A 57,671-nucleotide genomic window follows, 5' to 3' on the forward strand; every position below is an offset into this window, starting at 1 on the left:
CGCCTATAACGCCACCGGGTAACTCCGCAAACCGCCAAATATTGAAGTTTATTATTGATTTTTGCGTAGTAAGGGTATTATGGAAGGCCGATTTTTGCTACGCGAAAATCATTTGCAGAATTTAGGTATAACGTAAAAATTAGTTTTTTGAAAAAGGGGTTTCGACTCATGTCCAGGACTGCAATTACTTTTACGATATCATTTTCTACTCTTACTTTCATCGATGACGGCTGCCTTTTAAATCCTCCAGAGAAATATATTCAACATCACCTTTTTCAATTTTCTTTTTTCTTTCTTTGAGAATATCTTTATGCCACTCCGGAGATTCAATTTCTTCTTTGCATAATGAGTCCCATAACTCTTCCATTACTTGTAAACGTTCAATGGTAGACATTTTCTCTATTTCAGTTAAAAACATAATCACCACCTTATTTATTGAGAGATAACGAGTTATTATACAGTTTCAGTATAACATTCAAAACTTATCAATTATATCGTGTGTACTTACCTAATAAAGTTTATGCACATTTCCTTCTTGTTTAAATACACACCGATACCCTTTATCTACGTAAAACTCCCAGAAATCAGATCCTTCGAGCCTGTGGATTTGCAATGAATTGTGTTTAGTTCCTTAACAAATGTATCTATCTCATATGTTTTAAAATTACCCTCCTTGAAGTTTTTATCGGTCTTTTTCACCTTCTTTTGTACATTGGAAGTCCAAAACCATGCCTGTGAACGTGGGATATTCACTGCCGGCTCTAATATAATCTTTCCCTTCTCCACCCGAAAAGCCAACTGGTCTCCTGCCTTTATATGCAATATTTCCCTGACCTCTTTCGGTATGGCAACCTGTCCTTTTTGAGATATTGTTAATGTCTTCATTTTATGAGATTCCCATAACTCATATTATAAAAACTTTGATTCATAGTAAAATTGTAAAATTATTTTAGAAAACTATCATCTCTATTCATGTATTTCAATATATTTGTATTGTATAATAACGGTGACCAAATTGTGACCAACTCATGCGTAAGTAAAAGGAATAAAATGGAATTACCAGAATTTTGACATGTTGTAAAATTTTTTGTTACAGACAATTTCACTCGGTAGTATCTTCCAGTTGCTCTATAAGTTTCTTTATTCCCATTGCCTGTTCCTGCTGTGGGTCTATCTTCAAGCTTTCTTTCAGGTGAAATAGGGCCGTGTCTCTGTCCTTCCTGTGTTTGAGGATAACTGCCCCCAGATTCATGTGTGCATTTGCATAGTCAGGTTTTATCTGTATAGCTGTCTCAAATTCGTGAATGGCATCGTCATATTGGTGTTTGTCGTTGTACAAAATGCCGAGGTCGTTGTGTGCTTCGGCGTGGTAAGGTTCTATACTAATGGTTAATTTGAACTCACGCTCGGCCTCGTTTATGAGTCCTTTTCTGTAATAAACTATGCCCAGATTGTTATGGGCATCAGGGTATAAAGGATTTATGGAAATGGCCTGACTGAACGCTTGAATTGCATCATCGAACCGCCTTTGTCTGGTAAATACCACTCCCAGATTATTGTGTGCTTTTGTGTGTCTGGGATCTATGGCCAGACATTTTTCGTAGTATTGAATCGCCTCATCAGAAAGATTCATCTTATCATAATAAATGCCAATGTTATTGTAAACATCTGCATCGTTTGGATCAATTGTTAATGCCTTATTGTATTTTTCCAGGGCAGAGGCATTAAATCCTCTTTTTTCATAAGCGTTCCCTAAGTTAATGTGGGCCCTGAAACTGTTTGGTGAGGTTAAGACCGTCTTCGACCATAACTGCAGGCCGTCCTTCCAGTCATTGTTTCTCTTACAAGTTAGGTAGGCATTTCCCGTTAAAATAAAAAATAATATGAAGACGAATAATGAACCTGTTACGTTAAAAAAAGGCGAAAATCCCCCCCACCTTATTCCTCCCCCACCTGCGGGGAGAGGTGAAGGATAAAGGGAACTTGACAATTTCCCTCCTTTTAACAAGAATGGCGAAGCATGAGTACCATTTTGGTTGAGGTTTGTAACACCCTGTTTACTGAGCTTTGATAGTAAATTGGCAATGATCATGCTAAAACCAGCACCTGGTATATACAAATAACGCTCTGCCATGATATTCCCCAATGGAATACTATTCATTACGGGGATGAGTGTGACAAAAAACCAGAGGATAAAAAAGAAAACATACCTATGCTGGGATCGTAGCCGGAATGTAACTATACCTATTACGATAAGAAGTAAACCAGACAACCAAAATGAGGTTTCGGCAGGCGATGCAGAAAAAGGGACTACGTAATCGGCATTCAATTGAAAAGGCAGGAAAAGAAGTTTTACGTAATAAGCCACCACACGGGTCATGGCCAGAAAGTTGACGAAAAGGCTATCATGTGGATAAGAGATTTGTGATTCAGAGGGATTATAGAAAAAGAAAAACCGGTTTAGTATATAAAAAATAGTGATCAAAATAAATCCCATGTAATAATGGGGAAATTTTGGTTTGAAATATGAGAACCTACTTTCTCCACCAGAAAAGGTTTTTTTGAGTAAAAGACCTTGAAAAACAACGTCAAACAAAACTATCAACAAAGGCAAAGTAATTGCCATTTCTTTGGAAAAGAGGCTCAAAAAATAGCAAAATAGGGATAGAGAGTAATAGAGAATGTATCTTCGCTTATTTGACTCCAGATAAAAGATAAAGGCCAGAATCAAAAACAGAAATGCCAGGAGGTCTTCCCGAAAGCCAACGGCATTGACCACTTCCGAAAAGATTGGATATGAAGAGAAAAAAAGCGCTGAGATGAAAGCCGTCGTCCTTTTTTTAAATATTTGAAAGGCAAAAACAAAGAGAAGTGTACTGTTCGCAGCGTGAAGGAGAATATTGGTAAGATGATACCCCAGCGGATTCAAATGCCAGAAGGTATGATCAATAAAATAAGACAAAGTTACTACAGGGCGATACGTCAATTCGGCTGAAAGGACGAAGTATTTGCGGGTAAAAAGATTTGAGAGGTTACTCCACTGCCGTATGAAATAATTATTAATAATAGTAGACTCGTCATCGTAAACAAAGGAGTGTTGCAAACAGTTTAGATAAACAAAAATCGATATAAAAAAGGGTAGCAATAAGCAAAAAATATGGAGACTCTTTTTCAAATTTTCTCAATCCTATTTTGAACGTACACAAACAATGCATAAATGCATATATGCATATATGAAAGAATTGAATCAAACAATATACCAAAGTATTTGTATTTTCAACGTAAAACTTATAAGGATAAGACATTAAAAAAATTACACTTGACAATAAAACTGTGTTATGTAAAATTTGAGCTATATTAATTCCTTATTTATATGATTCGGTTATGAATATCCTCAGTAATAATCCAAAACATTGCAGATTTTATTGGGTAATTTATTACTTTAGATACTATTATAAACGAGGGGGTTCTTAGGGTTCGATATTAAATTAGTAAGATGTTGATATATTGCCCTAAAACCGTTGGTTTTGGGGCTTTTTTTTGCCCACAAATTTTGGTGGAGGTGTAGCTCATGATTATTGTAATGAAGGCCGAATCGGCAAAAAAGGATATAAATCATGTCCTTGAAAGCATAGAAAAGGCCGGATTAAAGGGGGTTCTGTTACAGGGAACGAACCGAAACGTAATTGCGGTTATTGGAGATGAACGGGTATTACCCGCTGATTTTTGGGACGTGATGCCAGGTGTAGAAAAATCAGTCCCAATTCTTGCGCCATATAAACTGGCAAGTAAAGAAGGAAAAGATTTTAGAACGATCATTCATCTGAACAATGGGAAAAAAATTGGCGGTGAAGAAGTCGCCGTTATTGCAGGACCATGCGCTATTGAAAGTAAAGAGCAGATAATTGAAATCGCAAAAAGGGTCAGAGATGCGGGTGCAACTGCATTACGGGGTGGCGCATTCAAACCCCGTAGTAATCCCTATACCTTCCAGGGTCTTATGGAAGAGGGTCTCGTACATTTAGCTCACGCCCGGGAAGCATCTGGCCTGCCCATTGTGACAGAAGTACTTACACCTGAGCATGTAAAATTAGTGAGCAAATACTCCGATATATTACAAATTGGAACCCGCAACATGCAGAATTTTTTACTCCTGCGCGCCGTGGGTGAATCAGGCAAACCTGTGATTTTAAAACGGGGAATGTCTGCCACGATTGACGAATTTCTCCTGGCAGCAGAATATATCCTGGCACAAAATAATCCCAATGTCATTCTGTGCGAAAGGGGTATTCGAACCTTTGAGACCTATACACGCTTTACATTGTCGCTGAGTATTGTGCCACAACTCAAGGAAATGACACATCTGCCCGTCATTGTGGACCCCAGTCATGGAACAGGAAAGAGAAGCCTTGTTAATCCGATGTCCAAGGGCTCCGTGGCAGTGGGTGCAGACGGCTTGTTAATTGAGACTCACCCGGATCCGGAGAAGTCCTTTGTGGACGGGCCGCAAACGATTACCCTTGAAGCCTTTGAAGAACTCATGGAAGAGCTAAAACCTGTAGCAGAAGCTGTCGGAAGAAAAATATAAACAGTGAGAAGAAAAGACAAAGAAATAACGGATAAGAACGAAATCGAGGAGATTCTTTTATCGTCCATGGTGGGAAGATTGGGAACGTGCGCAAATAGGATCCCCTATATCACACCCATGAATTTTACGTATGACAAAGAAACCGCCAAAATATTCCTTCACTGTGCAAATGAAGGGAGAAAGCTTGAAAACATCCGAATTAATCCGAACGTATGCTTTGAGGTGGAAGAAGTCAAAAATGTGATTGTAAAGCAGCCTACTTGTGGATCTTCCGTCGCTTACAGATCTGTTATTATGTTTGGTAACATAAAAATACTTTCTGAAGTCAATGCGAAGAATTACGCCCTCCAGAAACTTGCCGAAAAGTATGCGCCACAAAATCCCAAAGTTCCCTTCACCGATACAATGCTGAATAAAACAAATGTGCTCGAAATAGAAATCAGGGAAATGACTGCCAAAAGAAGTCCTGTTAAACCATCTGTTACAGACCCATCAAAAAAATAACAAAAGTACGAAAGGAACTGGATATAATTTATGGAGATCACGGCATCAAAGAGATTACAGTCTATTGGCGCTTATGCCTTTGCAGAAGTAGACAAAGAAGTCGAAAAATTAAAAGTGCTGGGGATTACCCCGATTGACTTTGGTGTTGGTGATCCTACAGTGCCAACCCCTGATATTGTGCGCAAGGCAACACAAAAAGGAATAACGCTCAGGAGATCTTCAGGTTATCCGAGCTACATTGGCACTCCAGAATTCCGGCAGTCGATCGCCCAGTGGATTCAGAAAAGGTTTGGCATACAATTGGATCCGGCTACGGAGATTTCATCCACCATCGGCTCAAAAGAGGCGGTATTCAATTTTCCCGAGGGAATCGTTAATCCCGGTGATTATGTCATCATCCCTTCCCCGGGGTACCCACCTTACACGCGAGGTACATTATTCGCCGAAGGGATTCCTTATTATGTGCCCCTTTTAGCAGAAAATAAATTCCTGATGGACCCAATACCCATCCCGGAAGAGGTTCGCAAGAAGACAAAGATTATGTGGATTAACTATCCGAACAGTCCCACAGGAGCCGTAGCACCCTTATCATACCTGAAAGAAATTGTCGAATTTTGTAAAAAATATAATATAATCGTCGCTTCGGACGAGGCCTACAGTGAGATTTATTTCCAGGAACCCCCGCACAGTATCCTTGAGATTACAAAAGAGGGAGTTATCGTATTTAATTCTTTCTCCAAGAGGAGCGCCATGACGTGCTACCGGGTTGGATGGGTTGTAGGCGATAAGCAAATTATTGATATATTTAAAAAAGTAAAAACAAATATTGATTCTGGTACGGCCACGTTTATACAAGACGGGGCAATTGCCGCCCTCAGTGACGAGACCCATGTCGAAAAGATGAGAACGGAATACAGGATCAAAAGGGATTTACTGGTGGACGCATTTAAATATATCAACCTCACCGATTGCACTCCGGAAGCAACGATTTATCTCTGGCAAAAGGTACCCGCGGGCATGACATCTGTCGATTTTGCCCGGAAACTCCTTTCTCCCGATATTGCCATTGTAACAACTCCCGGGGCATGGATTAGCGACAAGACAGAAACCGGACTGAACCCAGGCGAAGGTTATGTACGATTCGCCCTTGTACCCAGTATCAAAGATACAAAAGAAGCTGCGCGACGGATCAAAAAGATATTGCCAAAGGTTCTCTAAAGGAAAGATTTCATGAAAAAGCGATTATTTAGCGGGATTCAACCCAGCGGGGACGTACACATCGGCAACTACCTGGGGGCTATCAAGAACTGGGTGCGGATGATTGATCAGTACGACTGCATCTTTTGCATCGTGGATTATCATGCAATTACCATTGAATATAAGCCTGAAGAGATGCAAAAGCGTATCCTGAACGCTGCGGCTGTTAATATTTCGGCAGGGCTTGATCCGGAACGGTGCATCATCTTTGTCCAGTCCTACGTACCCGAACACACGGAACTCGCCTGGATACTCAACACGGTAACCCCCATGGGTCATTTGGAACGCATGACCCAATTTAAAGACAAGTCAAAGCAGCACAGGGAAAATATCAATGCAGGATTATTTACATATCCTGTTTTGCAAGCTGCGGATATCCTCCTTTACAAAGGTGAAGCCGTACCCGTAGGCGAGGATCAGGTACAGCACATTGAACTGGCACGGGAGATTGCCCGAAAGTTTAATATGAGATACGGAGAAACATTTCCCGAACCGGCCGAAGTCCTTTCAGAAGCCCCGCGGATTATGGGGCTCGATGGCAAAACCAAGATGAGCAAGAGCCTGGGAAATTATATCTCACTTGTGGAAACCCCTGAATCGATCTGGAAGAAACTCTCCACGGCGGTAACCGATGAGAACAGAAAGAGACGCACCGACCCCGGCAATCCCGACATCTGCAACCTCTTCACCTTGCATAAGCATTTTTCCAAAAAAGACCAGATTGATCGTATCAACGTAGTGTGCCGCTCTGCAGAAATCGGCTGTATCGAATGCAAAAAGATCTTGTCTGATAATATCGTTGAAGCCCTGGCTCCCATCCGCATGAGGTACGAGCAATTGATACATGACCCAGATTATCTCTTAGAACTATTGCATGCCAGTGCAAAGAAATGTAAGGGTATGGCAGAAAACACCATGGTTGAAGTGAAAAAGAAGATGGGGTTGATGTAACAAAAAAGATTAACCCCAGAGGCCACAGGGAAAAGCTTAAAATGGATTATTTTATAAAGAATATCGTATCGGTATTGAAAGAGGGAACAAACCTTCCAGAACACGAAATAGAAAAACTTATTGAAATACCCCCTGACTTCAAAATGGGTGATTACGCCTTCCCCTGCTACACCCTCTCAAAAATATTGAAAAAGTCCCCGAACATCATCGCCACAGAACTGTCGGATACATTACATACCATTCCCCCAATCACAGAGATAAAGGCCGTTGGCCCTTATATAAACTTTTTCGTGGACAAAGTAACATTATCAGAGCTAGCGTTGAAAATTATTTCCAAAGAACGCGACGGATACGGTAATAAGACCCTTGGCAAAGGAAAGACGGTTGTTATCGACTTCTCTTCTCCAAACATTGCAAAACACCTTGCCGTTCACCACCTTCGATCCGCACTGATAGGAAATGCCATTTGCAATATTTATAAAACCCTTGGTTATACCTGCGTTGGGATCAATCACCTTGGCGATTGGGGAACCCAATTTGGGCAATTGATTGTTGCTTATAAAATGTGGGGAAGTGAAAATGCCCATAAGTCTTACACCGTTACCGATCTGAATAACCTTTACGTAAAATTTCATCAGGAGGCAGAAAAGAATCCGGGTTTAGAAGACGAGGCAAGGGCATGGTTCAAAAAGCTCGAGTCCGGAGATTTTGAGGCAAAAGACCTCTGGCAGCACTTCAAGGACATCAGCTTAAAAGAATTTCAGAAGATTTACGATATGCTTGGGATACACTTCGATGCCTTCGTCGGTGAGAGTTTTTACAATACGATGGTTGAAGATACCATAACGAGGATTAAAGAAAAGGGACTAACCAGGGTTAGCGAGCAGGCACTGATCGTCGATTTGGAGCCTTACAACATGCCCCCATGTCTTCTTCGCAAAAAAGACGATACCACGCTTTACGCCACCCGCGATATTGCAGCCGCAGAATACAGGAAGAAGACCTACGACTTTGACAGGATGATTTACGTGGTCGGTTCTGAGCAAAAGCTGCATTTTCATCAGTTTTTCAAGGTTTTGGAGTTAATGGGATACGACTGGGCAAGCCGTTGTGTACATGTGGATTTTGGACTCATGAAATTTAAAGACGGCAAGATGTCTACCCGCAAGGGAAAAGTCATTTTACTGGAGGACCTGTTAATTGAAGCCGTTGAACGGGTCAAAAAAATTATTGAGGAGAAGAATCCATCATTGGAAAATAAAGAGACCGTGGCAAAGGAAGTGGGCATTGGGGCCGTCATCTTCGCCGATCTCTGCACGAAACGCAGCAAGGACGTAGTCTTTGATTGGGATGAGGTACTAAATTTCGAGGGTGAAACAGGCCCTTATATCCAGTATACCCATGCCCGTCTCTGCAGTATCCTGAGAAAATATGGGAAGCCTGTAACGGCAGACATACAATTTGAATTATTGAAAGAAGATGAGGCTATCATCCTGATAAAATATTTAGGGCAATATCCCACGGTAATCATGAAGGCAGCCGAATTTTACGAACCCTCTTTGATCTGCAATTATCTCATTGATGTGTGTGGCAGTCTGAACAGATTTTATAATGCCCATCGCGTCTTGTCGGATGATGTGGAACTGACCAAGGCAAGAATATTGCTGGTAGATGCCACAGGTCAAGTTATAAAGAACGGCTTAAAAATCCTTGGGATGCAAACGCCAGATCGGATGTAAATGCATATTAATTCCATCCCTTTTGATTGTAGCTCAAAATTAGCATAAATTATGACACAAGAATTTGCTAGAACACCTATTATCGGCCAACAAGGAGAGATTCCCTCCCGTTCATTCTTCAGAAAAACCAAAAAAACTTGCATTCTTCATTATTTTCGTATTATTATACTTTTTAAAGGAAAAGCAATTTCCTATCATCTTGACTTCGCCAAGGAGTGAAGACCATGCAGGAAGCTTGCTCCGCAACAACAAGTTCGAACAGAACCATCAAATGTCCATCAGGCAAGTCGGAAACGGAGCGGAAGCCGAAACTCTTGGACCGTCTTCGTGAAGCCCTCCGCCCTCGTCATTACAGCCGACGCACGGAGCAGACCTATTGTCATTGGGTCAAGTTACAATGCGTGATAAGAAGCACGGCAACTTCTTATATATATTGAAACAGTCTGTGTTTGCCGTTTTATACAGACTGTATAATTATTGTTCGGCATTAAAACGATGAATCAATTCTACAACATCTCCCCTGGCTATGATCTTGCTCAAAGGCTTGTAAAATCCGTCTACGGCATGGCTGGATACTATGACTATGCGGGGCCGTGCTATTTAGGACCAGTAGACAGAGACTACTGGGCGACAGCAGCAACGCCGCATAAATGGACGCTGTTGCACTCAGCAATCTTTGACTTTGAGAAGGCAAGTATTGACCAAGAACTCGATGTGCTGCCTTTGAAGGAAAACGTCGAGTTTTTTTCGAACTACATAAAATTATCTGGCGTCTTGCCGCCAAATTGGCTCAACGAGGCTGAAATAGATTTACACTTTGATAATTTTCAACAGATGCTGGGAACGAGTATAAAGATAACAGCAGAGGCAGCTTTCCAACTGCTCTTTCGGGATGTCGAGTTTCTTTTCGAGTTCCAGAAACTGATCCGGGATACTCTCAAAGAATCAGAGCATGCGCTAGGCACTGAATGGCTCAACAACGAGGGGCAATTCCACAGACCAAATTACCTGCCCAGATGGCTTGAGAAAGCTATTTACCATCGGGATATAGGGCATTGCCGCTCCTGTGGCCAAGACGTTTCTGGTGAAGTATTTCATTACAATCAGTATCACCTTGACCATATGCTTCCGTTATCACAGGGGGGCTGTAACGATCCCACAAATTTTCAATTATTGTGCAAAGAGTGCAACCTTTCCAAAGGCGGACAGTTGATACAACCGACAAACAGGGAATTGCGTTTCTGGAAAGCAGAAAATACCGAACCATAGCTTGGGCGAGGACGCGCATTTCGCTGGTGCTTCATGCGCGCCTGTCAAGCTAGCCGTTAGCAAAAGGAGACAAAGAAATATGAATACCAACGATCTTGATAAAAACTTCCAATCTCTTCTCCATCCTTCGACATTCAATCTCCCGAAGATCACACCTATTTCTCACTGGCTCAGCGGTGATGCCGCATTCGTCCCTCTCAAACAGGCGGTGGATGAACTCGTAGCTTGTGCGCCGAAAGATTACGACGTGCACATCCAAGCATTCAACATCACTGTCAGGGAAATCAGATACATCCGCTTAAACTTGGCCTGAAAATAGGATATTGAATAAATCTCTAAAATAATTTAAAATTCTCTTATGATTATAGATACAATACCACAATTAAAAAAATTATCCAATTCCGAGAAGCTTTTGCTTATCAATGAGCTGTGGGAGTCTTTATCTTTACAAGAAGATGCTTTACCAGTTCCGGACTCTCACAAAAAAATATTGGACGAACGTCTTAGAGAGCATGAAGCAAATCCAGAACAAGGCTCTGCATGGAAAGAAGTAAAGACTAGGATATTGAAGAAAAAATGAACCTTGAAATTTTCATCAAGCCTCGAGCGGAATTCGCGGAACTCTGTGAAATAGTTGAAGAAACAATTGAGCTTTACAAAAAAGATGGAAAACCGCTGCCCCCGCCAACAGCGGGTAAGGACTATGCAAACAGGTTAATACAGATCGCTTGACGTCCAATCTGCATAAATTCAATATAATACCATGTCAGAAGAACGTGTAAAAAAGATACTATCACTCCTTGAAAAGGCATACCCGGATGCAAGGCTTGTACTCCATTACAAAAATCCTCTGGAATTACTTGTTGCTACCATCCTTGCCGCACAGTGTACCGATGAAAGGGTCAATAAAGTAACAGAAACACTGTTCAAAAAATACAAGACAGCGCGGGATTATGCCAATGAGAAGCAAGCGATCTTTGAGCAGGAAATCCGCACTACTGGTTTTTATAAAAATAAGGCAAAAAACATTATTGCCTGCGCGAAAGAACTCGTCGAAAGATTTAAAGGGAATGTACCCGATACCATGGAAGACCTCGTAACCTTGCCAGGGGTAGGAAGAAAAACTGCCAGTGTGCTCTTAGGAAATGTCTTTGGGAGACCGGCCATAGCCGTGGATACCCATGTCTTCCGCGTTTCTCATCGCCTAGAACTTGCCAGGTCTAACGATCCGGACAAGGTCGAACAGGAACTCTGCAAGATCATTCCCCAGGAAAAATGGACACGATCATGCCTTGTCCTGGGAACCCACGGACGACGCACCTGCATTGCACGAAAGCCACTCTGCAATGAATGCGCAGTGGAAAAGTTGTGCAACTCGCCGGAAAAAACGTACAACAGCAAATAGTACCAGGGGATAACTATAATACCTTGTGCATTCATACAGAAACACTCTACAGTCACAGGAAAGGAACGGAAAAATGTATAAACACCCGTCTTGCACACAGGGGCGTTGATCTGTATACTATATTGAAATTACCAGCAATAACTTACACCTTTAAACTTAACAAAACACAACTTAAATTTCCTAATCCGAACGAGTCGGAAAAGACAAAATCAGAAACACGAAATTCGTGAGTCAACCCTGTCAGGGTTTTAAACCCTGACAGGGTTAATACTTTTTGCTAAAAATGTCAAAAGTATCTTTGGAAGATACTAATCATCTTTAATAGGAAAACTTACAAAAAACATTTACCGTGTAATAATAACAACTATTGGAGGTAATGAAATAACTCTCATGTCACCCAACGGACTGGACGCCAAAACATTTTTTGAACGCCAGGGGGGAATCACCTATAATGATTTTATCCTGCTGCCAGGTCATATTGACTTTACTCTCGACCAGATCGGTCTTGAAACCAACTTGACCCGTAACATAAAGGTCAAAAGACCCGTGGTGAGCTCTCCCATGGATACCGTAACTGAATCAAGGATGGCTATCAGTATGGCCATGCTTGGGGGTATCGGTATCATTCATTACAACAACAGTATTGAGGAACAGGTGAAAGAAGTGCGTCGGGTCAAAAGATTCGAGAATGGATTTATTACAGAACCTGTAGTCCTCAGCCCAAACCACACCATCCGGGATGTAGACACCCTCAAAGAAACCTATGGCTTTTCAGGTATCCCAATTACTGAGGATGGCACATTAAACTCGAAACTTGTTGGTATCGTAACCAAGAGGGATATTGATTTTGAGGAAAACCGAACTAAAAAATTAAAAGAGGTGATGACCACCCAATTGGTTACTGCACCAGCCGGTATTTCCCTTGCCGAGGGGAACCGAATACTCAAAGAAAGCAAGAAGGGAAAACTTCCCCTTGTTGATAAGCAAGGCCGTCTTGTATCTCTCATGAGTCGTACCGATTTATTGAAGAATGAGGACTTCCCCTTTGCATCGAAAAACAGGGACAAACAACTCCTCGTTGGGGCAGCGCTTTCTACACGGGAAGATGATAAAGAACGACTAGCTGAACTGGTGAAAGCAGGTGTCGATGTTATCGTTATTGATTCATCACAGGGTGATTCTGTTTTTCAAATTAACACGATCAAATACATCAAGCAAAAATACCCGCAGCTCGATGTGGTGGGAGGAAATGTAGTCACCGCCAAACAGTGCAAATCATTGATTGATGCAGGCGTCGATGCCCTTCGTATCGGCATGGGCAGCGGGTCTATCTGTATTACACAGGACACCCTTGCGGTGGGAAGGGCTCAGGGCTCGGCTGTGTACCATACTGCAAAATTCTCTAAAGAATACGCCAACATCCCTGTTATTGCGGATGGTGGCATAGCTAATATTGGGCACATTGTAAAGGCATTGTCTCTGGGTGCCAGCACGGTTATGATGGGAGGCTTGCTTGCCGGTACCAGTGAATCCCCCGGTGAATATTTTTACGAAGGTGGGGTTCGTGTGAAAAAATATCGGGGTATGGCGTCCCATGAAGCCATGGAAAAAGGAGGAGGAAAAAGGTATCTTTCTGTAGAAGACCGGATAAAAGTTGCACAGGGTGTTACCGGTACGGTTGTAGATAAGGGGTCAGCCATCCATCTTGTTCAATACCTGATGCAAAGCCTGCTCCATTCATTGCAGGAGCTTGGGCTCAGAAACATTCAAGAACTTCATAACGGACTCTACGAAGGTACACTCCGTTTTGAAATGCGGTCACCATCAGCACAAACGGAAGGTGCCGTCCACAACCTTTACTCCTTTAAGGAACCGCACCTGGGTTTGTTACGAATGGGGAGATAAATTTTTTGTAAACGCTCAGCAATCAGCCTTCAGCGATCAGGATTATATTCGATTGGATATGAGAGACAAGGACATCAATTTTTTGAATATTTCAGCTAATTTCCTTACATTATTACTCAAATTTTTGAAATTCAGATTTGTTTGACTATATCCAGAGATTAATAACCCTGGATAAAATAAATACAGATCAAACAACAACGAGTCCCAAAGGGACGAAAGAATCTAGCCAGGGGTGAAAGCCCCTGGAGAAGAAAACATCACAATAATCAGCCCCAGCGGGGCGAAAGAAAAATCCTTACTGACATGAGATTGATTTTTTTCATCTCATTAGTAAATAATAACAATACTCTTTCACCCCTTCGGGGTTTGCATATGTTCTATTCTATTTTCAGGGGGCTTCACCCCCTGCTATATACTAACGGCCTTTCAGGCCTCAAAGATATATAGTCAAACAAAATAGATTTCGAACGCAATATTATGTCGCCATCCGGCAAACTGAAGTTCGCCTTACACAAAGGGCGGCGCTAAATTGTTTTTGCCGAAAATGCAAAAATATTTTTATTAAAAACTTATGGTTTCCTTCATCCATGACCGTTAAACAAAACGCTATAGAAATCGTAAAATCTCTGCACGAACACGGCTATAAAGCTTTTTTTGCAGGTGGTTGTGTGCGCGACATGATCATGGGGAAGGAATCGGCCGATTATGACATTGCCACCAATGCACTTCCCCAGGATGTCATGAAACTCTTTGAGAAGACCATCCCTGTTGGTGTACAGTTTGGCGTAGTAATCGTTGTTAAAAATAGTCACAACTTCGAGGTAGCCACCTTCCGCACGGAAGGTTCTTACAGCGATGGACGTCATCCTGATTACGTAGCCTTTTGTACCCCAGAAGACGATGTAAAGCGAAGAGACTTCACCATCAACGGTCTGCTGTACGATCCCATAAAGAATGAGATACTCGATTACGTTGGCGGACGCGAGGACATTTCTCAGGGGATTATCCGAACTATCGGAAATCCCATCGAACGATTCACCGAAGACAAGCTGCGTATGATACGGGCTGTCCGCTTTGCATGCCGTTTTCATTTCCCCATTCATACCGATACAAAACAGGCGATTATTCAACTTGCAAAGAATATTCATGTAGTCAGCGCTGAACGCATACGGGAAGAACTGGAAAAGATATTAACAGGTCCTAATCCGCATATCGGCATCAAACTCCTGGACGAACTCCATCTCTTGCAAGAGGTATTGCCAGAGGTATCCAACATGAAAGGAGTGCGACAGCCTGAAAATTTTCATCCTGAAGGAGACGTCTTCGTCCACACCCTCTTGTGCCTGTCCAAACTTGCCCCTGTTACTGAACAGGGGATGGAAAAACCATCATTCACATTAGCCATGGGGGTGTTATTACACGATATCGGTAAAACCGTTACGTTTGAGGAGTTGGATCGGATTCGGTTCAATCTGCACGAAAAAGTGGGTGCTGATATGGCTGCAAAGATTTGTGATCGACTGAAGACATCAAATGCTGAAAAAGAGCGGATTGTCTGGCTTGTCCTGAAACATTTATATTTTAAAGATGCCCAAAAGATGCGACTGAACAAACTCAAGAGACTCTTTGCAAATGAAGGCTATCCGGAACTGGCGGAGTTATGCAGGATTGATGCCCTTTCAAGCTGCGGTGACCTATCAGATTATCATTACTGTCAGGAGATGTTCAGCAAACTGACCCACGAAGAGGTCAAACCCAAACCACTGATTACCGGACACGACCTCATTGCCATGGGACTCAGACCCGGTCCTGTGTTTAAAGACATTTTAACAAAAATTGAAGACGAACAACTCGATGGCAACGTTACAACGAAGGATGCCGCCATTGAGGTGATCAGAGCATTGATTTCTCAAATGAAAACTGTACTCAAGTAAATAAACGATATTTTTTGATCATATCGGTATTAAAACAATGGTATCAATTTAGTTTTTTGAAAAATTGTAACTGTGATATATACAATGAAAATGTCAATTTTCATACCCGAAGGGCTTTCTGTATATAGCGGGGGGTGAAGCCTCCCGCAATGAATAATAAATTGGTTAGCCCTGAAAGGGTGATACACTATCTTAATTCAATAACATTGCTCATCAAGGGAGGATTGCAATTGTGCAGTTTCCTCTGTCCTTGTTGGGAGGACTAAGGCGAGAGGTATATAAACTTATTTTGTTGCCATAATAAAAATGGGTAAATGCCAGGACAAAAAATATCCCTGTGAGGACTGTTTTAGCTGCCAGTTTTGTAGCGACGAACGCTGTGCCATGTGTCTGTGCAGTAAGCATAAGGCCAGGCAGTTAAGCGTGGAAGAACAGATCGCCATGTATGAAGCGTTAAATAAGGATACGTTTCGTAAATGAGGGAAACAGTCACAATTCCTAATTCTAACAAGCCAGAACTAAAAAATTTTAGATTTACGATTTCTGATTTGAGATTGAAATCGTAAACCGTAAGTCTAAAATCGCAAATCACAATTTTTCCCACAATTGCTAAAATTTAACTTGTAGTATATTCATGTCTACCCTTTATTCCCAATGTAAAAAACCAGAACTACTCTCTCCAGCCGGTAATAGGGAGTGTTTTTTTGCTGCTGTTGAAAATGGGGCTGATGCCGTTTATTTTGGTTTAGAAAATTTCAGCGCCCGTGCAGGAGCACAAAACTTTACCCTTGAGGGTGCCAGCAAGGTCATCGCTTATGCCCATAAGAGGTCTGTTAAGGTTTATATCGCCTTGAATACATTGATCAAAACACACGAACTGGAAAGGGTGATTGATCTTCTTGTTGCACTGGAAGAACTACAACCCGATGCCCTGATCCTCCAGGATATGGGTCTTCTCTATTTGATACGATCCCAATTCTCCCAATTCAATCTCCACGCCAGCACACAGATGACCATTCACAACCTTGCCGGGGTTAGACAACTGGAAAAGACGGGATTTAAACGGGTCGTTCTGGCCAGGGAACTATCGGTTGATGAAATAAGACATATTTCCCGAAATACCTCAATAGAGACAGAAGTCTTTGTCCACGGGGCATTGTGTTATTCCTACTCAGGGCTCTGCTTTTTTAGCAGTATGATAGGTGGTCGTAGCGGAAACCGAGGGAGATGCGCGCAGCCATGCAGGATGTGTTATAAATCTCCATCGGGCGAAGGAGGGTATCTTTTTTCTATGAAAGACCTCCTCACCCTTTCCCGGATAAACGATTTAATGACGGCAGGTGTCCATTCATTCAAGATCGAAGGGCGTATGAAATCACCGGAATACGTGGCGGTGGTGACAAATACGTATCGCCAGGCAATTGACGGCAAGCTGCAAGATAGAAACGAGGCCATCAGCAGGATAAAGACCGTATTCAGCCGTGAGACAACACATGCATACTTATTTCAGGATAGTAATCAGCGAATTAAAAAAAGTACAAATACCAAATCTGCTCAACATCGAGTGAAAGGCACCACTCCTTACGGAGGAGGGACACGAAAAGTTATTAATTTTACCTCCCCTTTATCCCCTCCTTCGCAAGGAGGGGAAGGAAGGGTGGTTATAAAATCCCCAGAGAGTCCGTTGGATATTGAGCAATTGCCAAATCACAATCAGGTCAAGCCTGCGGATATGATCAATCCATCTTATCCTGCAAACATTGGTTCTTATGCCGGAGAGGTAATAAGGTCGGAAAAGGGCTCCATAGTGATAAGAGCAGATGCCAATATTGGTGTGAGGGATTTATTACAGGTGTTTGAAAATTTTCGGGGAAAACCCACCTTGCTGCATGTTAAGAACATTAAGGTAAATGGGAAAAGGGTATTTGGTGTCAGGGCAGGCGAAATTGCCGCTATCGATTCTGGACAAAAATTTACGCCAGGCGCAAAGCTCTCTATAATTTCTTCCCAAAAGGTCAATGAGGCGTTTGCCTCAAAAATTCCTAAAAAACTTATTCCCTGTAAGGTACCGGTGGATTTGGAAGTCAAAATAAGAACCGATGGGGTATCCATAGGGGGAACGGTAAAGCAAATTTCGCTTACCAAAGATTATCATGTGAAACTTGAGAAGGGAATGAACCGGGTAATTGGGGAAGAACAGATAAGGGACGTCTTTTCTCGTCTGGGTGAGACACTATTTGAGCTGGCGAGCATTCATGCAGATATTTCTGAAAAATTATTTGTCCCATTAAGTGTATTAAACGATATCCGGAGAGATTATTTCCAAAACCTTTGGGAAGTATGGCAAAAGGAGAGGGAACGGAGGTCTCAAGAGATAAAGCAATGGGCAAAGAAAAAATGTATCGATAATACTATAGCGCACCATAGTCGCAACCCAATGCCCCCTCTCTTTCCCCATTTCGCAAGGGGGGACACAGGGGGGTGTAAAGAAACATTCCAGGAAAAGAGGTTTTCTCCAGGTAATACAATAGATGGGAATGGGGGTTTTGGGGACGATATTTTTCATGATAGAATTCGGCTTTCCCTGAAGGTAGATAAATTACATTATTTGAACCATATTTCCTTAGAAAAGATTTATAAAATCTATATTGTATTATCAAACGAACTCCTCACGGTTCTTGTGCCAACAAAAAAGACTGAAACGAATCCCCTCCCCTCTCCCCCTAACGAAGGGGGAGATAAAGAGGGGGTGAAAAGTCTATCCTCGGATGAGATCACTACCAACTCAATGAGAGAAAATAACGTCATAAATACCTTGTCAAAATTTAGAGACAAGGTTGTTTTCTCATTACCGGTCATTATGCGTGACATGGGAAATACTTTCGGGACTTATGGGTATTTTAAAAAGGCCGTGCAGGCGTTGATTGCACAGGGTTACCGACAATTCCAGCTTTCTAATCTAGGTGCTTTAGACTTATTTGGGGGAGAAGACGTGCAATTGTATGCTGACTATTCCCTGTATTGCCTGAATCCGCTTTCTGCAATGAAATTGAGGGAATTGGGGTTTACCCGATATACCTTGTCCCCTGAGGACGACAAAGAGAATCTGCAGACGCTATTTTCTGCTAACGCAGACGTGATCGTCTATCACGATACGCCGCTCTTTACATCAGAAACCTGCGTATGGGCCAATATGAAAAGAACATGCCCTAGAATAAGCCAATGCGGTTTCAGGCAGGTAATGGTAGAAAATGAACATGGTGACCGGTTTACAGCTATAAATGAGCGGTGTAAGACGGTCGTTATTGGCGAACGACCATTCTCCATTACCCATCTTATTCCAAAACTCCTCGATGCCGGACAGAGGGATTTCAGGATTGATCTGTGTTACCGGGATTATAAGCCGGAGATGATAGAGGACATATTCCTGAATTTTCAAAAGAAGAGCAAGATTAAAAATTCAATGATAGGAAATTTCGAGAGGGGGTTGTTATAGCATATTTGTAAATTCTTTTCTTATTGACATTGTTTTGCCAGTTACTTAAATATATCGGAAAATAATATACAAACTTTACTATATGCCCAAATGGGCGCATAATACGTCACAGGAAAGGTATTATATGTACTAATAGTCGTTAATAAGACGGCTATTAGTACGGATAATTCATTCGGCCGAAAAAAAGAAAATGCCATTAGATAATAATTCAATAGAGTGGGCATTGTCCCACTTATCAACTCTTGGTGATTCAGATTTATTTCCAAAACCAGCTGAGCTTGAGCCTTTATCGGCTCAAATAGATGAACTTAAAGCTCTATTGACCTCACGAGAGGTTTCACAGTTTGCGCCAAACCCTGCGAGAAGATTCATGGTACCAAAAGATGAGTTTTCGTTCAGGCGAGCAACACAACTAAATATCTTCGATTCTGTAATACTTACTGCAATCATGCATCAGTATGGGGCAGGCTTAGAAAATAGGCGCCATAGTGTAGATGAAAAAATCGTATTTTCATATCGGTATGACCCGCAACCAGGATTTTGGTTATATAGCAGAGATTATGATTGGACTCCTTTCTGGAAACAATGCTACGAAAAGAGTAAAAACTATTCGCATGCGCTTGTTCTGGATATTTCCGATTTTTATAACCAAATATATCACCATACTATCGAAAATCAGCTTGTAGAATCTGGATTCCCAAATCCCGCAATCAAGTGGATTATGAATCTACTTGAATCATTAACAGCTAATGTATCTCGCGGTATTCCTGTAGGCCCTCATGCAGCACATCTTCTTGCGGAAGCCAGTTTAATTCCATTTGATAATAGCTTAAAAAGTCATGGTATTGATTACGTCCGTTTTGTTGATGACATCGTCGTATTTGATAATGGCGAGTTAAATTGTCGTAAACGATTATATCAGATAACCGACATTCTGGATAAACAACAAAGGCTTATTTTAAATAAATCAAAGACGTTATTGCTTACCCAAAAAGAAATTCAAAAATTATGTTCAGAAAGAATAGAGGATCGCCCAATAAATGATTTAGAAAAACAACTGCTTGGAATCATAAGGAAATACTCGAAGGGCAACCCCTATCAAATTGTTTTATTAAGCGAAGTGTCAAAGGAGGATCTTGCCCAATTTCGTACTGAAATTATTGAATCGATACTTCAAGAGTATCTTGATACCCGACCTATAGATTTCATCAGGTTCCGTTGGTTCATGCGTAGACTAACACAAATTGGGCATCCGGGTGCTGTTCATTACTGTTTGAATCATTTAGAATTATTAACACCCGCCCTATCTGATGTATGTCACTATCTCCTTGCCGCATCTCAAAATCAAAATAATGAAATTCCATCGGTAGGCAAAGAATTAGTCCTTGCGCTGGATAATGAAATAATCAGGACAAACGAATATTTCCAGATTTGTATTTTATCTTTATTTACCCGTAATGCCGCCTATAATCATTTCCCAAATTTATTAGAACGTTATGCCAATGGATCTTCATTTATCAAACGTGAAGTTATTCTTGCAGCACGATGCGCTCATAACAGTGATTGGCTTCGGGAACTGAAAGAATCATTTTTAGGTTTTGAAAGTTGGACTTCGACAGCTTACCTTGTCGCTGCAAAATCGCTTCCCGAGGAAGAAAGAAGATTCTTTATCAATAAGTTACCTAAAGGAAACGAATATATAGAACTTATAAAGAAGTGGACAAAATCAAAAGCGTAGCCGAACAAATAAATTCAGCGGATGCAAAAAGTCGTGCCGCTGATTTAACCGTTAGCCTCAACAAAGCAGGAAGAAGAATACAGGTGTTCAGTAGTTTCAAAGGATGGTTGGGAGAGAAAGCTACGCAGTTCGGCATGTGGCTGAAACTCGATGCCAAGACCTACAGGCGCTTTCACAATCTCATCGTGAGCACCCGAAATGGAACGACACAGATTGATCATGTCCTTCTGTCTCGGTTTGGAATATTCGTGATTGAGTCAAAGAATTACAACGGGTGGATCTTTGGTAGTGAAAATCAAAAGTCCTGGAGTCAAGTCTTGTATGGGACAAAGCATACATTCCAAAATCCATTGCATCAAAACTATAGGCACACTAAGACATTAGCCGAACAGCTAAAGGTTGACCCCAGTAAGGTTCATTCGGTTGTGTTCTTCATTGGTGATGCGGAGCTAAAAACTAATCTGCCCCCCAATGTCATGACGTCGGGACTCTCTGATTACATCAAGCAATTTGATCGTGTGGTCTTTTCGGATGTTGAGCTGACCCAGCTTGAACAGCAACTGTCAAGGCTCCACGATGCTTCACTGTCAACAAAAGAGCATGTCTCTAATCTCAAAGAGAGGTATTCGAGTAATACAACGTGTCCAAAGTGTGGCAGTCCACTCGTCAAGCGAATAGCAAAGCGAGGACCACAAGCAGGAGACGAGTTTCTAGGTTGTTCCGGTTTTCCAAACTGCAAGTACATCAAGAAAGGATAGAAGATGCTAACCAAGACATGCAGGCGGATGGTGCGGCCACGTGTTTAGGCAAGGAAATTGGCGTAGAAACCGAGTCCTGTGATACTTCGGTGCCGCCGCTGAAGCCTAACCGTAAAACCCAAAGCTGACTCTTTAAAAAATCAGTGCAAATCTGCGTAAATCAGCGTCCAAATACATTTTTAGGTTGTTCATCATTTTTCTTTCCATTGTTCCTCATCTCTTAAGCATTTTCCCGCGTCCTTTTTAAATGTATTCTGCACAACCCTCGCAACAGAAGGAAAGGGTCTTCTTCGCCGGTTCAATTGTCCTCGATTGAACCGAAACATTTGGTAGAATTCTATCTCACAGCACGAGTTTACTCATTAAAGTTACCCTTCAAAATATATGGTTCAATCTGCAAGATTGAACCAGCCTTGAGTGCGTTGGTTTTTACGCCGAATCTACCTTCAGAATACCCACCCCTGAGTCCCTTCAGGAGGGGATTGAGGGGTGGGTTCGCTCCGTCCTTCGTAAACTCAGGACAGGCTTAACCAACCCTACCGCAAATTTGCATGAATAAAATGAAAATTCCTATACAATTTAATTAGGTCTTCAGCAACTTTCTCACTAGAGCGACGAGGCTCGTCGCTCTACAACCACAGCGTTGAAATTCCTTATCATTGAATCAGGCATACTGAAGTTCGCGCTACAACTGCAACTTTGAATTTCCTAAACATTAAATTTCATTGTATTCGTCACGCATTACGTCCTTCTTGACGAAATAACCCATTTTTTGTATATTCGCAAAGTTTATTTTTCCTGATACAAAGGATTGTATAAAAAATCAATTTAACTCAATTTTAATAAGGTAAAAGAATATGCAAAAGTGGTTGAAGAAGGAAAAGGAATTACGGAAAAAGGGATTTGCAGATAAGCAGATTGAAGAGACTGTTAGCTTTCTGCGTCAAAAGGGTATCGAAACCGTTTGGGACGTGCAGGCCGCATATGATGCGGGTCTTTTTGGGTTGAAGGATAGGTGTTCCTTTGGAAGCCACGGACTCTGCTGCCGCAACTGTCATCTGGGACCCTGCCGGTTGGACGGCGAAGAGATCCCCCTCCACATGAAATTTGCCGCCCCCGATACAAAACGAAGCTCCTGTGGCAAAACGGCCGATGGTATGGTCGCAGGGATGCTCCTGCAGACCGTAGTAAGCGGCACCAGTGCGCATCTCGGTCACGCGATACACACGGCAAAGACATTCGTGAAGGCAGCGGAGGGTTCCGTAAACTATCCCATAAAGGACGAGGAAAAGCTCCGGACGGTTGCAAAGGGATTGGGAATTAACATACAGGGAAAACAAAGCCTAGAGATCGCGAAGGAGGTTGGGCGAAAGGCCATAGAAGACCTCATCGGGCCAGGCGAAGGACCAATGAATTTTGCACTAGCCCTTGCGCCAAAGAAGATCGATAGACTTGTAAAGGCAGATCTCATACCACAAAAGGGCGCTGCTGAGACCATCGTACAGGGGGTCCATAGTACCGTACAGGGCATGATGAGCAGTACCTACCATCTCCTGATGTCTTGCTTAAAATTTGGTGTGATTGATATGATGTCCCTCTACATTTCTACCCAATTACAGGATATTTTATTCGGCGTTCCCACACCAAAGGAAAGCAAAATTGGAATGGACGTCCTGGATAGGGAAAAAGTAAATATCCTTGTTCACGGCCACGTCCCTGTTCTTTCCGAAATGGTAGTTGCCTGTGCACACAAACTTGAAGGTAAGGCACGGGAGGCAGGTGCAGGGGGAATTAATGTCGTGGGCATCTGCTGTACAGGAAATGAAATACTGGTACGGCATGGAATTCCTATGGCAGGCAGCACAATCATGCAGGAACTTGTTGTGGGGACCGGATTGGTCGACGCCGTGTGCGTAGACGTTCAGTGCGTATACCCTTCCCTTTCAACCATAACCAAAGGGCTTCACACGCGATTGATTACTACTATGCCTGAATTGAGGATGGACAACGACATCTACATTGAATTCACACCTGACAATGCCGATAAAGCAGCCATACAAATCGTTGAAGAGGCTATTGCCGCATTTAAAGCACGCAAATCGGAACGGGCATTCCTGCCAAAATCAAAAGGACACGACCTCTTGAGTGGATTTTCAGCCGAAGCCCTCATGGGTGTACTGGAAAAATTAAATCCCGAAAAGCCTCTAAAACCGCTTGTTGATTTGATTGTCAATGGTTCAATTCAGGGCGTTGCCGTGCTTGCGGGTTGTCTGTCTCCAAAAATCCAGACCGATATGAGCTTTGTTACTATTGCGAAGGAACTCCTCAAAAATAATGTCCTCGTTCTTGCCACCGGATGTGCCGCCACGGCGTGTGCTAGGCACGGTTTGCTGACCGGCGAGGCAAAAGGTCTTGTAGGAAACTCGTTGCGGGGTGTCCTTAATACCCTCGGAAAGGCTGCCGGACTAAACGGTAAAATGCCCCCGATTCTTCATTTCGGTTCATGTGTGGATAATTCGCGTTGTGCTGTACTGGCCTCCGCAATTGCCGATTATCTGGACACCTCCATAGATAAACTGCCCCTGGTGGCAAGTGCCGCAGAACATGTGGTTGAAAAGGCAACCGCTATCTACATGGGAGTAATTGCCCTCGGTATAACGACACATATCGGTGTCACGCCGAAGCTCGGTGGTTCCCCGCATGTGGTCAATATGCTCACCAGAGGGCTGGAAGACATTACCGGCAGCACTTTGATCGTCGAGATTGATCCGGAAGAATCAGCAAAGGCAATGATTCACCATATACAGAAAAAGAGGAGAGATCTCGGAATTTGACAAAAAAGTGAAACGACAGTAGTTTAACCTTTAAGGCAATTATGAATAAGTAAGCGGAACCCATACCTGGCATAGTTTTTTAGTTCCCGGAAGCTTTTGATGTGAATAATGGTGCGGCCGATATAACGCGGGCTAAGATACAATGACCGTAAAGCTTTTGCACGCATTCGAATAAGTTCGTCTTTTGATACATGCAAGGTACCTATGGCGGGATTGGAGAAATAATTGTGCCCCACGGCTGTTTCCGTTAATATCCCAAAATCCTGGGCAATCTTATAAAATCCTGTCCCCTCATAGGGGATCGCAATATGGATTTCCGAAAAATCACATCTCAACTCTTTTGCAAGCTGCAGGGTATCCATAATCATCTCTTTTGTTTCCCAGGGGAACCCAATTAAATAAAAACCATAGGTTTTTATCCCCAGTTTTCTGCACAGTTTCACCGCCTCGCGTGCCTGTGCCCGGGTAGTCCCTTTTTTGATCTTTTTTTGGATTTCATCATTCCCTGACTCAATCCCAAATGCCACCAGCCAGCACCCCGCCTTTTTCATCCACACCAGACGTTCTTCATCGATAGTATTGACGCGGCTGTTAGCCACCCATGCGATGTCAAGTCTCCGGTTAATAATCTCCTTGCACAATTCAATAACCGCTTTTTTATTCATAGTAAAGGTATCGGCACGGAAAAAAAAGTTTCGGATACTGTATTTATTCACACACTCTTCAAGTTCTGCAATAATATTTCCTACTGATCGTTCCCGTAATTTCATGCCGGAAATAAGGGGTGACAGGCAAAAAATGCATTGTGAAGGACATCCTCGGGAGGTCTGGATCGTTGCCTGCGGTTCACCCGTATCGGGACGGGCGTAAAGACGATTTTTCATTAAGTCTCTTGCGGGAAATGGTATTTTATCAAGATCTGTCCAGAATGGTTCCGGATCAGTCCGGACGATCTGGTTCAGATGATTTCTCAATAAAACCCCCCTGATCTTTGACAAATCTGATCCGTTTCTTTTAGCAAGAATGAGATTGTTTACAATCGTTTCGGCCTCGCCGGCGATGGCAACATCCATGACATGGTAAACTGTTTCTTTAAGATCTTCTTTGTTACACGTAGAAAAGTGGGCTCCTTTTGCAATTGTAAAGATCTCCGGGTTCATTGACTTGGCAATAGTGAATGCCTGCATATCATCTTTGATGGTAGGGGTGGTAATGCTCATTACCAAAAAGTCCGGCTGGATCCTTTTTAAATCCTCTTCAAAGTGACTCCATTGTTTTTTTTCGGCGGGATAATCTGCAATAACAGGTGTAACCCCTATCTGCCTTAACATGGAGGCGATATACCCAAGATCATTGGGTGGACGCAGTGACGTAGCACTACCTCCGTCAACCTCGGCCTGACACCGATCCTCACCCCGCTGATAAAGACCTACAGGAGGATTAAACAAGAGCGCCTTTTCTAATTGCATAATGTATTTCAATGTAACTGCCCAAACACTCAGTGCAAACACACAAAATATAAAATATCCGTAAGGTTCTGCATGTAAGCAGGCAGTTGCCTACTGCCTACTATTGTCAATTACTTTTCGTCTTTGAAACTTGTGGTGAAAATCCAGGCTAATGCACGATGTAAATAAATATGATTGATGTGATGACCCATAAGCTTACGTTGATAATCATGGGCTTGTCGGTAAACATAATCTCTGTAGGACTGCCTCCTTCTTCTTTTTGATGTACCAAATACAGATATCTAAAAATACCATAGAGCACAAACGGAATCGTGTAAAGAAGCTTTGACGTACCAAGTTTTTCAACCGTATCTCTTGACATGGCATATAAGGCGTAGCAGATTACGGTAGAGGCTGTAACGACCGATATCATTTGGTCCAGGAAGTAAGGGCTATAATGCTTCAGAACATTTCTGTGATTTGCAGCTGCATCTTCCAGCAGGACGAGTTCATGTCTTCTCTTACTAAAACCAAGGAAAAGTGCCAAAAGGATGGTACAGAGGATCAGCCACTGTGATGCGGTCACAGAGATAATGACCGCCCCACCTAATACCCTTAACACAAAGCCTGCCGCAATAGTAACAACATCAATAATTACGATATTTTTCAGGTAAAGACTGTAACTGATATTGAGTAAAAAATAGGCAAGGGCAATAATCCCAAAAAAAAGGTCCATGTAAAATGCAAAAAAGAATCCGATACAACAGAGAAGGAAAATTATCACAACCGCGGTATTCGTTTTTAGCTTTCCAGATGCAAGGGGTCTTTGAGATTTAACAGGGTGCAGTTTGTCTTTTTCCAGATCAACAAGGTCATTAATCAGGTATATACTGCCTGTAATCAGACAAAAAATTACAAATCCGGCAAGGGCTTCAATGCTTTTTGAAAGATTGAGCAAATTTTTTGAAAAAAGCAAAGCGGTAAAAACGAATAAGTTCTTTATCCACTGCTCAGGCCGCATGGATAAAAGAACATATTTCGGCGCCCTTAGAAAATTACTCAGCATTTCCAGCAATATTCATTGCCCTAAAGTAAAAGGGAGGTACTTTTGTTGAACCGTGCCATTCAGCCTTATCGCCAATCGCTACAATGTTATTAAATACCTCAAAGACATTTCCCGCTATCATACAATCTTTAACCCTGCCTACAATTTCCCCATTCTCAATAAGATATCCGAGGTCGATATTAACGGAAAATTCACCCGCAAGGATATTGCTCTGGCCGCCTCCAAGCACCTGATCCACCAGCACACCGTATTTAACGTCTTTTATCATCGCCCCGAATGACATGTTACCAGGTTCAACAGTAACATTTGAATTGCCAGGCGACGGCTGTGAAGAAAAACTTCTACCGCCGTTTCCGGTGGACTTTGCTTTCATTATTCCAGCCGTTTGCAAGTCAAAGAGATAATTTTTTAAAACACCTCTTTCGAATAATGGTGTACGCTGCGATGGTATACCTTCCCCATCCCACGGATAGCTGGAATCGGCCATATCAATCGTTGCATCATCATACATGCTGACCCGCTCATCGATAATCTTTTCACCCAATCTGTTGGTAAGAGGTGAGGCGCCTTTTTGTACTAACTTTCCGTTGCAGCCTGTTTCGAAGGTTGCAAGCAAGTTCCCCATAGCCTTTGCTGTAACCACCACAGGATAAGCGCCCGTTTTTAATTTCACTTCCTTTTGTGCTAGTTTTAATCCGATCAGAGCCTTATCAACGTGTTTATTGAGGTCAGTAGCAAGACCTTTAGAACTTTCCCCTTCCCCAATCCAGAGCAAACTTTGCCCTTTCACATCCAGTATCTCGATACCCATGCCAAATGATGTGGAAGCAATGGAAATATCCAGTCCTTTTGAATTGATAAGTCTTCGCATCCCGTGTCCTTTTCCAATACTGACACTACATTCATAGCTGGAATTTACCGACAATGCCTTCTCTATAGCCTCTTTCCCAATGTCTACACACTTGTGAATAGGATAGCTTACAACATGTTGGTCAAAGACAGCTATCTTTGGAAAATTATTCCGGGAAGGAAATTCGAAGACGGCAGTCTGGCCAAATTTTGCGCTCTCTATGGCATTGGCAACCAGTTTCTCAGGTTTCCTGAAATCGGTGGTACTGGAGAACCCAATTCTCCCCTCTTTAATTACACGGAGTCCAATTCCACGGATAGATTTTGTATTTACATATTTTAATTTATTATTTTCAAAACTCACCGACCGTAACTCACCTTCGTCGTAAAGAACCTCTACGGAGGGAGTCTGTTTTAAAGCTAGTTCCAAGACTTTTTCTTCAAATTTATTCATGTATTTAACCTCATATTCACTGCATTAATTTAAAACTTGTAGTTTTATCTTCTTTCCCTTCGCATATTCCCTCTGCCTTTATACGCAAACGCAGATCATTGGCGCTATCAGCATATGCAATGGCATTTTCGTAGTTAATCTTGCCTTCTTTGTAAAGGGTGAACAATGATTGATCAAAGGTTAACATGCCTTCCTGCGTTCCCCTTGACATCGTTTCTTTTAACAATTCAACCTGTTTCTTAAATATAAGATCTTTGACCCTGGGTGTATCCAGCAATATTTCGAAAGATGCAACTCGTTTCCCGCCTTTCGCCGGTACCAACCTTTGGGAAACAACAGCACGCAGGTTAAGCGAAAGCAGCAAATAGATCTGTTCGTGGCGTTCCGGGGGAAAAAAATTTATGACTCGCTCTATTGCCTGATTAGCATTGTTGGCATGGAGCGTTCCCAGGCAGAGATGTCCTGTCTCAGCAAACGTGATGGCCGATTCCATAGTTTCCGTATCACGGATTTCACCAACGAGGATGACATCGGGGGCCTGGCGCAGGGTATTTTTCAGCGCATCACCAAACGACAACGTGTCTATGCCAACCTCCCTTTGTGTAATAACGGATTTCTTGTGCCGGTGCACAAACTCAACGGGATCTTCTACCGTAATGATATGCCCTGAGTTATTGGTGTTTCTGTAATCAATCATTGCCGCCAGGGTGGTTGATTTCCCGGAACCTGTTGCGCCTACGACGAGCACCAACCCTCTTTTTGTCATCGCTATATCCTTAAAAATCTGAGGAAGGACTAAGTCATCGATGGTTTGGATATTGATTTTTATCTGTCGGATAACAATGCCGATATTCCTTTGCTGGAAGAAGATATTTACACGAAAACGACCCAGTTCCGGATAATACAGGGCAAGGTTCATTTCCATCTTTTCATAAAAATCTTTTCTCTGCTTCTCATTCATGCACTTTTCCGCAAGCACACGAGTATCTTCGGCGGTTAGCTTCTTTGCGCCAAAAGGGAAGTTAGTACCCTCTCTGCGATACATGGGAGGAAGATCCACGGTAATATAAACATCCGAGGCATCCGCCCGAACCATTTCTTGCAAAAGTTCTTTTATTTCCATAAATTATTGCCTTTTTTCACCATTCCTTTAAAAAATCTATTGCATCTTTACTTTATTTAAGACCGCTCAAAACAGTTGGACTGCTCACCAGACCTTCGATTGCCTCTCTGGCAACCAAATCCTTCTGGCAGAGTTCGACCATGGCCTGATCCATGGTCTGCATACCATATTGCCTGCCTGTTTGCAGTGATGATGGAATCTGCGCAATCTTGTTTTCCCTGATGAGATTTCTTACTGCCGAAGTACCAATCATGATCTCCAGTGCCGCAACACGCCCTTTCCCGTCTTTTCGCTTTATGAGTTGCTGAGTAAGTACGGCTTGAATAGATTCAGAAAACATCGTGCGCACTTGTGCCTGTTGTTCTGGTGGAAACACGTCAATCACCCTGTCAACAGTCTTGGGTGCGCTGGATGTATGTAACGTACCGAAAACCAGGTGACCTGTCTCGGCTGCAGTAAGCGCCAGAGAAATGGTTTCCAGGTCCCTCATTTCACCCACAAGGATAACATCAGGGTCCTCACGCAAGGCCGACCTCAAGGCGTTAGCAAAACTGTGGGTATGCGGCCCTAACTCCCTTTGGTTAATAAGGCTATTTTTAGACTGATGTACAAATTCAATGGGATCCTCAATCGTAAGGATATGACATTTTTCTTCACGGTTGATAAGGTCAACCATCGCAGCCAGTGTAGTTGATTTGCCACATCCCGTAGGGCCCGTCACAAGTATAAGTCCCTTATTTTTTTTCGTTAGCTCGCCTACAATCTTTGGCATATTAAGCTGTTCCAGGGTTGGAATGGCCGTTGGTATCGTCCTGAATACGACAGACTCACCCCTGCTTTGCAGGAATGCATTTACCCTAAACCGCCCGGCATCACCCAATGCAATGGCAAAATCCAACTCGTGATGTTCCTCGTACGTTTTCCGTTGCTGATCGTTGAGAATATCATAAAGTATCTTATGCACTTCTTCCTTATTCAACGGCGGAACGTCAATCTTCCTGATATCACCATGAATGCGGATCATGGGAGGTTCCCCGGAACTTATATGGATATCCGAGGCATTTTCTTTTTTAGCGAACGCAAGAAGTTCTAAGATTTCCATTTATCTTCCCCCAATAACGACATTTCGTATTCGGACATGCGGACCGCCGTCACTAACACGCAGCGGTGATTGCCCACCCTTGCCACATCCTCCCAGACCTCCATGTATCTGAAGATCATTTCCGATGGCATCGATATTCATAAGCGTCTCAAACACATTTCCCGTAAGAACAACATCCCGTATCTTTTCCTGTATCTTTCCGTTTCGTATCATGTAAGCCTCTTCGGCGCTAAAAGTAAACATTTCCATGTTGGTCTGTCCGCCCAGGGCGCCAATGGCATAAATGCCGTTGTCAACTTCTGAGAGCATTTTCTGAAAAGTGTAATCACGGGGTTCCATATAGGTATTGGTCATGCGTACGATGGGAGCATGGGCATACCCTATAGCCCGTGCATTGCCTGTTGGTTTCTCCTCCATCTTGGCAGCCGTTTCCCTCGAATGGAGCCTGCTTGTTAAAATACCGTTTTTTATGAGATAGGTTTTTTGTGTCGGGACGCCCTCACTATCATATTTATTATATCCTGCCTCTCCAACCAAAGAGCCATCGTCTACAATGGAAAGAGCATCTATCCCAAAGCGTTTCCCAAGAACCATGATTTCCCGCAATTTTTTGTTTTCATAAATAAAATCGGCCTCGCTGAGATGTCCGAAGGCCTCATGGACAAAGACACCGCAAAGTTTTGGATCAACGATAACGGTATATTTACCCCCCGTTACCGGCTTTGCTGAGAGCAGGTCAACCGCACGTTTCGTTACTTCTTCGCATTTGTACTCCATATTCTGAACATTGCTGAAACCCCGTAAATCACCCGCAGAATGATAGGCTTGCTGGACATTCATCCCGTCTCTTGCCATGGCGAGGAGTGAAATTCCACAAAAAATAGTCTCCTGCACAATAAAACTACCTTCCGTGTTGGCAAAATATACTGTCCCATGGGAATCTACGTAACGTACATTTGAGGTCTGTATCTGCCTCGCAGAAAGGATCATGTTGTTGTATTTATTACAAATAGCCTGCTTGTCCGTTAAAGAGATATCAGCCGGATCTATTTCTACTTTTGTTTTTACCTTGTCATTTATTACGGGTACCGTGGTAAGCTGACTCTCCTCTGTACCGACGAACCGAGCCTGCTCACAGGCCATTTCTATGTATCTAGGAAGATTCGCAATGTCATTAAATGCAACAAATCCCCAGCCACCTTTAAACAATGCCCTTACACATCCACCGAAGGTATTATTTTCACCAATACTCTCAAGTTCTTTCCCCACGTAAGTAATACCGGTACTGACGCCTTCCTGTATTCTTATTTCTGCATAATCAGCTTTTGCTGATTTTAGAGCATTTTTTATTAATTTTTCCATTTGGATTATTCCTTTGAAATTTGAATCAAGTTCTAGAAACAACCACTTGTTTCATGTGTTCATTTTATCATTTTTTCAAAGGCCTCTTCGTCAAGGATATGCACGTTCAATTCTCTGGCCTTGTCTAGCTTGGAACCTGGATCTTCACCCGCAACAAGATAATCGGTCTTTTTGCTCACACTGGCTAGTACCCTCCCGCCCAGGTTCTTAATAAGCGTTTCTGCTTCTTTGCGAGAATATTTTTGTAACGTACCCGTAATGACATAAGATTTACCGAAAACCTTAGGGTTTTTTTCGAGTTTTGAAGTTGTTGTTTTTTTGGTATTAACCCCGGCAGCTTTAAGCTTTTTGATAATTTCCTGTGTGTATTCGTTTTGAAAAAACTCAACAATGCTCCGGGCAACAACCGGTCCAATTTCGTAAATCTCTTCCAGTTCTCCCTGTGTCGCATTTGCCAATTTATCTAAAGTATCAAAGTGATTCGCCAGAACTTCTGCTGTATGGGAACCTACATTTCCTATTCCCATGGCACAGATCAGGCGATCTAAATCCCGATGTTTACCCTCTTCTATGGCACGGATCAGGTTTGAAGAAGACTTTTCACCCATACGCTCCAGATTTACCAGATCGTCATACTTAAGATAGTAAATGTCAGCATAATCTTTTAGTAAACCCCTGTCAACCAATTGTTCAATAAGCGCTGGACCTAATCCTTCTATATCCATGGCATCCCGACTGGCAAAATACCGGATGCGTCTTTTCGCCTGTGACATGCAAAGCGGATTATGGCAGCGCAAGTAGACACCATCTCTGACTACGGTGCTTTTGCATTCCGGACAAATCGTGGGTTCTTGAAAGATTCTTTCTTTCCCGTCCCGTTTTTCTTTTAAGACCGATACGACTTGTGGAATAATCTCACCTGCCTTTTGAACTATAACATGGTCCCCCACCCGTATGTCCTTCCTTTGTATTTCATCGAAATTATGGAGCGTTGCACGGCTAACGGTAGTGCCGGAGAGCAATACCGGAGTGAGATTGGCAACAGGTGTTATGGTACCGGTCTTTCCTACCTGCACGGCAATATCTTCAATCTTTGTAATGGCCTGTTCAGGTTGATATTTATACGAGATCACCCAGCGAGGCGCCTTGCTCGTAGACCCCAATTGACTATGAAGGGCAAGCAAATTAATCTTTATTACCATCCCGTCAACCATGTAATCCAGTTCCCTGCGGCGTTTGTCCCATTCATTACAATATTGAATCACCGCCTCAATGTTCTCGCACAGCCGGGTATGAGGATTTACCGGTAAGCCAAAAACTCGAAGAAGCTCAAGGCATTGGATATGGGTCTTCAGCTCAAGCTCCTCATAATACCCCATTGCATAGGTAAAGATGCGTAGGTTCCTTTTTGCGGTAATACGTGGGTCAAGCAGCTTGAGTGAACCCGCAGCAGCATTCCTGGGGTTGGCAAACTGAGGTTCACCCTCTTCTTCCCTTTCTTCATTGAGTCTCTGAAATTCTTTATTCGACAGGTAGGTTTCTCCCCTGATTTCCAGGACAGATGGAATCTTTTGTTTTTTATCTGCGGGCTCTAATTTCAAAGGAATCTGACGAATTGTTCTGAGGTTTGCAGTTACATCATCGCCCTTAAAACCATCCCCCCTTGTAGCCCCTCGCACAAACAAGCCTTTTTCATACCAGAGAGTAACAGCGACCCCATCAATCTTCAATTCGACAACATATTCAATATCCCTATGAGTATCGATTCCTGCCATACGTTTTATGCGCTGGTCAAATTCCCTTAACTCTTTTTCTGAGTATGTGTTATCGATACTCAGCATAGGGATCTTATGCCCTACAGTGGGGAATTGGGTAAGGGGTTCTCCCCCAACTCGCTGAGTAGGTGAATCTGGCGTAATAAACTCTGGATGTGCCTTTTCAAGCTGTTGCAATTGCTTTATGAGTTGGTCATATTCATAGTCGGTAATCTCGGGATTATTCTCTACATAATACTTTCTGTCGTGGTATCGTATTATTTCACGAAGCTGTTCAATCTTCTCTTTAATGGTTAATGTCATAGTGAGAGCAGTATAGCCTCGACCCAAATTATCCGTCATACTGCCTTTGATGAGGATTTTAAGAATTAAAATGGATTCAGTATATCACAATTTAAACGGCTGTCAAAGTGTTATGTTTTAAAGATACAAATCGCTTGACTTTATCATATATCTGTTATAAAATTCAACAAAATGGATTATTGGTATAACTCCCATTATAATAAATTCTTATGAATTCAATAAATTATCCTCGCATGGAGCGGAAAATTTATGACAAAAGGAAGTGATTCAAGGGAGTTTTTCGAGCTATTTAAACCACCACCAAAGGTACAGGATACCCAAAAGGATGAAATAAAATCTCAAACGGAGACCCCGGAGATAAGTCCTCAATACAAGCTTCCCATATCTGAGGAGACGTCGGTTAGCAAACCAATGCCAACAGCAGACCCCCTGGGATGGATCAAGAAAACAACCGCAGAAAATCCTCTTGTAAAAGAAAAACCAAGGGAATCCCCGCTCATTTCTGCTCCTTCGAAAAATGAACGAGGTTTAAGAAAAGATGAGGTGGTGCTCAGGCAAGAAACACTTATTATTGGTGCGATAGCAGCAACTTTCTTATCCATTGCATGTTTTTTTATTGGACACAAAGTTGGATACAATAAGGGTATAACGAGTCATACTGAAGAATGGTTAGAAACGATAGAACCACAAGACACCAAAAAGACTACTTTTGGGCCGACAGAGCCAGAAGAGGTTCCCCCACAAAAGGCTGCAAGCAAATCGGAGAAACAAATTGAACAACAAAAGCCAATTATTAAAGATAAATGGACATTACGCGTAATATCATATAAAAATACCAAAGATAATGTTGAAAAGGCAAAAGAGACAGCCAAAACAATTCAGAATACATTAGGTTATGACACATTCATTGTAAATACCGGTAAGGAAATTTTTATTTGCGTGGGAGAATTTGAAACAAATAATAATGCAGATTTGATAAATGCACAAAAAACGCTTGCTGAATTTAAATATGAAAACAGAAAACAGTTTGAAGGATGTTATCCTATACGTATGAGATAAAATTTAGGAGGAAACATGAGTGTTGATAAAAGTTTGAAAGCAAAGGGTAAATTGGTAAGACCAAGAAATGTATTTACAAGGACGGAACGCATTAAAATACTTAGGGGAGAGGGAAAATGGGAGCCAACGATGTCGGTCTTCGGCATTCCCAAGGTAAAAACCATTAAGTTGAAACGAAAGACGAAGTCAGAGAAAAAGGAAGCGAAAGCAGAAGCGGCCCCGACGGCAGGAGCACCATCAGAAGCCGGCGCACCTGCTGGCAAGGAAAAGACCAAGAAATAATGATCGCCCATAGGATGTCGAAAATCGACTCCTCAGGAATCAGAAAGGTCTTTGATCTGGCACAAAAAATGCGAAATCCGGTGAACCTGAGTATAGGCCAACCGGATTTTGATGTTCCTGAAGAGATTAAAAATGAAGCAATTAAAGCTATTAAAGATGGTACCAATAAGTATACTGTCACGCAAGGTATACCTGAACTTCGGAATGGTTTGCTCAAACGACTTCAGAAAGAACGCGGGGTAAATGCCGAAAGTATCATGATCACCTCAGGTGTCTCCGGGGCATTGACACTCGCTTTTATGGTTCTTGTCAATCCCGAAGATGAGGTACTCATACCTGATCCTGCCTTTGTGAGTTATAAACATTTGGTCAATTTCTGCGGGGGCAAACCTGTATTTATTGATACGTATCCAGACTTTAAATTGACGGCTGCACGCATCCAACCCCACATTACAAAAAAAACAACAACATTGATTATCAACAGCCCTGCAAACCCTACGGGTGCCCTGTGTACCAGTCAGGAACTTAAAGAGATTGCTGAACTGGCAAGAAAGCACAACCTTGTCGTGATTTCTGATGAAATATATCATGACTATGATTACAATCACGAGTTTGACAGTATCGGGAGGTATTATGAAAAGACGTTAATCCTGGACGGCTTTTCCAAATCCTTCGCCATGACAGGCTGGCGAATGGGCTATGCGGCAGGACCTGCCAATATAATCAGCGAGATGATCAAACTGCAACAGTACACGTTCGTATGTGCACCTTCTCCAGCCCAGTATGCCGTGGCAAAATCTTTAGACACAGACCTGAGCAACTACATCGCAAGCTACAAAAAGAAAAGAGACTTGATGTATGATGGGCTAAAGGACAATTACAACATGATAAGACCCGGCGGTGCCTTTTATCTTTTTCCGCAGGTTCCATGGGGTACAGATGAAGAATTCGTTACAACCGCTATCCAAAAGAACCTTCTCATTATACCCGGCAGTGTCTTTTCCGAACGCCATACTCACTTCCGTATCTCTTACGCTGCCTCAGAAGAAACCCTCAAACAAGGCATAGACATCCTCAATAATCTCACCAAACAATAACGCCAAAATTAATTATGCAAATATCTTTATAAATGCGCTCGATGAATTAATTAAGAATGAGATGATCTATTGAGATGAAAACAAGAAAAATGTGACACGACACAGATGTGTGTCGTGTCACAAGTGTGGCATGGCACATTGTGCACTAGATGAAAGATAGAAAATGCGTAGAATCTTCGTTTCTTTCAGAATTCAAAGTCGCATGACCAGGTAGTTCGCTAATTCTTCACCAATATACTGATTTCGTCATCAAATTCCTTTTCAGATACATAGCCAATATGCGTATTGGCCACTTTTCCATCTTTACCGTAAACAACAGTCGTTGGATATGCCCGGAGATCATGTGACTCGGCAATATCTCCTCCTCCAAGATAAACGGGATAATTAATGCCCATTTTTTTTATAAACGGCGGAACTACGTCTTGCCCATTTTCATCAAAGGCAATACCAATAATCTCTATTTTTCCCTTATATTTATTGTAGAGATTTACGAAACCGGGTATCTCTTTTCTGCACGGTGGACACCACGTTGCCCACAAATCAACAATCACCACCTTGCCTTTGTTACGGTCAAGCAGGGCATTTAATTCTGCAAGTTTTATCGTTGTAACAGAATCCCCCCCGTAAGTAATTATCTGAGAGAGAGAGAGAACCGCAGCAAAGAAAAAAGTAAACCACGTGTATTTGACTATCTTGTTCACAACATTGCTCCATTCTGTAATATGTAAGAGTTTATAAAAAATTCAAATCAAAAGCATTCCGGTAGGCTTTTATTTTTTCATGCTATCTTGTTTATTCCTGTGGTAAACAAATATTTGATTCCTATACAGCCACCAATTCACCAGTGGTAAAAACCACTTTTCCATTTTCCATATCCACTCGAATCTCTGTCCCCTCCGCAAACTTACCTTCCAATATCTCCAGAGAGAGCGGATTCTCAATCATTTGCTGTATTGTACGCTTCAGAGGTCTTGCTCCGAAGTGTGGATCAAAACCCTCCTGTACCAGCCGTTCCTTTAATCGGTCGGTGACCTTTATTTGATAGTTATTTTTAGCCAAACGCCTTTGAAGTTCTTTCAATTGTATCTCAGCAATCTGTCCAATCATTTCCTTTGACAGACCATGGAATATGATTGTTTCGTCGATACGGTTAAGAAACTCTGGTCTGAAGGCCTCTTTCAATGCCTGTTTCACCCGGCTTCTTAATTCCTCCTCATTCTCAGGACCCGTAAGATCCTGTATCCACTGGCTGGCAATATTTGAAGTCATTACGATAATGGTATTTTTAAAATCCACCGTTCTGCCATGCCCATCCGTCAACCGCCCATCATCAAAGACTTGAAGCAATATATTAAATACATCCCGATGTGCCTTTTCTACCTCATCGAACAGGATTACGGAATACGGTCTTCTCCGAATTGCCTCGGTAAGACGTCCGCCCTCCTCATAACCTACATAACCAGGAGGTGCTCCAATGAGCCGTGCCACTGAGTGTTGTTCCATAAACTCAGACATATCGATACGCACCATGGCATTTTCACTATCAAATAAAAAGGCAGCAAGGGCCTTGCAAAGTTCTGTTTTTCCTACTCCGGTAGGACCAAGGAATAAAAAAGTACCTATAGGACGGTTAGGGTCCTGAAGTCCTGCACGGGCACGCCTGATCGCATTTGAAACGGCTCTGATAGCCTCTTCCTGACCAACAACCCTCTCTCTGAGCCGTTCTTCCATTTTCAGGAGTTTTTCCTTTTCACCTTCCAGCATTCGTGTCACAGGGATCCCGGTCCACTTGGACACAACCGTGGCAATATCGTCCGCGTCAACCTCTTCATTAAGGAGCGACGAGTTCTTTTGTAATTCTTGCAATTCATGGTGTTTTTGCTTCAATTTTTGTTCACATTCCCGGATAAGTCCGTAGCGTATCTCAGCTACTTTCCCCAAATTCCCTTCCCTTTGCGCTGTCTGTTCATCGATGCGAGACTGCTCGATCCTGGCATTAATTTCCTGTATTTCTTTAATAATCTTTTTCTCGTTCTCCCATTGAGCGCGAAGGGCACCCGATTCCTCCCGCAAATCTGACAACTGCTTCTCAATTTTCTCCATACGCTGTTTTGATGCGGTATCCCTTTCTTTTTTCAGGGCCTCTTTTTCGATCTCCAGTTGCATAATCTTCCGCTCAATCTCGTCCAGTTCAACGGGCATACTATCGATTTCAATTCTCAGCTTAGAAGCAGCCTCATCAATCAAGTCAATGGCCTTGTCAGGCAGAAATCGATCTGAGATGTACCGCTGGGAAAGTGTGGCCGCAGCGACAATTGCAGAGTCTTTAATACGCACCCCGTGATGCAGTTCATACCGTTCCTTCAATCCCCTCAGGATTGCAATGGTATCCTCTACGGACGGCTCGCCAACATATACCGGCTGGAACCGCCTTTCCAATGCGGCATCCTTTTCAATATGCTTTCGGTATTCATCCAGGGTAGTGGCGCCCACGCAGCGCAACTCACCACGGGCAAGCGCTGGTTTTAACAGATTGGATGCATCCACGGCACCTTCGGCTGCACCTGCCCCCACAACCGTATGTAACTCATCGATAAAGAGGATAATCTGGCCTTCTTTTTCGCTTACTTCCTTAAGCACAGCCTTAAGACGATCTTCAAACTCGCCCCGGTATTTTGTACCTGCAATCAGGGCACCCATATCTAAAGACATCACCCGCTTGTTTTTCAGACTCTCTGGTATATCACCATTAACGATACGTTGGGCCAGACCCTCTACAATGGCCGTTTTCCCCACACCGGGTTCACCAATCAAGACAGGATTATTCTTCGTCCTGCGAGATAAAACCTGTATCACGCGCCTTATCTCATCATCCCGTCCAATAACAGGATCGAGCTTTCCCTTTCGCGCTAGTTCGACAAGGTCTTTACTGTAACGCTCAAGGGCTTGATATTTTTCTTCAGGATTCTGGTCAGTAACCCTTTGGCCCCCCCTGATTTCTTTTAATGCCACATAAATATTTTCTCTGGTAACACCAGCTTCATGCAATATCCTACCGGCAGTTATGTTCCTTTGCCCCGCCAGCGCCAACAGCAGGTGTTCTGTACTTACATACTCATCCTTCAATTTGCTGGCTTCTTCCCAGGCAAGATTAAAAGTATCCCGAAGTTCTGTACTTACATAGGCCTGTCCTGGCACTCCTGGCCCGCTTACTTGTGGTAATTTGTTAACCGCCGACATCGTCTTATCGAGGACGGCATCCGTATTAATTCCTAATTTTTTCAGAAGCGGCATAACTATGCCCTGCTCCTGAGTTAAAAGGACTTCCAATAAATGCACGGCTAAGATTTGCTGTTGCCTCTTGGATTCCGCTAATTCCTGGGCTTCCTGAACAGCCTCTTGTGCCTTGATGGTAAATTTATCAAATCTCATAGTTTTCTTTTTTAATTACAATTTCCAAACATATAGTGAAATAAAATTTTATGTCACAAAAACACCAAATAAATCATTTGTGGCTTTTATGCTTTGGGGAATGGAAAAGTTACTGAAGGTCAATTTATGGTTGTATCTGCAGGACGTCTGACATACTGTACATCCCCGGAGGCTTTTTAGCTATAAACTTCGCTGCACGGATGGCGCCCCGTACAAAAGTATCTCTGGTGTGTGCCCTATGAGTAATCTCTATCCGTTCTCCCAAACTACCAAAAATAACCGTATGATCACCTATGACATCGCCGCTACGTACCGCGTGTATACCAACCTGATTCATGGGTCGCTCTCCGCTAATCCCGCTCCTGCCATAAATAACATCCTCATCCATCTTTCGACCTGTTACTTCACATACCTTTTCAGCGATTCGCAAGGCTGTGCCACTGGGTGAATCTTTTTTAAACCTGTGATGGGTTTCAATAATTTCAATATCAAATTCCTTTTCCACCATCTTAGCCACATGAGCAACAAGGTTAAACAGAACGTTAACTCCCACACTCATATTAGGAGATACTAAGCATGGAATCAATCTGGAAAAGTGCTGCATTTTTTCGTGTTGTTGTGAGTTTAATCCTGTTGTACCAACAACAAAGGCAACATTTTTCCTTGTGCAAATCTCGCCGATAGCTATGGCAGATTCAGGTGATGAGAAATCAATTAAAACGTCTGCATGTGCATTGAATGCCGTTGTTATTGTGATACCGGTTTCTCCGCACCCGGCAACCAAACCCACATCCTTGCCAAGCGACTGGTGACCCGGCCTTTCCAGGGCTGCTACCAATTTCAATTCAGGATCTTCAATGGCAAGTGCAGCGATCCTGGATCCCATCCTGCCGCAAGCACCATTTATCGCAATTTTAATCATTGTCTACCCCAGAAGCAATTATTATGCATTATTCTTTATTCTTTTTATACCTCTTACTGGCACTCTTGAGAAAACTCCGTTCCCTCCATGATAAGTTCCTTAGACCTTCACGATTCACCTTATCGAGGATTTCATCCACCTTCGCACGGAGTTCCTGTTCTTTCATCAACTCTTTTTCATGCTGGTGTATCTGCCACTTTTTGAGATACAACCCCACCCGATAGGAGTACCGGACAAATAAAAAACCATAAACAAGCCCGCCTAAATGTGCAAAGTGTGCAATATTGCCAGTTTTAGGAAGAATGCAGTTAAATATCGTAATACCGGCAAAAATCATAACCAGGTACTTCGCCTTCATGGGAAAGAAATAAAGAATAACCGTGCTGTTGGGAAAATACATGGCAAAGGCCACTTCAATGGCAAAGATCGCCCCCGAAGCTCCAAGAATAGGAGTCCACGGAGTAAATACGCAACAACATATCCCGGCAAAAATTCCCGCTGTAAAATAAAGGGTTAAAAATCGCCTGGAACCAAGTACCCGTTCAACCTCACTTCCGAACATCCAAAGACCCAGCATATTAAATATCAAGTGCCATGGGTCTGTTGTGCTGTGCAAGAACATGTATGTGAAAAACTGCCACAGCCACAAATGTCCCAAAGTGTCGGGAGGATAAAGCCAGAACAGTTTTGTAAATTTATCAGAAGCGGGATAATACCATGGCAGCGCCGCTGTGTGCCCCAGCTGCTCATCACTTAAGATGTTCATCATCTGCTGCGACCACTGCATACTCACCGTCGAAAATAACAACTGAAGCATAAACACGCTCACATTGGCAATAATCAAAATCATGATTATGCGTGTCCACTTGCTTCCGATATTTATTCCGAAAGTGAGCCGATTGTTGCGCATGTATTAAACCATCTCATAAGAAATACTTAAAGTATTTTGTATATTTATACTAATCCTTTTCCGTTAAAAGTCAAGAACGTAATATGGTAAAGCCTTTATCTGATAAACAGTTTTCTGAAAACAAACATACCACCAATAAAAAGGATAATATTTGCACCCCATATGGCAGGTGTCACAGGTACGAAAGTATCCTTTGCCAGCACCATTCCCGTTACGACCAGCGGGTAGTAGATAAACAGGATCACCATGAAGCTGGCACCAAACCCGATCATGAGGTGTCCGCTCCGCAGCATAATGCCGAGTGGAATGCCAATTATGACAAAAGGTATACAGGAGAGTGCTTGTGAAAGCCTCTTGTGTATGGAAATATCATTTTTACGCCGTATTTCCTCTTTTTCGGCAATAGTTGATTCCCCCTCCATAGCTTCGACATTTTTCAGCAAGGCATCGCGCCGGATGTTTATCTCTGAAATAGCTTGAGAGAGAGAGGTAATTTTTTTTGTTTCTTCACTCTGCACCTCTCTGGCCGCAACAATTTTTCGTTCGATATTATAAATTCTTTGCCTTTCCCTCTCAATGGTTTCCTTTATCTGCATGATTTTTTTATCTCTGTCTTGAGTCATTAAGGTACCCGCCTTCTTTTCTTTTTTCACTTGAATCAAATTTTCATTAGCAACAAGGATGTAATTTTTTGCTATCTTGCTCTCGTTCTCCAGTCCTTCGATCTTTGATGCCTGACGTGCCAGGTTTTCGTTTGAACGCTTCAATTCTGTGGCAAGTTTCTCACGCTTCCGTGACAAACTACCGACTTCCTCCCGATTGGCAGCAAGTTCTTTTATCAAAGCATCTTTGTTCTTTCCTGAGTTCAATGGTGTTTTCGGATTTTTTGCCAATTCGTTGTTAATTTCCTTGTTGTATCTGCAGAGTTGAAATACCGTCATATACTTTGAAGAAGATTCTCGCTTCTTTTCGTTCAGAGAAATTTCGAATGTGGTTTCCTTAAACACACCCACACGAGGAATTTCCTCCAACTTTTTATAATTCGGCTTAAGAAATTCCCCCCGGTGCAACGTAAGAAGTATCTTATTTTCCGCTTCATCCATTTTGATAGACCCCTCTTCGGCAAGGATAACATTCGTCACATAGTCATTCGCATACTCAATTACTGCTATATCTTTATTTATACCACCTTCCATATTTCCGATATAAATTTGGTACGGATGCAGGTCGATTTTTTTCTGAAAGGTAGCCAAACGCCCTGCCAGAATGTTATTGATAGCGCGCTCCTGAAGCAATATTATTTTATAAGAAGACCGTGGCAAAATCTCGGCAGATAAGGCTAATGCTATTAAACTAAAGACAACTCCAATTACCAAAACAGGTGTAATTATTCTCAATATATGGATGCCACTTGCCTGGATGGCAATGATTTCATGATCAGCACTCATGCGTCCATACGTCATAGACGTAGCAGTCAGTAATGCCGAAGGTATAGAATAAGGAAGCGCCTGAATAAAAAGATGAGGAATCAGTACCCGTAGGGTAATAATGTCAAGTCCTTTATGTAACAATTGAATAGAAAATCCCAGGAAGATCAACAACTCAAAACACGCTAAGGATGGTAAAAACATCCTGAACCATTCTGTCATAAGATAGCGTCGTAATATTTTATTAGCAAAAATTTTAGACATTTTATGAATTTTTTTCGTGCGCGAAATTTTTTTCAATAAAAAATATTTGTTCATACCGGCAATTGATCATCCCAGGAATCTCCTCGTCTTTCCTGCTGCAATCATGTTTTCGGTAACGGTTTCTTTCTTCCCGGAGAGAATTGCCTGAATGATCTGGGAAGTATACTCGCTGTGAAGTATGTTTTCTGTATACTTTACCATACCCAACACCTTCTCGATGTCCCTTGCAATTTTCGGAGATATTAATTTCATCACATCCCCATTATAATACGATGCTACCGATGAAAGATCATCCAGAAATGCAGGGTATGCGGTCTTGAGGAACACCAAATCCTTTTCAGTCAGATAATGCAATCCCAGCAGTTCCGGTGGTAGTCCAATCGAGTAAAGTGAAGCACAATAAGCAATTACCCTCGGCAGGGTAATCCCTTCGATATTTCTTGAATAACCGAAAAGACCGATGTGGAGTTTACGCATCCTCCGTTTAGGAACAAATCTGGCTATCTCGTTAATTAACGGAGCAAGCTCCTTTATTTGTTCCCGGTAAGCCGACGCCAATCTTTCCGCAATATCCAGGGCCACTTCTTCATTTATTGAAGTCGGGCATGATCTCACATGGTCATTAATCTTTTGAATGGCCCCGCTGACCTGCCCTTCGTCATAATCGTATTTAAATGCCGATTGTATCGTAAAGGTTTGAACACTGGGAAATTCTTTCAGGCATTCGTCCACAGTTAACGGCGACAGATTGCCCCGAAAGAGATTTGAACCGAGTCCCAGGATGGGATAGATAGGGATCCTGATTCTTTCCTGTAACGCATGCAACCTCTGTAAAGCAATTTTGACTACCAGTATTGCAGGCAGCATACCATAGTTCAATGCAGGATCTGAACGGCCAAGGAATACCCTTTGATACGAAAATTGTTTGTCCTTTAGATAATTCTGCACCATTGTATCCGCAGAGAGCATATAAGGGATATCCTCGAATAACGGAATCACTTCCAGAGTCTCGGGCTTAAATTCGCCAATCCAGTCCTTTATGGTAATATCATTCTCAAAACATTTCCTATGTTGCTTCCCGACAACAAAATCACGATAATAATAATATACGCGGTTAATTGTTTCCGTATTGGTCGTCATGGGAAGGATAACTTCAAAGATGGGTGGTATGTTATCGTCTCCGTAAAACTGGCTTGCGGTATCGTACGAACGTGGCGCACTTTCCAAAGTTTCCAGAAGAATCTTCGCTTCACTTTTTTCTACCATAGGGTTAGGTACGCGTAAAGTAATAAAGACATCCTTCCCAATCCTGCGTTTTTTGAAATAATTGTCATACCGGGTAAGCAGTTTCTTAATGACAAACTCATCAACTTCCTTTCCTTCACAATCCCACATCTGTTCGTCACACCGCAGATGTGAAAACACGTAATATGCCTCTTTTATTTCATCTTCACCCAAAAAGCACGTCCCTTCGGTAAAGAATGGCATAGTAATATTATCCGGGTGTTGGGTACTCATCGTTCTTGGTATTTTTCTCATGCCCGTATTCTACCTCCTGGCTACTGACTTCTTCAAAAACATACACGCAACAGTTTTTCCCTGTTCATAATTATAAACTATGAATTATAGTAAATAATATTGTATTTTCATCAAATTATTTTAAAAATTACGTTTTCACGTACAATTCAATTTCTTACTTCCTTTATCCATCAAATAGTTTTATAATTACCGTTTATAATTTCATTTTTAACCGGGATTCTATTTTTCCCCGTTATAAAATATTAGGAGAATAAGTATGTCCAATGAGTGTTCTATTACCGGGAATAAGCTCGATACGAATGAATTGATAAACCTTATCAATACGGAACAGTATGACAAACTGGAAGAAGCATGGCTTGGAATTATTGAATCCAACAGTATGGATTTACAGGCGCTTTTCGATGTTGTTGATCTCCTTGCGAAACGGGAAGAAAAAAAACGGGCTCACGATTTCCTGATGATGTTGGCACCTCATTATCGACAAAAAGGACTCTATCAAGACGTTCTGGAGGTGCTAAAAAAAGTATTTGAATATAACCCGAAAGAAAAGGGGCTGGCAAAAGAAATCGCCGAGTGTTATTCAAACATTTATAAAGACAGACCTTATGCAAAGGACTTGGTTGAAAAAACGGGTATAGAGACAGCGTCCGACATCCGTAGTGCCATGAAAAAACTAGAAAAGTACTTTTATCTCGATCGGAACGATTATGTCTCCCATAAAAGCTGGGGGGTAGGTCAGGTAGTTTCTATCGACACAGAAGGCGAAAAGGTAAACATCAATTTTGAAAAAAAGAACAACCACAGCATTTCCATGGATATTGCCCCGGATATATTACAGAAACTGGATAAGGATGATTTACTGGCAATGATTTACGCCCGTAAAGATGTATTGAATAAAATGATTGGAGAAGACCCCGTAGGTTTAATTAAACTAACCCTGAAATATTTTAAAGGGAAAGCCTCGGTTTCTCATATAAAGAACCGGCTCATATCCGGTGTTATACCGCCCGAGGCATGGAGTAAATGGTGGGTAAATACCAAAAAGTTGCTTAAAAAAGACCCTTACATAAAACTTACCGACGGGACCCCCACCACGTCCTTCCTGGAACTTCGTACCTCACCAATGACACACCATCAAGAGATACTCGAAAAACTGGCCATCACCGGAGATATAAGCAAAAAGGTCGAAATCACCAAAAAATATGTTTCCATAATGAAAGACACTGAAACATGCAGAGAAACTTTGACTGAAATTACAACTCTTTTTGTGAAAGACGCCGCTACATTGCAGGAGAAAAACCCTTCCCTTGCCATAGAATGTCTCTTCCTCCTTGAAGAAATACAAGGCGTCCTCAAAGAGGATGCAGGAAAATATAAAGACACTATCGAAACACTTATTCGCACAATTGAAAATCTTCCGGAATTTATAGATAACATCAACATATTGGAATACAGAAAACAAACCCTCGGTTTAATCAAACAAATCAAACCAGAACATTGGCAGGATGAATTTATATCACTGTTTTTTCTGAACAGTGGCAATCTATGGGAATTCATTATCAAGGAACTTATTACTGAAAACAAGCAACATGCCATTGAAGGGACAGCCTTAAAATTATTCAATCAGTTTAACGCCTACCCGGAACACTATATCTGGTTTTGTAAAAATGGCATGCATGGACGATACACTGAACTTTATAAAAACATTGATCCAGCCCTCATGTTTAATAGGTTAATCGAGCTATCAGACAATATCTATTTTAAGATCCAGAAAGGGCGCGACGGGGATTTAAAGACCATCATCACCAAGATAAAAAATCTTTTGGAGGATAAAGGCACCGATTATGCCATAAGTATTCTGAATGATGCCAACGCAGAAGCCATTTTTAACGTCGTCTCCCGCAGCAAGGGCATGGAGGATTGGTTCAAAGTTTCTATCGAAAGTGTCATTCAGGACCGTTATCCGGAACTATTCGAAGAACCAGGTCTCCCCAAACTCGATGAAAGCAAAATCTACGTCACGAAAGAAGGTTATGAGAGGAAAAAGAAGGAATTTGACCATCTTATGAACGTGGAATTTCCAGAAAACGCACATGATCTCGGAGAAGCCATAAGCCGGGGAGATCTGCGTGAAAATGCAGAGTATAAGGCAGCACGGGAAAAGCAAGCAATGCTCGTGGAAAAGGCAGAACGCATGAAGGCTGAATTACAGAAGGTTGTTATCATTGACCCACATTCAATTCATGCGGATACAGCCTCTCCGGGTACAAAAGTTACTTTAAGGCATGAAGGAAAGGCGGAATTAGAGACGTATACCCTATTGGGACCGTGGGATGTGGATATTGAAAAAGGCATAATCTCCTACCTGTCACCCATTGGAAAAGGACTACTAAACAGAACGGCAGGTGAAACGATAACGATCAAACTCCCGGAAGGAGAGTCTACTTATGAAATCATTAAAGTTGAAAAGGCCTTATTATAAAAAAGACTCCTGATATTTCATCTTCCCTCTACAACGATCTTTCCATTCATTCCAAAATGCCCTGCACCACAAAAGTGAGAACATTGAAAAGGATACGTTCCGGGTTCTTTAGCATAGAACTCAACGGTAGCCATTCCTTTTTCCGGGATGGTCACAAGAATTCCATACTGTTCAATCTTAAACCCATGCGTCACATCCAGACTCTCGATTTCCAAAATCACATGAGTGCCCTGCTTAACCTGAATTACTTCCGGAGTAAATTCAAACCGCTTTGCAGTCATGGATATCTTCTGCACCGGCGCATCATAAGGCATAGATTCCAGAGCCTTATCTTTCTTTACAGCGGCACATCCGGAAAGGACAATTACAATAACCAGCACTATTATACTTTTCATAGCCACATTTCCTTTTTTCATCAACAATTTCCCGATAATGTAATTATTATGCAGTTATTTAACACTATTCATCCGATCTGACTTTAGATTCCTCCGGGACGACCTCAAGAACGACCTTCTCGGAACGCCGAATAATGGTTAGCTCCGACTTTACCCCGATCCAGTGTTCAGTAAGAAGCTTGTGCAGATCGTCTACGCTCTCAATCGCCTGATCGTCGAAACCTATGATTACATCCCCTTCAACCAAGCCAGCTCTTTGGGCAGGACTGTTGTTCTCAACGGAAATGACCAGTACACCGCTCTCTATCGGTAAGTTATGGAATAGCACAAGTCGGCGGTGGAGAAAGACGCTTTGCCCTGCTACACCAATATAACCACGACGGATTTTCCCATCTTTCATAAGCCCTGTCGCGACGAACTTAACTGTGTCAACCGCAATAGCGAAACAGAGGCCTTGTGCTCCCTGGATAATCGCTGTATTGACGCCAATTACTTCTCCGTGGGAATTTATGAGCGGGCCTCCTGAATTGCCCGGATTGAGTGCAGCATCAGTTTGGATGATACTATCTATCAACCTTCCCGATCGTGATCTGAGTGAGCGCCCGAGTGCACTTACCACACCGGCGGTTACTGTACACTGGAAGCCATAGGGGTTACCAATTGCAATTACGAGTTGGCCTACTCGAATAGATTGAGAGTTCCCTAAACGTGCATATGCCAGGTCCGGGGCATGAACTCTGATAACCGCCAAATCCGTATCGGGATCGTCTCCGATCATATCTGCTGTCAAACGACGGCCATCCGCAAGCGCCACTTCAATTTGACCGGCATTATGCACAACGTGACTGTTTGTGAGAATAAAACCATCCGGGGTAAAAATGAACCCCGATCCATTGCCCATCATTTGTTGTGACATCCGTGGATGGACTGTTTGCCGGCCATTCGACAACTGACGAACGTTAATATTTACTACAGCCGGGATAACTTTCTCTGAAGCGCTAACGACGGCCTTCGAATATGCATCAAGAAGTTCTTCATCCGCAGGGGCAACAACTTCAGATATCTGCGAACCAGCTGGCCCAACTCCATTGGTTGATACGGCTTGAAAAAGAGGTTCCACAACAGTTTTTTCCTTTAAAATTTTTGGTCATTGGTTTAAACTCAAGACATTCAATTCAAATTGTATTGTAAAAGTCTTGTTTGTCAAACTCCTATCCTTAGACCAATGGTGGAGTTATTGATTGTTATTCTTTCCTTGCAGTTTAAGCCCGACTTCGGCGAGCCTGCGCCCTAAAGCGCGGCATATTATAGCCTCATGCTGGTCAATTTCCCGTTGGCTGTCCGGTCCTGCAACATGACCGGGTCCATATGGAGAACCTCCGGCTTGAGTCGTAAAAAGCTCTTTAACCGAGTAAGGTACACCAACGAGTATCATACCGAGGTGCAAGAGAGGGGCCATCAAGGTAAGTATCGTCGTCTCCTGCCCTCCGTGAAGGCTTGCCGTAGACACAAAGACGCCGGCAGGTTTGCCTTCAAGTTCACCTGCGAGCCACAACGATGTAAGTTGGTCAACCTGGTTTTTTAATTGCGCTGATACATTTCCAAACCTTGTTGGTGTGCCAAAAGCTATCGCTCCTGCTTCTTTGAAGTCATCTTTTGTAACCATCGGAACGTCTTTCTGCATCGTCTTGCCTGCCTTCATATCCTCCCGGGAATCGATGACAGAGGCAGGTATCAATTCTGGAACTGTACGGATAACTGGTTCCGCACCCTTAACCTCCTTAACCCCTTCTGCCACGAACTTCGCCATCTTGTATACATTGCCGTATGTGCTATAGTAGACGATTAGTACTTTCATAGCTATCCTCCTTTTTATAAATATTCAAAATAAACTACAGGGTATTTCTCCAGGCTTTGTAGTTCTACCATACTATTAAACTCTCTCGTATTTGACAAATGTGCCATTATGGTACTCTTCAAAAGCGATCCGTAGTTCATCTTCCGTATTCATCACAATAGGACCGTACCATGCGACTGGTTCACCAATGGGCTTGCCGGATATAAGCAGGAACCTGACTGCATCGTCTTCCGTTGAGACCATCATCTGATCGCCATCTTCAAACAAGACAAGAGACTCATTGCCTACAAAAGGGTCTCTTTGCATATCGAAATAGTTAACCCCTTCGATCTCATAAGAAAACGGGAGCTTTTCCTTGCAAAAATATCCCTTACCTTCGATGACGTACGCAAAAACGGTGTGTCCACGCTTTGTCGGGTGTATGAATTCTGAACGGGCTGGAACGGTTATATCAAGGTATTCCGGGTCGGCGATGATGTCCTGAACGGCCCCCTGCTTGCCGCCAACTTTACCGCATATGACCCGCACTTTTGTGCCGTTCTCCAGCATTACATTAGGGATTTGCCCGCTTTTCACATCCCGATAACGAGGCTCCATCATTTTATGAGATTTAGGTAGATTGGCCCAGAGTTGAAATCCAAACATCATACCATTTGAGTCTCCTTTGGGCATTTCCTGGTGTATGATCCCGCTTCCCGCGGTCATCCATTGTATATCGCCAGACGTTATAATGCCCTTATTCCCCATGCTGTCACCATGCTCAACATCTCCCCGAAGAACATAGGTGATTGTCTCGATTCCACGATGCGGGTGCCATGGAAAACCCTTGATATAATGCTCTGGATTGTTTGAGCGGAAATCGTCCAGAAGTAAAAAAGGGTCAAACATCGGAACCTGGCTATATCCAAACGCCCGTTTAAGGTGGACACCAGCCCCTTCGATCGTAGGCTTACTTTTCAGGACTTTGCGGATCTTTCTCGTTTCAGTCATTGTGTTCCTTCATCGATTTTTGGTTGGGAATATGCCACTGTTATTACCCGAACTATCAGGAATACAAGTAATTCCGTAACAGCGTTATAGGGCGTTAATTGCTCATGGAAAGCACCAGTACGTTTTATTGTTTGACTCCTTGATTTTTTTCCTCCTAGAGATTTGATTTCTGTAATATGTAAAAGATATTGTGTCTGACTCGAATACTTTTAACTACAGTACCATCTTGATTTCCTGTAGCGCCTGTTACAATGTCAGAAAGCGAAACAATCACAATCAAGTCTCCAAAATCCCGGCGGGCAGGTTCGGAACTCCACTCACCGAACCAAACCCGGTGGGCTGATCGGCAGGGTTCTTGCCTTCGTTGATTGCTTTTTTAACCATATCAGTTCTTTCTGGATTCCATGTATTGAGCATAAAGGTTACGCCGCATTATTTCTGGCCGGCAACCTCTTAAGCCTTTTTGTGGCTTTCCATCAACAACCGATAATTCGGTATAATATGTTCGCCAAAGAGGTTGGCGTAGTCCAACGCATCGGGGCGATTCCAGGTCTGTTGGAGTTCTCCGATAACCGCAAACGTATCGATAGGAATCACACCGGCCTGCATAATACGGGCGATAGTTAAATCGGTTGCCATCTTGCTCCAGTTGCCCGAAGCATCCACAACGGCATACACCTTGTAACCGGCCTGGACTGCGCATATAGCCGGAAATGCCAGGCAAACACTCGTCAGCGTACCGGTCATCACCACCGTCTTGCGTTTAGTCTCTTCAACAGCCTTAACGAACATAGGCACGTCCCATGCGTTGATCTGACCCTGACGCGGGACATATTTGACGTGGGGAGCGAATTGCTGGATTTCGGGGATCACCGGGCCGTTCGGGCCTTCCGGCACGGACGCAGTGGTAATGACGGGAATCTTCAGCATCGTGGCGATTTTGGCCAGGGCAATGACATTGTTGCGCAATTGAGACACAGACATGTCTTTGACGAGGTTGAACAGTCCGCTTTGGTGATCAATCAACAGCATAACAACATCGTTGGGATTCATCATGACTTTTTCTTGAGGTGTGCTCATACAATTCTCCTTTCGATTTGGTTAAAGGACTTTGCTTTTAAATAAATCAACGGTATCTCCCCATTTTTCTTAACTCGAAAAACAAAGGCGCAACACCGGGAACACATTCCTGCTAACCCCAACAATCACAGGGTGCACAACTATAAAAGCCGATAGGGATATGCCCGCTTTGTCCACTCGCTCTCAGGATAACCGGCCTGAAGTTGTTCGTATGCCTCTTTAAGTCCCTTTGGATTTTTCGTATCCTTGTATAAACATACACCTTTCAGGTAAATTGCCTCAGGTGCTGAACTACTTTTAGGAAAATCAGACAAAATCTTCTCCAAGTTTGAAAGCGACTCTTTGAATGTATTCAAGTCAAAATGAACCTTTGCAATACCCAGCAATAACGAAGGAATCAATTCTTCGGGAGAAAGAAAACCTACTGTCCTGTGATGTTCTTTGCCTTCCATATCAAGAATTATAAGGGTCGGAGTCCACTTCAGATTAAAATCAGTGGCCAGGGGTTGAGCATCATAACGGGCACGGAGTGGAATTACCGAGCTATTGATAAATTCAGCAACATTTTTATTTGGATACGAAACTGCATCCATCTGTTGACAACCGATTCAGCCTGGATTAAAGAAATCAAGTAGCACAGGTTTTTTCTCTGTTCGTGCCCTTGTCAGGGCCATGTCCATCTGCGTTTCCCATGTAATCTTATTTTCCATAATCTTGCCTCCTTATAGTAAAGTTATGGTTCAATAGGATACTCCGCCTTTTTCCATCCATTAACGCCACCACCAAGAACCTTTGCATTCTTGTACCCTTTTTTTAAGCATACCGCTGCCTGACCGGCAGCACTTGCCTCTTTAGGTCAGCCACAGTAGAAGACGATCTCCTGATCCTTTGATAATGAAGGTAATCTTGACTTGAATTCATTCAGAGAAATTCCCCCTTGCAGTTTCATCTGTCTGAACATCGCATCGTCGCAACGTCTGGAAACCTGATAAATTATTGCTACGGTAAATTTCTCCGAAAGAAAATGAGTCTTACTGGGAACACAAATAAAAAAAGCCTTACTGCAAAGATATTCTTTAAACATCTTCGGCAGTAAGGCTGTCTTTTCATAAGCCGTTTAAACGGCTTAAACTGTTTAACGGCTAGCAAGACCCTTTACTTTGCGTCCCCTGATTGCCCAGGGTTTGCCTTTTCGTAACGTTCTTTTATTACACTACTTCGTAAAAAGTCATTATTTAGAACTGAATATTTATATAACATGCATGATAGCTTATCTCAAGCAAAAAATAAAAGAACTTAAAATTACTATTGCACTATTCCACTTTTATATGGTCAAATAAGAAATGAAATTTTAATTTATCAATCCAGGTGGACTAAAAGGAGGTTTTATCCTGAACGCATATCTTGTTCTCATCCTTTGCCTTTACATCCTCAAAGAGGGCTCTGAATACTGGGTTCAGTACCTCAATCTCAAACACATGAGAAAGGTTGGTGCAACTGTCCCTCCTGAATTTGAGGGAAAGATAGACGAATCGGTATTGAAAAAGACAATTGACTATGAAACAGAAAAAACCCGTTTCAGCTTTATCTCGTCGATATTCAGTAATATCGTCATTCTGCTATTCTTCTTTGGTGGGCTGCTGAATATCTATACTTCATGGATTGCATCACAGAACCTGTCATTTATCATGTCGGGATGGTTGTTCTTCTTGCTTTTAGCCTATGGTTCCGAATTCCTATCCATACCTTTCAGCCTTTACCATACCTTTAAGATAGAAAATAAATACGGATTCAACACCATGGCCCCACGACTGTGGATATCCGATTTCATAAAAGCACTCCTGATTTCAACAATCATGATGTCGCTGGTGACATTTGCAGGGTTCTTGCTCATTCAGTGGAGCCCCAATTACTGGTGGTTCTGGGTATGGGGCTTTCTCTTTATTTTCAGTATCTTTATTCTGTACGTATCGCCGTATGTCATTGAACCTCTCTTTAATAAATTCACCCCAATTGAAGATGAATCACTGAAAGAAAAGGTTATGCAATTAGCCGCCAGGGCCGGTATTCATGCAAGCAGGATTCTCAGGATAGATGCATCAAAGAGAAGTAAACACACCAACGCCTATTTTACCGGTATTGGAAAAACAAAGAGGATCGTCCTCTACGACACCTTGCTTGCGAGCATGAACCACGATGAAATCCTCGCTGTGCTGTCGCATGAGATAGGACACTGGAAGAAAAGGCATATGCTGAAAATGATCATCGCCTTTGAAATATTTTCACTCATAGCCCTTTATCTCTCATTCAAGGTTATCCAAAGCGACGCCCTTTTAACGCTCTTTCACATCCGCACAAATACCCTTTATGCAAAATTTATAATCCTTGCTTTCCTTGCTGATATTCTGTCATTATTTTTAACACCCTGTGTAAGTTATTTCATGAGAATGCATGAAAGGCAGGCAGACAGGGTTTCGTATGAACTCACAAAAGATCCGGAAAGCATGGTAAGTGCCCTCGTAAAACTTTCAAAGGAAAATCTCACCAATCTTTATCCCCACCCCCTTTATGTTACCTTGTACTATTCACACCCTCCTATTCTGGAGAGAATCCGATATCTCAAAGGATTCTCCTAAAACAGGGGCTACTTTGCTTTAAATATGCATTTATTGCGGAGCATCCACAACAATTCCTGTTCACTACAGGGACAAAAATTGTGAATAATTAACCCTGTCAGGGTTTAAAACCCTGACAGGGTTGACCCGCGAATTTCTTACTTCGGATTTTGTCTTTTCTGACTTGTTCGAGTCAGGTGATATTTAACTACAAAAAAAAGGATATTTTGAAACCAGTTGGGGAATGAATCTGCAGCAGAAACAGAACATAACTTCATCAAATAACTTCTCATCCCTGGGGCGCAAACCGGTACCCCGCTTTCCTGGCTGGTGGGTAGCTCTGGGTCCGGGGATCGTCTGGATGGCACTTGCCCAGGGCAGTGGAGAACTGATCTGGTGGCCATATATCATTGCCAAATACGGCCTGACTTTTTTGTTCCTGCTTATTCCTGCCTGCCTCCTCCAATACCCTGTTACTGTTGAAATTGGTCGATACACACTTCTCACGGGCGAGAGTATTTTCCACGGCTTTATCCGGCTAAACCGCTGGTTTGGGATGTTTCTCTGGCTGCTGATGACGCTGTCATTCCTCTGGTTCGGCGCATTTGCCTCCGCGGGAGGAACGGCAATGGCGGCGCTTACCCATTTTCCAGCAGGCTGGAGCCAACGCGGTCAAACGTTATTCTGGGGTTATACTTCTATCATGATCTTTCTTGTCGCTATCCTGATGAGTGGTGTAGTATATTCATTAATCGAAAGATTTATGAAGGCAGTGGCAGTCACCACTGTTGTCGGGCTACTCTGGGCATGTCTTCAGCCGCAGGTCTTGCACTCTGCACCAGGGTTCATGAAAGGCTTGTTCGGACCTTGCAGTCCAATACCACGTCCATGGGATAATAACGATGCTACCAAGCTGCTAACCGCAATCACTTTTGCCGGGCTTGGTGGCTTCTGGATCCTTTTTTATTCTTACTGGATGCGTGATAAGGGCAATGCTATGGCGGATCATATGGGCCGTATTACCGGACCTGTCACAGGAAAACCTGAGACAATTACAAGCGACGGGAACCTGCCGCATGATTCTCCGGATAATTCTGAAAAATGGAAACGCTGGCGGCGTTACCTTTCAGTCGATATTATGGTCGGTATTTGCGGAAACCTGTTTACTACCCTTATGGCCTGTTTGCTTTCTTATGCCTTGCTCTTCCCCAAAGGACTCCTGCCCCGGGAATACGAATTAGCTGTTGTGCAGAGTAGTTTTTTCGAAGTGAGTTGGGGGTTCGCAGGGAAATTCCTGTTTCTTCTCGTTGCAGCGGCCTTTCTGACTGATACCTGGCTAGCAACCGCAGATGCTGTAAGCCGGATGCAGGCAGATATTGTGCATATCCTTTTTCCCAGGAGCCGACGCTTTGAATTACGTCACTGGTATTATTTCTTTCTGGGAATCCTGACAGTGATTACCTCTTTGACCATGCTGCTCGATGCACCAGGGCCGCTTATTATGACCAGCGCCGTCATCGGCTTTATCGGCACAATCATATTCCCTGTTGTCCTCTATTTCCTGAATTACAAAATTTTGGCACCACATCTTCCGCCCTGGGCACGTCCCGGAAGGATATCCAAGTGTCTCCTTGCTATTTCATTTCTTGCATACCTATTACTTGCACTGGCCTATCTCAGGTCGGTAATGTTTTAGCGATAAAAGCTTTTTTCTCCTGATTCACTGTGGTCTGACTTTTGTTTTGATCTTTCTTTTTTCATTTTTCTGTGACGTCCGTGGTTTACACTCTTTCTATACTTCAATTAAGAAAGAAAGACGACGAGGAGTTGTTTGATATTTTCAATGTCCATGCAGATGAGTTTTTAAATCCCATTGTTTATTTATAGTTTTCTGATATGATAAAACCACTTTCAACACTTGCAAAGATACTACAGTAAACAGCAAAAGTAAGTTGATATAACCCAAGACTTCGGAGTCTGTGTAAAAGGTTGTTTTGTGTGGATATTATCAGGTTAGGCACTGACAAACAAGTTTGTCAGTGCCACCTTTTCGTTCTGAAATTCCCAAACATCTATGGAGAGCGAAGGCGCACTGCGCTCTGCAGGCTCTGAAGGTTTGGGTTACATTTTCTAATGCACCTCTACTTCTAAATTGAGATATCAATGGTAAATGAAAAAAATCATCTTCTCATCATAGGTGGTGTGGCGGCTGGAATGAAGGCAGCGGCCAAGGCACGGCGTGAGTCCCCAACGATGAAGATTACCGTCGTAACTGACGAGCAATACATTTCCTATGCAGGGTGCGGCATGCCTTATTTTATCGGAAATATCATCAAAGATTCAAAAAAACTCATCCTTCGGGAACCGATATATTTTAAGAACATGCATAATATTGATGTCCTTACCAGACATCAGGCAACGGCCATCGACACCAAGTCTAAACAGGTTAAAGTCAAGAACATTGACAAGGGACATACCCTCACATTTCATTATGACAAACTTATTATTGCCACGGGGGCACAACCTATTATTCCTCCCTTGCCGGGTATTTCTTTGGGCAATATCTTTACCCTGAGAACCATGAGCGATGCGTTAAAGATAAGGGCATGTGTGGATGGAGGAAGCATTAAAAACGCCGTAATTGTAGGTGGCGGGCTTATTGGTCTGGAAATGGTGGAAAATCTGATTCCCAGAGGTATCAAGGTCACCGTTGTTGAACTCCTCGACCAAATTCTGCCACCGCTGGACAAGGATATGGCATCAATTGTCCAAAAGTACTTAATGGAAAAAGGTATCGAGATCATCACATCGGATGGTGTAAAGTCCTTTGAGGGAAATGATGGCAATAACGTGACAAAAGTTATTACTGGCAAACGACAGTTGCCTGCAGACATGGTCATCCTCTCTATCGGCATAAAACCCAATACCAAACTGGCTCAGGAGTCTGGTATAGAGATTGGTACTACACGGGCCATAAAGGTAAATGGGCGTATGGAGACAAATATTCCCGATGTGTATGCTGTTGGCGATTGCGCCGAAAATATCCATTTGGTAACGGGAAAACCTGCGTGGATTGCGTTAGGTTCTACGGCAGCCAAGATGGGACGTGTCGCCGCCATCAATGCAACAGGTGGCTCTGATACCTTTCAAGGTGTTTTGGGTACTTTGATTGTAAAGATTTTTGAATTGTATGTGGGAAAGGTAGGCCTTTCCGAACGGGAGGCCTTGAAAGAAGGCTTCAAGGTCGAATCAGCTATTGTCCCGGCAGGAGATAAGGCTCATTACTACCCTGAGGCAAAGGATATTATTATCAAACTCATTGCCGATAAGACCACGAAAAGACTCCTGGGAGCAGAGATCGTTGGGGAAGGTGTAGTCGATAAACGCATTGATATTATTGTTACAGCACTTACTTTTGGCACAACGGTTGACCAAATCTCCAAACTCGACCTGGCCTAT

General features: G+C 42.7%; 45 protein-coding genes and 1 riboswitch (1 of these 46 running past the window's edge). Of the genes, 23 read left to right on the forward strand and 22 right to left on the reverse strand.

Annotated elements, in window-relative coordinates; translation table 11 throughout:
- Positions 1 to 217 precede the first annotated feature (217 nt).
- From E3K36_05630 to E3K36_05640, 3 genes are all read right to left on the reverse strand, one after another.
- Positions 218 to 418 (reverse strand): cysteine methyltransferase, encoded by a 201-nt coding sequence (locus E3K36_05630; GenBank protein MCF6154725.1) that lies wholly within the window; start codon positions 416 to 418, stop codon positions 218 to 220.
- 146 nt (positions 419 to 564) lie between these two features.
- On the reverse strand, positions 565 to 885 hold the full coding sequence (locus tag E3K36_05635) for an AbrB/MazE/SpoVT family DNA-binding domain-containing protein (GenBank protein ID MCF6154726.1): 321 nt from the start codon (positions 883 to 885) through the stop codon (positions 565 to 567).
- Between the two features lie 217 nt (positions 886 to 1,102).
- Positions 1,103 to 3,103 carry a tetratricopeptide repeat protein gene (locus tag E3K36_05640; GenBank protein ID MCF6154727.1) on the reverse strand — a complete coding sequence of 667 codons (2,001 nt, stop codon included), beginning with the start codon at positions 3,101 to 3,103 and terminating at the stop codon, positions 1,103 to 1,105.
- A gap of 468 nt (positions 3,104 to 3,571) precedes the next feature.
- Here E3K36_05640 and aroF point away from each other — a divergent pair, with 468 nt between their 5' ends.
- The 16 genes from aroF (at position 3,572) to cooS (ending at position 24,378) form a co-directional block, all read left to right on the forward strand.
- Positions 3,572 to 4,588, forward strand: a complete 1,017-nt coding sequence (gene aroF, locus E3K36_05645; protein ID MCF6154728.1) for a 3-deoxy-7-phosphoheptulonate synthase — start codon at positions 3,572 to 3,574, stop codon at positions 4,586 to 4,588.
- Positions 4,589 to 4,591: 3 nt separating this feature from the next.
- The gene (locus E3K36_05650) at positions 4,592 to 5,092 is read left to right on the forward strand and encodes a pyridoxamine 5'-phosphate oxidase family protein (GenBank protein ID MCF6154729.1); all 501 of its coding nucleotides are present in this window, start codon (positions 4,592 to 4,594) and stop codon (positions 5,090 to 5,092) included.
- 30 nt (positions 5,093 to 5,122) lie between these two features.
- Positions 5,123 to 6,310, forward strand: coding sequence for an aminotransferase class I/II-fold pyridoxal phosphate-dependent enzyme (locus E3K36_05655; GenBank protein ID MCF6154730.1), 1,188 nt, complete (start codon positions 5,123 to 5,125; stop codon positions 6,308 to 6,310).
- A gap of 12 nt (positions 6,311 to 6,322) precedes the next feature.
- Positions 6,323 to 7,300, forward strand: a complete 978-nt coding sequence (gene trpS, locus E3K36_05660; GenBank protein ID MCF6154731.1) for a tryptophan--tRNA ligase — start codon at positions 6,323 to 6,325, stop codon at positions 7,298 to 7,300.
- A 41-nt stretch (positions 7,301 to 7,341) separates the two neighbouring features.
- Positions 7,342 to 9,039 (forward strand): arginine--tRNA ligase, encoded by a 1,698-nt coding sequence (gene argS, locus E3K36_05665; GenBank protein MCF6154732.1) that lies wholly within the window; start codon positions 7,342 to 7,344, stop codon positions 9,037 to 9,039.
- Positions 9,040 to 9,263: 224 nt separating this feature from the next.
- Complete coding sequence (locus E3K36_05670; protein ID MCF6154733.1) at positions 9,264 to 9,476, forward strand: hypothetical protein; 213 nt, start codon at positions 9,264 to 9,266, stop codon at positions 9,474 to 9,476.
- 58 nt (positions 9,477 to 9,534) lie between these two features.
- Complete coding sequence (locus E3K36_05675; GenBank protein ID MCF6154734.1) at positions 9,535 to 10,308, forward strand: HNH endonuclease; 774 nt, start codon at positions 9,535 to 9,537, stop codon at positions 10,306 to 10,308.
- A 79-nt stretch (positions 10,309 to 10,387) separates the two neighbouring features.
- Positions 10,388 to 10,621, forward strand: a complete 234-nt coding sequence (locus E3K36_05680) for a hypothetical protein (GenBank protein ID MCF6154735.1) — start codon at positions 10,388 to 10,390, stop codon at positions 10,619 to 10,621.
- A gap of 45 nt (positions 10,622 to 10,666) precedes the next feature.
- On the forward strand, positions 10,667 to 10,888 hold the full coding sequence (locus E3K36_05685) for an addiction module protein (GenBank protein ID MCF6154736.1): 222 nt from the start codon (positions 10,667 to 10,669) through the stop codon (positions 10,886 to 10,888).
- Positions 10,889 to 11,071: 183 nt separating this feature from the next.
- The gene (gene nth / locus E3K36_05690; protein ID MCF6154737.1) at positions 11,072 to 11,713 is read left to right on the forward strand and encodes an endonuclease III; all 642 of its coding nucleotides are present in this window, start codon (positions 11,072 to 11,074) and stop codon (positions 11,711 to 11,713) included.
- Between the two features lie 390 nt (positions 11,714 to 12,103).
- The gene (guaB, locus tag E3K36_05695) at positions 12,104 to 13,618 is read left to right on the forward strand and encodes an IMP dehydrogenase (GenBank protein MCF6154738.1); all 1,515 of its coding nucleotides are present in this window, start codon (positions 12,104 to 12,106) and stop codon (positions 13,616 to 13,618) included.
- Between the two features lie 587 nt (positions 13,619 to 14,205).
- On the forward strand, positions 14,206 to 15,552 hold the full coding sequence (locus E3K36_05700; GenBank protein ID MCF6154739.1) for a CCA tRNA nucleotidyltransferase: 1,347 nt from the start codon (positions 14,206 to 14,208) through the stop codon (positions 15,550 to 15,552).
- Between the two features lie 634 nt (positions 15,553 to 16,186).
- The gene (locus E3K36_05705) at positions 16,187 to 19,048 is read left to right on the forward strand and encodes a U32 family peptidase (GenBank protein ID MCF6154740.1); all 2,862 of its coding nucleotides are present in this window, start codon (positions 16,187 to 16,189) and stop codon (positions 19,046 to 19,048) included.
- Positions 19,049 to 19,238: 190 nt separating this feature from the next.
- Positions 19,239 to 20,786, forward strand: a complete 1,548-nt coding sequence (locus E3K36_05710) for an RNA-directed DNA polymerase (protein MCF6154741.1) — start codon at positions 19,239 to 19,241, stop codon at positions 20,784 to 20,786.
- Positions 20,765 to 21,544 carry an NERD domain-containing protein gene (locus tag E3K36_05715; GenBank protein ID MCF6154742.1) on the forward strand — a complete coding sequence of 260 codons (780 nt, stop codon included), beginning with the start codon at positions 20,765 to 20,767 and terminating at the stop codon, positions 21,542 to 21,544. Before E3K36_05710 ends, E3K36_05715 begins: the two co-directional genes overlap by 22 nt.
- Positions 21,545 to 22,401: 857 nt before the next feature.
- On the forward strand, positions 22,402 to 24,378 hold the full coding sequence (cooS, locus tag E3K36_05720; GenBank protein MCF6154743.1) for an anaerobic carbon-monoxide dehydrogenase catalytic subunit: 1,977 nt from the start codon (positions 22,402 to 22,404) through the stop codon (positions 24,376 to 24,378).
- Positions 24,379 to 24,401: 23 nt separating this feature from the next.
- Here the strand turns inward: cooS and E3K36_05725 are convergent, their stop codons facing one another.
- The 7 genes from E3K36_05725 to ligA all read right to left on the reverse strand — a co-directional run bounded on the left by E3K36_05725 (position 24,402) and on the right by ligA (position 33,860).
- A complete protein-coding gene (locus tag E3K36_05725; protein MCF6154744.1) occupies positions 24,402 to 25,847 on the reverse strand; it encodes a radical SAM protein in 1,446 nt (481 codons plus the stop codon).
- A 148-nt stretch (positions 25,848 to 25,995) separates the two neighbouring features.
- Positions 25,996 to 26,892, reverse strand: a complete 897-nt coding sequence (locus E3K36_05730; GenBank protein MCF6154745.1) for a decaprenyl-phosphate phosphoribosyltransferase — start codon at positions 26,890 to 26,892, stop codon at positions 25,996 to 25,998.
- Positions 26,882 to 28,195: a TldD/PmbA family protein gene (locus E3K36_05735; GenBank protein MCF6154746.1), complete on the reverse strand. Its 1,314-nt coding sequence runs from the start codon at positions 28,193 to 28,195 to the stop codon at positions 26,882 to 26,884. The genes E3K36_05730 and E3K36_05735 overlap by 11 nt, the downstream gene beginning before the upstream one ends.
- Positions 28,196 to 28,211: 16 nt before the next feature.
- Positions 28,212 to 29,318 (reverse strand): PilT/PilU family type 4a pilus ATPase, encoded by a 1,107-nt coding sequence (locus E3K36_05740; protein MCF6154747.1) that lies wholly within the window; start codon positions 29,316 to 29,318, stop codon positions 28,212 to 28,214.
- Between the two features lie 52 nt (positions 29,319 to 29,370).
- The gene (locus E3K36_05745; protein ID MCF6154748.1) at positions 29,371 to 30,420 is read right to left on the reverse strand and encodes a type IV pilus twitching motility protein PilT; all 1,050 of its coding nucleotides are present in this window, start codon (positions 30,418 to 30,420) and stop codon (positions 29,371 to 29,373) included.
- Entirely contained in the window at positions 30,421 to 31,782 is a 1,362-nt protein-coding gene (locus tag E3K36_05750; GenBank protein ID MCF6154749.1) for a TldD/PmbA family protein, read from the reverse strand. It abuts the gene before it with no gap.
- Between the two features lie 59 nt (positions 31,783 to 31,841).
- Positions 31,842 to 33,860: an NAD-dependent DNA ligase LigA gene (gene ligA / locus E3K36_05755; GenBank protein MCF6154750.1), complete on the reverse strand. Its 2,019-nt coding sequence runs from the start codon at positions 33,858 to 33,860 to the stop codon at positions 31,842 to 31,844.
- Between the two features lie 249 nt (positions 33,861 to 34,109).
- Here ligA and E3K36_05760 point away from each other — a divergent pair, with 249 nt between their 5' ends.
- Genes E3K36_05760 through E3K36_05770 form a run of 3 tightly spaced genes read left to right on the forward strand, consistent with a single transcriptional unit; the run spans position 34,110 to position 36,298 of the window.
- Positions 34,110 to 34,919 (forward strand): hypothetical protein, encoded by an 810-nt coding sequence (locus tag E3K36_05760; GenBank protein ID MCF6154751.1) that lies wholly within the window; start codon positions 34,110 to 34,112, stop codon positions 34,917 to 34,919.
- Positions 34,920 to 34,934: 15 nt separating this feature from the next.
- Positions 34,935 to 35,201, forward strand: coding sequence for a small basic protein (locus E3K36_05765; GenBank protein MCF6154752.1), 267 nt, complete (start codon positions 34,935 to 34,937; stop codon positions 35,199 to 35,201).
- Positions 35,201 to 36,298 carry an aminotransferase class I/II-fold pyridoxal phosphate-dependent enzyme gene (locus E3K36_05770; GenBank protein ID MCF6154753.1) on the forward strand — a complete coding sequence of 366 codons (1,098 nt, stop codon included), beginning with the start codon at positions 35,201 to 35,203 and terminating at the stop codon, positions 36,296 to 36,298. The genes E3K36_05765 and E3K36_05770 overlap by 1 nt, the downstream gene beginning before the upstream one ends.
- A gap of 218 nt (positions 36,299 to 36,516) precedes the next feature.
- Here E3K36_05770 and E3K36_05775 read toward each other — a convergent pair whose 3' ends face one another.
- From E3K36_05775 to E3K36_05800, 6 genes are all read right to left on the reverse strand, one after another.
- Positions 36,517 to 36,999 carry a TlpA family protein disulfide reductase gene (locus tag E3K36_05775; protein ID MCF6154754.1) on the reverse strand — a complete coding sequence of 161 codons (483 nt, stop codon included), beginning with the start codon at positions 36,997 to 36,999 and terminating at the stop codon, positions 36,517 to 36,519.
- A 121-nt stretch (positions 37,000 to 37,120) separates the two neighbouring features.
- The gene (gene clpB / locus E3K36_05780) at positions 37,121 to 39,730 is read right to left on the reverse strand and encodes an ATP-dependent chaperone ClpB (protein ID MCF6154755.1); all 2,610 of its coding nucleotides are present in this window, start codon (positions 39,728 to 39,730) and stop codon (positions 37,121 to 37,123) included.
- Between the two features lie 124 nt (positions 39,731 to 39,854).
- The gene (locus tag E3K36_05785) at positions 39,855 to 40,652 is read right to left on the reverse strand and encodes a 4-hydroxy-tetrahydrodipicolinate reductase (GenBank protein ID MCF6154756.1); all 798 of its coding nucleotides are present in this window, start codon (positions 40,650 to 40,652) and stop codon (positions 39,855 to 39,857) included.
- A gap of 28 nt (positions 40,653 to 40,680) precedes the next feature.
- A complete protein-coding gene (locus E3K36_05790) occupies positions 40,681 to 41,562 on the reverse strand; it encodes a rhomboid family intramembrane serine protease (GenBank protein ID MCF6154757.1) in 882 nt (293 codons plus the stop codon).
- A gap of 95 nt (positions 41,563 to 41,657) precedes the next feature.
- Entirely contained in the window at positions 41,658 to 43,307 is a 1,650-nt protein-coding gene (locus E3K36_05795; protein MCF6154758.1) for an LptF/LptG family permease, read from the reverse strand.
- A 12-nt stretch (positions 43,308 to 43,319) separates the two neighbouring features.
- Positions 43,320 to 44,792, reverse strand: a complete 1,473-nt coding sequence (locus E3K36_05800) for a phosphoenolpyruvate carboxylase (protein ID MCF6154759.1) — start codon at positions 44,790 to 44,792, stop codon at positions 43,320 to 43,322.
- 256 nt (positions 44,793 to 45,048) lie between these two features.
- Between E3K36_05800 and greA the strand changes: the two genes are divergently transcribed.
- On the forward strand, positions 45,049 to 47,274 hold the full coding sequence (gene greA, locus E3K36_05805; GenBank protein ID MCF6154760.1) for a transcription elongation factor GreA: 2,226 nt from the start codon (positions 45,049 to 45,051) through the stop codon (positions 47,272 to 47,274).
- 17 nt (positions 47,275 to 47,291) lie between these two features.
- On the opposite strand, the gene E3K36_05810 is transcribed toward greA, so the two are convergent.
- The 6 genes from E3K36_05810 to E3K36_05835 form a co-directional block, all read right to left on the reverse strand.
- Positions 47,292 to 47,690 (reverse strand): hypothetical protein, encoded by a 399-nt coding sequence (locus E3K36_05810; protein MCF6154761.1) that lies wholly within the window; start codon positions 47,688 to 47,690, stop codon positions 47,292 to 47,294.
- A 43-nt stretch (positions 47,691 to 47,733) separates the two neighbouring features.
- On the reverse strand, positions 47,734 to 48,789 hold the full coding sequence (locus E3K36_05815) for a trypsin-like serine protease (protein ID MCF6154762.1): 1,056 nt from the start codon (positions 48,787 to 48,789) through the stop codon (positions 47,734 to 47,736).
- Positions 48,790 to 48,903: 114 nt separating this feature from the next.
- Positions 48,904 to 49,527, reverse strand: coding sequence for an NAD(P)H:quinone oxidoreductase (wrbA, locus tag E3K36_05820; GenBank protein MCF6154763.1), 624 nt, complete (start codon positions 49,525 to 49,527; stop codon positions 48,904 to 48,906).
- A gap of 75 nt (positions 49,528 to 49,602) precedes the next feature.
- Positions 49,603 to 50,517 (reverse strand): pirin family protein, encoded by a 915-nt coding sequence (locus E3K36_05825; GenBank protein MCF6154764.1) that lies wholly within the window; start codon positions 50,515 to 50,517, stop codon positions 49,603 to 49,605.
- Positions 50,518 to 50,970: 453 nt separating this feature from the next.
- Positions 50,971 to 51,597, reverse strand: a complete 627-nt coding sequence (locus tag E3K36_05830) for an isochorismatase family protein (protein ID MCF6154765.1) — start codon at positions 51,595 to 51,597, stop codon at positions 50,971 to 50,973.
- A 140-nt stretch (positions 51,598 to 51,737) separates the two neighbouring features.
- A complete protein-coding gene (locus tag E3K36_05835; protein MCF6154766.1) occupies positions 51,738 to 52,190 on the reverse strand; it encodes a hypothetical protein in 453 nt (150 codons plus the stop codon).
- A 492-nt stretch (positions 52,191 to 52,682) separates the two neighbouring features.
- Positions 52,683 to 52,796, reverse strand: a riboswitch (cyclic di-GMP riboswitch).
- Positions 52,797 to 52,988: 192 nt separating this feature from the next.
- Here E3K36_05835 and E3K36_05840 point away from each other — a divergent pair.
- From E3K36_05840 to E3K36_05850, 3 genes are all read left to right on the forward strand, one after another.
- Positions 52,989 to 54,233: a M48 family peptidase gene (locus tag E3K36_05840; GenBank protein MCF6154767.1), complete on the forward strand. Its 1,245-nt coding sequence runs from the start codon at positions 52,989 to 52,991 to the stop codon at positions 54,231 to 54,233.
- A gap of 340 nt (positions 54,234 to 54,573) precedes the next feature.
- Entirely contained in the window at positions 54,574 to 55,908 is a 1,335-nt protein-coding gene (locus E3K36_05845; protein MCF6154768.1) for a hypothetical protein, read from the forward strand.
- A 467-nt stretch (positions 55,909 to 56,375) separates the two neighbouring features.
- Positions 56,376 to 57,671, forward strand: the 5' portion of a protein-coding gene (locus E3K36_05850) for a dehydrogenase (GenBank protein ID MCF6154769.1). It continues 387 nt past the right edge of the window; only the first 1,296 of its 1,683 coding nucleotides appear in the window; it begins with the start codon at positions 56,376 to 56,378; its stop codon lies off the right edge, out of view.

Source organism: Candidatus Brocadia sp. (assembly GCA_021646415.1).
Taxonomy (GTDB): domain Bacteria; phylum Planctomycetota; class Brocadiia; order Brocadiales; family Brocadiaceae; genus Brocadia.

What these genes read in the sequence shown, in the direction of transcription:
- E3K36_05630 (MCF6154725.1), bottom strand. Translation starts at nt 418, where the DNA reads ATGTTTTTAACTGAAATAGAGAAAATGTCTACCATTGAACGTTTACAA.
- E3K36_05635 (MCF6154726.1), bottom strand. Translation starts at nt 885, where the DNA reads ATGAAGACATTAACAATATCTCAAAAAGGACAGGTTGCCATACCGAAA.
- aroF (MCF6154728.1), top strand. Translation starts at nt 3,572, where the DNA reads ATGATTATTGTAATGAAGGCCGAATCGGCAAAAAAGGATATAAATCAT.
- E3K36_05655 (MCF6154730.1), top strand. Translation starts at nt 5,123, where the DNA reads ATGGAGATCACGGCATCAAAGAGATTACAGTCTATTGGCGCTTATGCC.
- trpS (MCF6154731.1), top strand. Translation starts at nt 6,323, where the DNA reads ATGAAAAAGCGATTATTTAGCGGGATTCAACCCAGCGGGGACGTACAC.
- argS (MCF6154732.1), top strand. Translation starts at nt 7,342, where the DNA reads ATGGATTATTTTATAAAGAATATCGTATCGGTATTGAAAGAGGGAACA.
- E3K36_05670 (MCF6154733.1), top strand. Translation starts at nt 9,264, where the DNA reads ATGCAGGAAGCTTGCTCCGCAACAACAAGTTCGAACAGAACCATCAAA.
- E3K36_05675 (MCF6154734.1), top strand. Translation starts at nt 9,535, where the DNA reads ATGAATCAATTCTACAACATCTCCCCTGGCTATGATCTTGCTCAAAGG.
- E3K36_05680 (MCF6154735.1), top strand. Translation starts at nt 10,388, where the DNA reads ATGAATACCAACGATCTTGATAAAAACTTCCAATCTCTTCTCCATCCT.
- E3K36_05685 (MCF6154736.1), top strand. Translation starts at nt 10,667, where the DNA reads ATGATTATAGATACAATACCACAATTAAAAAAATTATCCAATTCCGAG.
- nth (MCF6154737.1), top strand. Translation starts at nt 11,072, where the DNA reads ATGTCAGAAGAACGTGTAAAAAAGATACTATCACTCCTTGAAAAGGCA.
- guaB (MCF6154738.1), top strand. Translation starts at nt 12,104, where the DNA reads ATGTCACCCAACGGACTGGACGCCAAAACATTTTTTGAACGCCAGGGG.
- E3K36_05700 (MCF6154739.1), top strand. Translation starts at nt 14,206, where the DNA reads ATGACCGTTAAACAAAACGCTATAGAAATCGTAAAATCTCTGCACGAA.
- E3K36_05705 (MCF6154740.1), top strand. Translation starts at nt 16,187, where the DNA reads ATGTCTACCCTTTATTCCCAATGTAAAAAACCAGAACTACTCTCTCCA.
- E3K36_05710 (MCF6154741.1), top strand. Translation starts at nt 19,239, where the DNA reads ATGCCATTAGATAATAATTCAATAGAGTGGGCATTGTCCCACTTATCA.
- cooS (MCF6154743.1), top strand. Translation starts at nt 22,402, where the DNA reads ATGCAAAAGTGGTTGAAGAAGGAAAAGGAATTACGGAAAAAGGGATTT.
- E3K36_05725 (MCF6154744.1), bottom strand. Translation starts at nt 25,847, where the DNA reads ATGCAATTAGAAAAGGCGCTCTTGTTTAATCCTCCTGTAGGTCTTTAT.
- E3K36_05730 (MCF6154745.1), bottom strand. Translation starts at nt 26,892, where the DNA reads ATGCTGAGTAATTTTCTAAGGGCGCCGAAATATGTTCTTTTATCCATG.
- E3K36_05735 (MCF6154746.1), bottom strand. Translation starts at nt 28,195, where the DNA reads ATGAATAAATTTGAAGAAAAAGTCTTGGAACTAGCTTTAAAACAGACT.
- E3K36_05740 (MCF6154747.1), bottom strand. Translation starts at nt 29,318, where the DNA reads ATGGAAATAAAAGAACTTTTGCAAGAAATGGTTCGGGCGGATGCCTCG.
- E3K36_05745 (MCF6154748.1), bottom strand. Translation starts at nt 30,420, where the DNA reads ATGGAAATCTTAGAACTTCTTGCGTTCGCTAAAAAAGAAAATGCCTCG.
- E3K36_05750 (MCF6154749.1), bottom strand. Translation starts at nt 31,782, where the DNA reads ATGGAAAAATTAATAAAAAATGCTCTAAAATCAGCAAAAGCTGATTAT.
- ligA (MCF6154750.1), bottom strand. Translation starts at nt 33,860, where the DNA reads ATGACATTAACCATTAAAGAGAAGATTGAACAGCTTCGTGAAATAATA.
- E3K36_05760 (MCF6154751.1), top strand. Translation starts at nt 34,110, where the DNA reads ATGACAAAAGGAAGTGATTCAAGGGAGTTTTTCGAGCTATTTAAACCA.
- E3K36_05765 (MCF6154752.1), top strand. Translation starts at nt 34,935, where the DNA reads ATGAGTGTTGATAAAAGTTTGAAAGCAAAGGGTAAATTGGTAAGACCA.
- E3K36_05770 (MCF6154753.1), top strand. Translation starts at nt 35,201, where the DNA reads ATGATCGCCCATAGGATGTCGAAAATCGACTCCTCAGGAATCAGAAAG.
- clpB (MCF6154755.1), bottom strand. Translation starts at nt 39,730, where the DNA reads ATGAGATTTGATAAATTTACCATCAAGGCACAAGAGGCTGTTCAGGAA.
- E3K36_05785 (MCF6154756.1), bottom strand. Translation starts at nt 40,652, where the DNA reads ATGATTAAAATTGCGATAAATGGTGCTTGCGGCAGGATGGGATCCAGG.
- E3K36_05790 (MCF6154757.1), bottom strand. Translation starts at nt 41,562, where the DNA reads ATGCGCAACAATCGGCTCACTTTCGGAATAAATATCGGAAGCAAGTGG.
- E3K36_05795 (MCF6154758.1), bottom strand. Translation starts at nt 43,307, where the DNA reads ATGAACAAATATTTTTTATTGAAAAAAATTTCGCGCACGAAAAAAATT.
- E3K36_05800 (MCF6154759.1), bottom strand. Translation starts at nt 44,792, where the DNA reads ATGAGAAAAATACCAAGAACGATGAGTACCCAACACCCGGATAATATT.
- greA (MCF6154760.1), top strand. Translation starts at nt 45,049, where the DNA reads ATGTCCAATGAGTGTTCTATTACCGGGAATAAGCTCGATACGAATGAA.
- E3K36_05810 (MCF6154761.1), bottom strand. Translation starts at nt 47,690, where the DNA reads ATGAAAAAAGGAAATGTGGCTATGAAAAGTATAATAGTGCTGGTTATT.
- wrbA (MCF6154763.1), bottom strand. Translation starts at nt 49,527, where the DNA reads ATGAAAGTACTAATCGTCTACTATAGCACATACGGCAATGTATACAAG.
- E3K36_05825 (MCF6154764.1), bottom strand. Translation starts at nt 50,517, where the DNA reads ATGACTGAAACGAGAAAGATCCGCAAAGTCCTGAAAAGTAAGCCTACG.
- E3K36_05830 (MCF6154765.1), bottom strand. Translation starts at nt 51,597, where the DNA reads ATGAGCACACCTCAAGAAAAAGTCATGATGAATCCCAACGATGTTGTT.
- E3K36_05835 (MCF6154766.1), bottom strand. Translation starts at nt 52,190, where the DNA reads ATGGATGCAGTTTCGTATCCAAATAAAAATGTTGCTGAATTTATCAAT.
- E3K36_05845 (MCF6154768.1), top strand. Translation starts at nt 54,574, where the DNA reads ATGGCACTTGCCCAGGGCAGTGGAGAACTGATCTGGTGGCCATATATC.